Genomic DNA, 57671 nt, shown 5'->3' on the forward strand with positions numbered 1-57671 from the left:
AATTCAACAATTGGATCCCCTTTTTCCACTTTGTCGCCTTTTTGGACAAGCCACTCGGCGATGGTACCTTCTGTAATGGATTCTGCTAGTTCTGGAATTATAATCTCTGCCATTTCTCTACACTTCCCTTTGCAAAATTTATTTTCTCTATGAAATTATTCCTACTTGGAAGAGGCCAATTAAGGCCTCGCTATCCCTTGTTTATTTTCTTTTTGGAACTTTGCGTAATGGCATTTTTGATAATACGCTCCTGTTCGTGCTTGTGAACTCCCGGATCCCCTTCTGATGGACTGGACATGGCAGGGCGACCATTGTATGTCACTTTCATATTGTCAGGTGCAACTCGTTGCAATCGCGGTCCAATATAGGTCCATGCTCCCATATTTTCCGGCTCCTCTTGTGACCATACAATTTCCTTTAGATTTTTATATTTGGATAGTACATAACTGATTTCTTCTTCCGGGAATGGATATAGCTCTTCCACCCTAACGATATCAAGCCAATCGAATGACTCTGCCTCAGAAACTCTATCTGAAAGCTCCACAGCTAATCTTCCTGTCGTAAATACGATTCGTTCGATTTTTTCAGGTTTTTTAGCAAGTCCAGGCTGTTCAATGATTGGATCGAAACGACCATTCGTCAATTCTTCTACAAAGACTCCAGCAGAAGCATTACGAAGCAGACTCTTCGGTGACATAATAACAAGCGGTCTCACTTCATCGCTTCTTAAAATAGCTGCCTGTCTTCTTAAGATATGAAAGTAGTTTGCTGATGTCGATAAGTTTGCAACTGTCCAGTTATTCTCAGCAGCCATTTGCAAGAATCTCTCCAGACGGGCACTGGAATGCTCCGGTCCCTGGCCTTCATACCCATGCGGTAACAACATTACCAATCCAGATTTTTGCCCCCATTTTTCTCTACCTGAAGCGATAAACTGATCAAAGATGACCTGTGCTCCATTTGCGAAATCACCGAACTGCGCTTCCCAAAATACTAACGTTTCAGGTGAAAAGACATTATATCCATATTCGAATCCGAGTACTGCTTCTTCAGATAAAGTACTGTTATGAATATCGAATGATGCATTCGAAGTACTCATTTCATGTAATGGTGAGAATTTCTCACCTGTTTCAGAATCGGATAATACAAGGTTACGATGTGAGAAAGTTCCCCGCTCCGTATCTTGTCCCGTAATTCGGATTGGTGTTCCATCTTTTAATATGGAAGCAAAAGCTAATACTTCAGCATGTCCCCAATCAATTTTTTTGTGTTTTTCAAATACTTCCAAGCGACGATTCAATATTTTCTTTAGCTTCCCAAATACATGAAAACCATCCGGCCATTTTAATAACTCTGTATTCATTTGCTGTAATGTTTCTTTATCTACGGAAGTATCGACCTTAGGCAAATCTTTTCCAATAGGTGCATTTCTTTCTACTAGTGATAGACCTTCGTCTTTTTCCTCGGAAAGATTGTCATAGGCTTTTTGTATGTTAGAAAGGGTTTCTGTTTCCATTTCTTTCATCCGTGTTTCGTCCATCGATTTCTCACTTAACAGCTGTTCTTTATAAACAGCCGTAATTGTTGGATGTTTGTCTACAAGCCTATAGGTTAATGGATTGGTCGATCTTGGCTCATCCATTTCATTGTGGCCCATCCTTCTATAGCCAATTATGTCCACAAGAACATCTTTATGGAATGCTTGACGATACTCAAAAGCAAGCTTGATTGCTTGCATACATGCTTCTGGTCGGTCGGCGTTCACATGGATAACAGGAATCCCGTAGCCTTTAACAATGTCACTTGGATAGTGGGTTGATCTGTCATCTTCGCTCTCTGTTGTAAAACCAATTCGGTTATTGGCAATTAGATGAATGGTGCCGCCAGTATTATATGCCTTTGTTCTGGCATAGTTCAGCATTTCTGTAACGACGCCCTGACCTGTAAAAGCAGCATCCCCATGTATCATTAGTGGAACCGCTTTCTTTTTATCTTGTACAGAATATCCTTTTTGCGTACGATTATCCTGTGCTGCCCTTGCATATCCTTCTGCAACTGTACCTGCAATTTCAAGATGACTCGGGTTATTTGCCAATGTAACGGTTATCTCTTTATCCCCAAATTGTTTTTTCTTGACTGCACCTAAATGGTACTTCACATCTCCGGTACTTCCAGTAGTTAAAACCAAACTTGGGTCATTGTTTTTCCATTTGCTGTGTTGAAATTGGGAGAACATCGCTTCATAAGGTTTTTCCAATACATGTGTGAGGACATTCAACCGTCCTCTATGAGCCATCGAAATAACTAGATCCTTCACGTTATCCTCTGCTGCCATCATGATAAGTTTATTGATGACCGGAACCATCGATTCCAATCCTTCAACTGAAAAACGCTTCTGTCCTACATACATCTTTTGTAAAAACTGTTCAAAACCTTCTGCTTCATACAAACTCCTTAAAAGGTCTTCCTTATCAACCATCGAGAGCTTTTCTTTAGGAAGCTCTCTCTCAATTCTTTGCAGTAACCATCTCTTTTCTTCTGCTCCCATATGCTCTACTTCATATGCAATAGGCCCTGTATAGATTTTCTGCAAATAATTGACTGCATCCCAGCCATTTTTTAGTTCGTCGCTATTTTCAGGACATAGAAAGTCTGCAGGAATTTCCTTTAAGTCTTCTTCAGATAAGTTATACGCTTTCAAATTAAGTTTCTCGAAAGACGCTTTTTTTTCCAGTGGATAAAGATTTGCTTCCAAATGTCCGTATTTACGGATATTTCCTGCCAATTCCAAGGATGCAACAAGCTTCTTCATTTTGTTGATCAGTAACCCGGGTGATAGTGGTGACTCAGTTGGTACAGTATCGGTTTGATCCAAAGCTGGCGGTCCATCCCATTGGTCAAATAAATCACGAAAACTTTTATCTACTTCTGCTGAATTTTCAAGATATAAATCGTATTGTTCAAAAACGTATCCGAGGTTGGGACCATTGATGGCCCCCCACGGATGATTTGCCTGATTAACAGCCATAATTTATTCGCTCCTTTTCCATTATGTTTTTGAATCTACAATAAGCCAACCCACTGCCAATAAGTAGCACTGAATAGTATAATTAGAAGATAACCAATTATTGTAATTGGAATACCTGATTTGAGAAATTGTTTCGCAGTAAATGTACCTGTCCCGTATGCGAGCATATTTTGTGGGGCACTAATTGGCAGTAAAAATCCAAAACTGATAACAAACTGCATGATCAATACTAGCCCAGGACCATTAAATGATGTTGGTTCCATTCCAACTACTAATGCGATGACGATTGGAATAAACGCAGAAGCCAAACTTGTTGCACTCGCGAATCCTAAATGGATCAATATGTTAAATAGTGCTAACAACGCAACCATTGCAACTAACGGCATTGTATTAATCCCCATTGCTTCAAATGTGTTGGTAGACAACCAGCTTGCACCTTCCGTAGCCAGTAATACTTGACCTAAAGAGATACCTGTAGCAAAGACAATTAACGTACCCCACGGAACTTTAGGTTGGACTTCTTTCCAAGTAAAAATACCAATTTTAGGTGTAAGCATGATAGCGACAGCAATTATTGTAACCGTAGTGGAATCAAATGGATGTAGAATGCCTTCTGTTGCCCAAAAGAGTAATAACATTCCAGCTATGATAATCAACCGTAGTTCTTTTCCACTCATTTTTCCTAATGCTTTCAATTGTGTTTTTATCGTATCTCCACCTGATGTATCCGGTAAATCTGGTTTGATTAGTCTGGTCACTACAAAGTAAAGAACAACTGACATGATAACTGACCATGGGGCCGCATATAAAAACCATTGTCCCCAGGCAATGTCATAACCCCATTGCGTTTCCATAAAACCCAATGCAACCATATTTTGTGCTGCTGCTGTTTTAATACCAATATTCCATATGGAAATGGATTGAACAGCTGTAATCATTAATAATGAAGCTAATTTGCTTTCTTTTGCAAGTCCAAAAGCCGCAACCATCCCTAGTAGAATCGGGACAAGTGTACCGGCACGAGCTGTTGCACTCGGCACAAATAATGCCAGGACAAAACTTACAAGTATCGTCCCAATCACAAGACTACCTGGTTTTGTACCCACTTTTGACATAATATACAAAGCGATTCGTTTATGTAGTCCTGTTATCTCCATCGCTGCAGCTAATACCAATGCACCTGCAACTAGTAAAACTGCTGTGGAACTGAAGCCACCAATCGCCATTCCTAAGGCATCCTTCGTACCATACGTTACAGATGGATCTTCAATTGTTGGAGACAAACCAACAATTAATGCAACTAAACTGACTATCATCACAGCACTTACGGGATAACTGACAGCCTCTGTTACCCATAAGATTACAGCGAAAGCTAATATTGCCAGACCAACCTGACCGACATATGGCAGTGTATCTGGATTAGGTATTAACAGAATAATGATTAGTACTGCAAATGCTGCTATTAGGGCTATTAAGTCTTTCTTTTTCATAGGAATAACCTCCCCTTTTCTTATATCCCTATTATAATGCAGTTCACAGTAATGAAAGCGTTTACCATAATTACATAACACTTACATTAGTTACATAATTCACAATCTGTTCACACCCCTTAGCAACCTAATTTCTCTCCAATCTTTCTTGTGATTTATGTATTATTAATGGTCCTCTCTAATCCTCTCCTTGTTTTTGCCCTTGTTAAAGAAGAAATGGAGGGTGAAGATGCTATCTTCTCCCTCTATCTATCAGCTGATTTAATTTCTATTAATTGTTTATAGACCGTGTCGAACAGAGTTATTCATTTAGCAGCTCTCTTTTTCTAAGATGTTCAGGTAACTTATCTCTTTTTCCCTATTTCAGGGAACATGTTTACTTCGTTTTTGTTATTCCATTTAAACATAGTCCTCATTTTAGCTGGTTATTAAATATCCAACGCAGCAACGATTGCGCCAAGAAGTTGAGCTAGCAATTGAATATTGATCGCTATATCCGTATCAACTGTAGTTACCTCAACATGCTTTGATTTTTCAATAATTGTTTTTTGGCGATTTCTTTGTTTGGTTTTAGTGACCTGGTTGAAGTCCTGCATGATATGCTTGGCTTTATCAGGATCTGCAACAGTAATGCTTATAACTACAGCCAATGCAGCTTGAAATCCAAGCTGTATTGAGGCAGCTACTTGCGTATCAGTGGTGCTTACATCAACACCTTCAGAATCTTTGATAATTATCCATTCCTCTGACACTTGTTTAATGATATCAATCTGATCTCCATCCTGCACAGCCGCTGCATCTGTATCCCTTCTGACATCATCACAGTGATCTAGAGCGCGCCATTCTTTTAGCTTTGTCATTATATACACCTCTTTTCACTTTAACTTATATTTAGAAAATATCGACAAGGACTATCAATGCTAGTAGAATCTGCAGTAATGCTTGAATATTGACTGCCAAGTCTGTGTCTTTTGTTCTTACAGTTGCATCTTTTGTATTGCAGATGAAAATTTTCTGCTTATTAGTTTGTTTCAGCTCAAATTGCTGAAAAAGTTCCTGTGATATGGCATCACTCTTATCTGCACTCCCAACTGTAATTCTTAAGACCAATGCAATTGCCAATTGTAAACCAGCCTGGAGGGAAACCCCTGCTTGTGTATCGGTAGTATGAACTTTGATATTACAGGATTCTTTCACCCAAATTAGTTCGGCTGACTCCTGAGCCATAAATGAGAATTGGTCCGCATCTTGTGAAATGGTTGCATCAGAATTGCTGAAATTAACATCGAACTGCGGGCTGACACTGAAGCTATTTCGGCAACTTCCATCGCAGTCACTTTCGCAACTGCATTTTTTTCTGTGAGTTGTACGATCAGTGAAAAAAGTCTTACTTTTTTTATCAGAAATAACTCTCGTACTTCTATAAGTCGTCATATTGACACTCCTTTCTTGTGGCTATAGGATAATTTATGGTTTTTCCAACTACAAGATTGCACAGATACACTAGTATTCGTTAAAATAGAAAAAACACCTAGTTTCAGGTGTTTTCCTATTTTTATTCACTTGTTTCAATCTTATTTTTATTATTGAATTGATCAACCTGTTTCTTTAGGTCTTCTACCATCTCTTTCAACATTTTTTTCTGCTCATCCGATAAGTTCTTTTTGAGCTCCTCAGGTTTAACTCCATTTTTCTTGAATATACTATCAACCACTACCTCTACCACTTTTTCAGGTATTTGCGGTTTTGAATGATCACTCATAATCACTTCACCTTCTTCCTTCAGACTATAATTTATACTATGGTTAGTCATAATGAAGTGACTATGCTGTTGTCTATTTATAATTCACACCTTATTTTTACCGACCTGTAAATCCAACAAAATAAACTATTTTTAGAAAATTTTATTGTCACGAAGCCTTTCGGTTACAGCCTTCATCGCAATTATGCAGATCGGAATGGTTTATGCTTTTGTATGAAAATAGGCATTTATAAACAGTAAACAAATTAATATGGATAACCATTCTAGGGTAATGAGATATGTCTCTCGCCGCCATGTGGGTTTTTCCAAACTTTGAAGAAATCTTTTCTCCTTCTAAATCCCAAAAGACAAAAATAACCACTAAGTTCACTTTGTATTTAGATCCATTCACTGGTATAATATCTTTTGCAAGATGTTTAAAAATCAAATATCGACACCGACATTTGTATCTTGCAAATATAAATGAACAGGTGGTAATAAAATGGAGAGCACTACGAAATACCAAGTTTTATTGTATTATAACTATGTGCATATTGAAGATCCAGAGAGCTTCGCTGCTGAACACCTTGCGTTCTGTAAGGACCTTGAGTTAAAGGGTCGGATTTTAGTAGCCGAAGAAGGAATCAATGGAACTGTTTCAGGAACCGTTGAACAAACGAAGAAATACATGGATGCAATGCATCGTGATCCACTCTTTGCAAATATGGTATTTAAAGTAGATGCCCACGATGGCCATGCATTCAAGAAAATGCATGTACGACCCCGCGAGGAATTGGTTACACTTCGATTGGAAGATGATATCAATCCCCATGAAATTACAGGCAAATATCTGGATCCTAAAGACTTCTATAAAGCAATGCAGGATGAGAACACCGTTGTACTCGATGCCCGTAATGATTACGAATATGATTTGGGACATTTCCGTGGCGCTGTTCGCCCCGATATCAAAACGTTCCGTGATCTGCCTGAATGGGTACGCGAGAATAAAGATATGTTAGAAGGTAAAAAAGTCCTCACTTACTGCACTGGTGGTATTCGCTGTGAAAAATTCTCGGGTTGGCTTGTAAAAGAAGGTTTTGAAGATGTTGGTCAGTTACATGGTGGAATTGTTACCTATGGAAAAGATCCAGAAGTTCAGGGCGATTTATGGGATGGACAATTATATGTATTCGATGAGCGCATAGCAGTACCAGTTAATCAAAAAGAACATGTTGTAGTAGGCGTTGATTATTTCGATGGTCAACTATGTGAAAGATATGTAAACTGTGCAAATCCTGAATGCAATAAACAAATTTTATGTTCTGAAGAAAATGAGCATAAATATTTGCGTGGCTGCACACACAAATGTCGTGTGAGCCCTCGCAATATGTATGTGAAAGCACACAACCTTACTGCTGAAGAAGTCGAAGAAAGACTGGCAGTTTTGGGAGAGAGCATGAAACAGGAAGCTTAATATAATGAAGAAAAAACGGCCATCTTCTGTGGTCGTTTTTCTTTTGCAATTTTTGAAGATGTTTCAAAAACGATTGGCCGGGAATACATTTTACATAAGTCAAATTCAGCATCTTAAGGAGGTAAATGTATATGGCTAAACACATTATTGGAGCATACAACTCAGAAGAAGAAGCTATACAGGCAATAGGTGAGTTTAAACTTGCGGGCTATGAAACAACGAACCTTACAATCCTTACCGACCGCAAAAGCAATATAAAGAAAGATGAACTGGAAAGTTTTACAGATGTTACGATTAAAAAAGGACCTTACGCAACAGAAGATGCCTCTTTCTGGGATAAGATTAAAAAAGTATTTAAAGATGAAGGTACTTTAGATGTGACACCTTATGAACAATTAGTGAAATACGGAGTAGACAAGGAAGAAGCTGAAAAATATACAGGCACTGGTAAGCCATTCAAGCTATTTTTACTTGCAGATGAGCTCATCGGTACTTCTAGTTCTAATAGCGCCTTTCATCATAATCCGGAACTATCAACCAATCTTGACGACGATTATAAAAAAACGTTATAGATTGATAAAAACTAAAAAGATTGCCTCATATGGCAATCTTTTTTCATGTATGGAATATAGTTAGCAAATTAAATCCGGTTTCTACTTTCAAATCGTATAAACCATTCATTCCCCCTTTTTTCCATTGCTATTCCTCGGTATCCTTCGTTCAATAGCATTTTTTGTTGCTTCATATCACTCATGTTAATATATTCGGTAGGGCTGGTAGAAGAAGATGTACTTTCTTTGGTCAGCTCCTTCACAAATAAATAACGGAGCTTCCCACCGAACTTCTCCTTTAATTCAGCAATCTCCATACCAAGAGCGAACTTATCTTTTAAACTTGCTATATTAAACGGAGCGACTGTTGCTAGCATATATTTATATTTTTTTCTGTCTAAATTACGTAGAAGTATTTTTCCCATGTATGTCTGTAAGCCATTACCGCGAAAATCCGGGTCAACATTTGATATTTCAGAATAGATAATGGAAGAAAATTCTTCTACACGTAAGCCAATATCCGCTCCCAATCCCTCATCATCGTTCTCCGGAGCAAGCATCGCCCGAAAAGCGATCATCTTCTCCCCTACGAACACACCAATCATTAAATCGTTGTTATTTAATATCTTTGTATACTCTTCGACAGTAAGCGGCTGTAAGAAATCCGGTTCAGCCAAAGCTAGTACAACCTTTTTTTGCAAGCTCATCACTTCATCTATATCATGCAAGTTCAGGGATCGAACGGAAAATTCTTGACCATCATTTAGTTTTCCTGTTGTTATAAAAGCACTCATCAAACTATCCTTTCTGAATATAAGGTCCATTTTCTTCTATATGATTTCTCAATTCGAAGGCGACAGGACCTTTCTTTATTATAATCAATACTTCATTATGCGATTTTCAACACGATTATAGGTACTCTATTTTTTGACTTAGAAATCCTCTGATTGCTATACTTTTCCATAAGAAGGAGGAGTTCCATATGAGTGTTTTTGATTATACCGCAATAACGATTGAGGGTGAAGAAAAATCCCTTACAGCGTATGAGGGAAAAGTAATGCTCATCGTTAATACTGCAAGTGAGTGCGGATTTACTCCACAACTAAAGGGATTACAAAAGCTATATGATCACTATCATGAGCAAGGTCTAGAAATACTAGGATTTCCAAGCAATCAATTTGGTAATCAGGAGCCGGGCACAGATTCAGAAATAGCAAGCATTTGCCAACGAAACTATGGAGTTACTTTTCCTATGTTCAGTAAGGTTGATGTAAATGGTGAAAATGCACATCCTTTGTTCAAACACCTTACTGCCGAAAAAAAAGGCTTCCTCGGCGGCCAGATCAAATGGAACTTCACAAAATTTCTAGTAGACAAAGATGGTAATGTCGTGGACAGATTCGCTCCTCAGAAAAAACCGGAAAGCCTTGAGAAAGATATAGAGAAATTACTGAACGTGTAATAAATCCCCCTCCATTGATTTTTGGAGGGGGATTTATTTTCCCCTACAGCAGATAATAATAGATTTTCTCGTAGGTTTTGTTGTTATTCCGTTTCGCAGTAGATATAAAGTGCGATGTAACTTCAATGTTAAATATAAAGCACTTTTAATGGGAAATAGATTCTCCAGCAACTCAGCCCGTATACACTGCGCTTTTGAGTGTATTCCCCAGAATGTTTGCCGAAGTAACTTATTTCCATAACCAGCGCTACAGATCTAACATAAATAGCAGTTACTTCAGAGTTTACAGATTTTGAGTTAAAAACAACATTTTTTCGGTAGGACGATTAACCATAGTCCAATCTTTAATAAAACAGCCATTTTAATTAATATGCTTTTGCCCAGTAAACCATTTCTTTTGCTTCTTTGCCACAGCATACACATGTATCTGCAACGGACTCCTGTTCAAATGGTATACAGCGGGATGTTGCTGTAGTATCTTCTTTAATTTTTTCTTCACAAGCTAGATTGCCACACCACATCGCTTTAATGAATCCGCCTTTTTGTTCAAGAGTTTGTTTAAACTCTTCCATATTCGTTGCGATGGAGGTCATTTCATTACGATGTTCCAATGCTTTCGCATATAGGTTGGATTGAATTTCATCCAACAATACTGGTAAGCGTGCTTCAAGCTCGCTCAATGGTACGAATTCTTTTTCGCCTGTATCACGTCGCACAAGTACAACCTGTTCTTTTTCAATGTCTTTAGGCCCCATTTCAATACGGACAGGGATCCCTTTCATTTCATATTCATTGAATTTCCAACCAGGCATTTTGTCACTTCCATCAATGTCAACCCGTACTAAATCCTTTAATTGATCACGCAACGCATATGCTTTATCCAATACACCTTCTTTATGTTGTGCGATTGGAACGATCATTGCCTGTGTTGGCGCAATACGTGGTGGTACTACTAAACCGCGGTTGTCTCCATGTACCATGATTAACGCACCCATAATACGCGTGGAAAGACCCCATGATGTTTGATGAACAAACTGGCTCTCACCAAACTCATCCAAATATGTGATATCAAATGCTTCCGCAAAACCGGAACCGAAATGATGGGAAGTACCTGATTGCAATGCCTTTCCATCATGCATTAAGCTTTCGATTGTTAACGTGTATTTTGCACCTGCAAACTTTTCCTTTTCTGTTTTGCGACCTTTCAGCACTGGAATTGCCAGATAGTCTTCTACAAGAGAAGCATATACGCCAAGCATTCTGTCCGTCTCTTCAGCTGCATCTTGATCAGTCGCATGCGCTGTATGACCTTCCTGCCAGTGGAACTCAGAGGAACGGAGGAACGGACGTGTTGTCTTTTCCCATCGGACAACATTTGCCCATTGGTTGTAAAGCTTAGGCAAGTCACGATAGGAGTGAATATTTTTTGAATAATAGTCACAGAAAAGTACTTCTGATGTAGGTCGTACAGCTATGCGTTCAACCAGTTCCTCATCACCACCATGTGTCACCCAGGCAACTTCTGGTGCAAAGCCTACGACATGATCTTTTTCCTTTTGCAGAAGGCTTTCAGGAATAAACATTGGAAACGCGACATTGGAGTGACCTGTCTGTTTGATTTTACGGTCCAGTTCATCCTTAATATTTTCCCAGATAGCATAACCGTATGGCTTAATAATCATCGTGCCACGTACCTGTCCATAATCTACGAGCTCTGCTTGTTTGACGACATCTGTATACCATTGTGCAAAATCATCTTCCATGGCAGTGATTTTTTCAACAAATTGCTTATTCTTCTTACCCAAAATGAACACCTCATTTATTATAGTTAAACCGCTTTAGACACAAAAAACCCTCCATCCGAAAAGGGACCGAGGTCTGGTGGTACCACCCTTGTTTGCAGGGGGAAACCCTTGCACACTTAGTTTGATAACGGTTATAGAACCGCGCGCATCTTATGGCAAAAATTGCTGTTCCGATGGCGAACTCAGAAGGCAGGTTCCAATTTATGTCTTTGGAAATTTCCAGCGACCATTTCCTCTCTTTGAAAGACAGACAAATTGTACTAATCCTCTTCAATGTTTCGTATATGTACTTAATATATAGGGATGAATTTATAAAGTCAAGAACTACCTCAGAAAGGCCTTTTCATACAATGAAAACCGATTTTCCCCTTCACCTGCATAGGCTATAAACGTAAAACCAGCCTGACGGTAATAATCATTTAATACTGCATTATTTGCCACACAATCCAAACGGATATACCCATCTTTTAATAGGATATTGTTATCTAACCAGGCAAGTATTTTTTTACCGACTTGTTTATTGCGGGCATTCTCCGCAACTGCCAACCGATGAATATAATAGGCATGATCATTTCGCTTGCCCCACATTTCCATATCCCATTCGTTTTGCTTTGCAGATAAGTTGAAAGTTGCTGCAAGACCATATTTACTTTCAACGACATATGTTTCACCATCAGAGATTGCTCGTTTCATTTCATCGTTTTCGTTACCACTGCGCAAATATTCCCATTGGACGATTCCTTTTTCATTTAGGTGAATTGCAGCATCCCGTAATATTTTTATGACAGCTTCTGTATCTTCCACAGTTGCTTTTCTCACCTTATAATCTTCAAACGTATATTTTTTGAATAACGCAGCCATTTGTCCCCTCCCAAAATTGAAAATACCCGCTCCCAATACATTATTGAACGACCCATGGGCCTATTCCTACCCCGCTTGGTTAGAACGCCCTAACGCATTTTCATCGTTTTTACTTTAATGTTATGTGCTTCACCATATTTCCGTTCAGCGATATGATAGGTCGGTCCAACGATATCTGTATAGGAATAGCCATGCTCAATCGCTGTTGTTACAAAACTTTTGGATAGATGTACAGCTTCTGATACAGGTTTTCCTTTTGCCAAATACGCTGCAATGGCTGCAGAATACGTGCATCCTGCTCCACTTGTGTTAACTGTTTCAATTCTAGGCGCCTCGAATGTGGTGACTGTTTTCCCATCATATAATACATCAATAGCAGGACCGTTTAGTCTTCCACCTTTCACCAATACATATTCCGAACCCAATTGATAGAGATCAACTGCTGCCTGCTGTAAATCTTCCGTAGTCATTAATGGCCTGTCATCTAAAAGGACGGACGCCTCAGGGACATTGGGTGTAATAATTGTGGCAAGCGGAACGAGCTTTTCCTTCAATGCTTGTATTGCATCATCTTCCAACAGCTTTGAATTCATTTTTCCTATCATTACTGGATCAACAACAATTGTTTCAATCGCAGCATTCATGATTAAACCAACGACAGTTTCGATTACTTCCTTCGAAAACAACATTCCAGTTTTCAAGCCATCTACACCTACCTGATTCATCGCTGTGGCAAACTGAGCCTCAATCGCTTCGATAGTTTGGGGATGTACATTTTTATTCGTTTTTGGATGCCGGCCAACGATAGCTGTTACAATGCTCATCCCATATACATCCAATTCCTGAAATGTTTTCAAATCAGCCTGGATTCCAGCACTTCCCCCGGCAGCTGAACCTGCAATCGTCATTACTCGTGATGGATAGTTCATATAATAAGACCCCTTCTATCATGCATTTAAAATACAACCAATAAAAAAAACCAAATAATCATAACTAATTGAATTACTATTTTTGCAAAAGCACCGCCAAGGAAGCCAAATAATGAGCCTAACGATGCTTTGAAAGCATCTCGCATTGTCCTTCTCTGTACCATCTCAATTATAAATACAACGAGGAAAGGAATGTAAATAATTCCGAATGGAGGTGTAATGAATGATCCTACAATGACCGCTATCGCTGCTCCACGTTCTCCCCATTTGCTGCCACCATATTTTTTTACAAAATAGCTGTTCGCAATAATATCGGCTCCAATGAGCAGTACCGTAAATACAATCATAATGATCCAAAAAAGTGTATTCAGTTCCGTTCCATTCAGCACAAACTGATATAGTAAAAACCCTATCCATAATACAAGTACAGATGGAACGATTGGAAAAATAATTCCAACAAAACTTAAAATAAATAGAACAGCAATTATTATCCAGATAATGACATCTAACATAATGTCCTCCTATCATTCCTTTAACATTCTAACCGATTCTCTCCAATTCAGTATATCGCATAGCTGTTTGGAAATGGCATCCATGTTATCCTGTTTATACATTTGTGATTTCATTAAAATTGATAATTCGATTGCTCACTTGCTTCAATAGCTGATAATCATGACTAATTGCAAGTACACCAATACCCCTCTTTGCCGCAAGTCTTAAAATTGTCTTCCAGAGATGTGCCTGTGTGATCGTATCCAGCATGGTTGTCATCTCATCTGCAATAAGATATTTCGTGTTTTCATTTAGGGCACGCGCAACGCAAAATCGCTGCAATTCTCCCCCTGACAACTCACTTGGCCAGCGCGATAACCACTCTTGCCTAATGTTCAATTCTTCCAGTAACCCACTGTCTGACATACCACTTTCAGCCAACACCTTTTTCATCCGCCACCTTGGATTTATCGCTTTTTCAGGATGCTGCCAAATCAACTGGACAGGCTGTATTTTGGAATCTAAATCTGATTTTCCATCGACTGTTACGAGACCCGTTTCCGATTTTAGATACCCTGCGATAATTTGGGCCATTGTTGATTTGCCGGAACCACTATAACCATGCAAACCAACAATCTCTCCCGCAGCCACTGTGAGGTCAAGGTCTTTAAAAAGATGGGATTCTTTTCCATAATGAAAGCTTATTCCTTTTACATCTAGCATTTTCTGAGGTGATACGACAGGCGTCGGTAAAACGTTAGCAACGTTAAAGTCTTTAATAAATTGATTTTGAGGCAACGCATTCCAAAGTTGTTTCGTATAAGAGTGATTTAACCTTTCACCTTTTCCCTTGAAAGCTTCTACGTTCGCTATTTCAACTGTTTTCCCTTCCCGGAACACAACCACCCTGTCTGCAAATTTCAATGCAGTATCGATATCATGGGTAATAAACATAATCCCTTTTCCGTCCAATGCTAATTGTTGAAGGTTGTCCACTGTCTCCTGCAGTACTTTAGGGTCCAATCCTGGTGTCGGTTCATCCGCTATGATTAAGTCCGCACCACTAACCATGGCAGTTGCTGCCATTACCCTTCTTGCCATCCCTCCCGATAATTCGAAGGGGTACTTATTGCCTGTTTCAGCGGGTAATCCAACCTTCTCAAAAATGGTCTGCTGGATTAGCTTCCGATCCCCACTTAGAATAACGGACTGAACTTGTTTTCCAGTCTTCATTAATGGGTTGAGTGCATTTACGGATTGCGGAATCAGAGAAATTTTCTTCCCACGCAATTGCTGTTGCTTTTTAGGAGTAAGGGTTTCCCCTCTATATTTTAATGATCCATCAAGCAAAACATTTTCAGGCAATATCCCTAAAATGGCATTTGCTAGTATACTTTTCCCTGAGCCGCTCGCACCCACTACAGCAACAACTTCTCCTATATGAATGGTCATATTTAGCTGACGTATCACATCGAGTCTGGTCTCACGCAATCCCTTTTCATACCTACGAAAGGATAGGGAAAAATCTTTCACTTCAAGCAATGGTTTTTCAGCTAGTGTAGATTCCATTCAGAAATCCCCTCCTTATCGTTTTTGCCCATGAAACGGATCTAGTAATGTTTGCAGATTTTTTCCTAATAAATCAAACAAGGCTACCATGATTAATAATGAAAGTCCTGGAAAAAATGCCAACCACCATAATCCCGTTGAGAGATACCGCATCGATTCTGATAGGATTACTCCGATTGCGGGCTGTTCCGTCGATAAGCCAAAACCGAGAAATGTGATTGCCGCCTCATGCAGGATTGCATGTGGAAACAATAAAATAAACCCGATAAAGAGCTGGGGTATAAGATGGGGAAAGATATGATGCCTTGCGATCCATAACCTGCTTTTGCCCAATCGATGTGAAATTCCTACATATTCCGCTGATTTAATTTGAAGCATTTCGGCTCTCAACAGACGTGTTAGGCTAGGCCAATGCGTGAGGGCGAGCCCAATTACAACACCATTAAAACCTCCCCCCAGTGCAAAGGAAATCAAAATTAAAAGCACAATATGGGGTACACTCAAGAACAAATCAATCAGCCATGTAACAAACTGATCCATTCGTTTATTCCATGAAGCCAATAGAGCGAGAAATAAGGCAATACCAGTACTGAAAAATGCTGCAAGCAATCCGACTGACATACTAAGTGTAAGTCCCTTTAATGTACGTGCAAGCATATCCCTGCCGAGCCAATCTGTTCCAAAGAGATGTTCCAGCGAAGGTGCACTGTTTTTCATTTCCAAATCGATGGATAGCCTATCTGCATCAATCAATAAACCACTACTAACTATTCCAATCAGAACGATAATTGACAAGATAATACGTGTTATGGTTCGCTGCCTAAGATTTAATCTCGAAATTACTCCCCTCATTATATATCAACCTTTCTAATGCGGGGATCAATCACCTTATATAATAGATCAGCAATAAAGTTCCCTATAAAAACAAAAATCGTACTAAATAATACAATGCCCAATAGTAACGGGACGTCGCCACCTAATCCAGCCTGCACAACTGCTTGTCCAAGACCCGGATAGGAAAATACCTGTTCAGCCAATACCGCTCCACCAAAAAGCTCCCCGAAGGAGGCAAAATGCAATGAAATGGCTGGAAGTGCAATGTTGCGCAGCGCATGATTCCAGACCAAAGTGAACCCATTTTCTCCCTTCGCCTTGGCGAAACGGACATAGTCACTCTCCAGTACTTCAATCAATTTTTGCCTCGTATGCAGTGCAACATTGGCAACACCCGCAATACTTAAGGTCAATGCAGGCAAAGCCAAATGCCTTAACCGTTCTATAAATGAAATATCTTCCGCCAATACTCCCGCAGGTGATCCGAGTCCAACCGGGAACCAGCCAAGCCAGACGGAAAACAGCATGAGTAATAATAACCCGACCCAAAAAGCCGGTGTCGATGCGAGCGTAAAGCAATATCCCTTAATTAATCGGTCAACCCATGTTCCTTCCTTCATTCCCGCAAGAATCCCAAGCAAAAAACCAAAGATGCCGGAGAGTATCCAGGCAAGCCCCATTAATGCTAAAGAAGCGAGAAAGCGCTCTGCAATTGTGTCAGCAACCGGGCTGCGATACAACAAGGATGTCCCCAAGTCACCCTGCAGCACATTTTTTCCCCAGTTTAAATACTGCTGGACAGGGGGGTCATTCAAGCCCCAGTATTCAGCAATTGCCTCGCGTTGCTCCGGTCCGACTCTTGTCATATCTGCACCAATATACGAATGGACAGGGTCAATTGGCGAATAACTTATTAAGGTAAAGGAAAGGATACTAACTGCAATTAATAAAGTTGCCAGTTTTATCGTTTTTTTCAAGATGTAACGTGCAATTTGTGTATAGTGCAATGTTTAACCTCTTTCTCTATTACTCTTCCCAACGCCACTGTTCAATAAAGTCTGTAATTGGCCATCCATGTCCATGTGGCTGAATTTTTTGCTCGCCAATGACGAGGTTTTCATCAATAAAATATAAATGGTTAAGATTAACAAGCCATGCCCACGGTGCATCGCCTTGAGCTGAAAATCCTGTCTCCCCGTCCCACTGTGCTTTTTTCCAATAGCTATTTGCTTCCTCTTCTGAAGTAGCACGGAGAGCTTGATTTAAATAGTCGTCGACAACAGGATTTGAATAATAGTTTGCATTGTAATAGCCAATTCCTCTCGTTTTACTACTGTAAAGATTGTAGATTTCGAGTGGGTCATGACTTCCCCAACCCATCATTACAGGGTGAGAATACATTAAATATTCTATTTCGTTCCAGCTTTTCCCTTCCGTAGTAACTTTAATTCCAAGTGGCTTGATCATCTCGGCGAATGCAATGGATAACGATTGGCGAATTTGGTCACCTGCAGGATAGAGTAGTGTAAATTCTGCTGTTAATCCATCTTTTTCACGGATACCATCTTCCTTTTCCAGCCAACCTGCCTCTTTTAAAATTTGATTAGCAAGTTGTAAATTAGCATCCTCTATTACCGTATCAGGGTTCCACCAAGGTAAATGGTCCGCTGTAGAATAAGCCGGTGTCCCAAAACCTTCCAGCACACCGTCAACGAATGCTTGGCGATCTAAACCTACATTGATTGCCTGCCGGATTGCACTATCTGCTGTTACTTCGTTTCCTATAGGAGCACCTTCTGCTGTCTCATCACCTTCAGATACATAGGGAAACATGATTCCTCTATTATCGACACTTTCCAGTTCAACAAGCTGCATTCCAGCAATTTCCTCCCCGGCAAATGCAGGCGGTACGGAAACAACATCAACAGCACCTGTTTTTGCTGCTGCAAATGCTGCATCTTCAGATAAGAATAAAAAAGTCAGCTTTTTAAAAAATGGCTTTTCACCATAATAATCCGGATTCGCTTCAACAATAATTTGCTGACCCTTATCCCACTGTACGAGTTGAAATGGTCCAGAGCCAACGGGATTTTCGTTATAATTATCATTATAGGCATGCACAGGTACAATCCCCGTTGAAGCCAGCAAATAAATAAAGGTTGATTCGGGTTCCCGCAATGTAAATTTAACTGTATAGTCATCTATACCTTCTACCCTATCTAAATTACTAAGGTCAATGATTGAACCACTTTCTTTAGCAGTTTCAAATGTAAAAACAACATCATCAGCAGTGAGCGCTTCTCCATCAGTAAATGTAACGTCGTCCCGAATCACGATCGTCCATTCGAGACCATCCTCGCTCACTTCATAACTCGTTGCTAAATCATTTTGTATATTAAAATCTTGATCATAAGTTACTAATGTGCTCTGAAAAAGAGGGGATCCATATCGCCCCCAACCTGTTGCAGGGTCAAAACCATCATCAGGTTCTCCTCCGATAGCCAGAATCAATTCATCTTCAGATTTTTCATTCTCAATATCTGCTGTATTCGAACAAGCGGACATTAAAAATATGAGAACTAATAATATTATCCAAATAGCATTTTTTTTCAATCTCAAATTAATACTCCTTCATATAATTTATCTCATTCATTGTAATTTCTTTTATTTTATACCGCAATTATACTGCATGAAAGAATGATTGGTAAACTTGTTCATCGTTTTATCGAATCTGCATCTACATATTTCTGGTATGATAAAGGTATCTATTTGTTAAGGAGTACAGTTTTTCATGAAAGGTTTCAACACACTAATAACATGGATGTTTATTATCCTATTTGTAATTACCCTATTTTTCTTATATAACCAACTAGAAGATGACAGGCATGTATATTTAGGGGAGGATGCCCCTCTACCTTCCGAACTCCACCCTATTGTGGAAGATAGAAAAAACATCCTCATTGAGGAAGCTGCTGCAATAAATATTGATGTTTTCATAACGGAGGGTAACCGCTCCATTGAAAGGCAGAATCAGCTATATGAACAAGGGAGATCCAAGGAGGGGAACATTGTAACGCACGCAAGAGGTGGTGAATCCTATCATAATTACGGTCTGGCAATTGATTATGCATTGAGAAATGAAGCAGGAGAGATTATCTGGGACATTCACTATGATGGTAATCATAATGGACAACCCGATTGGTTTGAAGTTGCTGATATCGCAAAAGATCTGGGGTTTGAATGGGGTGGGGATTGGAGGAACTTTAAAGACTACCCCCACTTGCAAATGACTTTTGATCTTAGTATTCGTCAACTTCAAAAGGGCTTCAGACCTTCTGAAGCGATACCGGAGTCATGATTTCGTTTCCCCAATTTGGACAAGATGCCAAAAGAGGTCTATACTGATTTTATATTTAATTAAAGATATTTTTATATTCTTAGGAGGAAAGTACATGGAGATAAAAGGAATTCATCATGTATCTGCCATCACGGCAAATGCTAAAGATAACCTTCATTTTTATACAGAAATTTTAGGTATGCGTCTTGTAAAGAAAACCGTAAACCAGGATGACACATCTATGTATCACTTATTTTACGCCGATGAAGCTGGAAATCCCGGTACCGATTTAACATTCTTCGAAATCCCCAATGCTGGAACAACGCACCCTGGTGTCGGCAGTATTTCATCTACCTCCTTGCGTGTGCCAAATGATGCTGCTTTGGAATATTGGAAACAACGGTTAACGGAATATCATGTTGATCATGATGGCATAACAGAGCAAGGGGGAAGGAAGGTAATCCACTTTCGTGACCATGAAAAACAACGTTTAAACCTTATATCCGATGAAACGAACATTGGGGTTCCAGGTGGGAAGGTTTGGGAACATAGCACTGTCCCAGCTGATAAAGGCATTATTGGACTTGGTCCCTCCAGATTAACTGTACGTAAGCCTGAACCGACAATCGAAGTATTGACCAAACTATTAACGTTCCAACAAATTGGCAGCTATCCTTCTGACGTGGAAGGACAACCCGACATACTCGTATTTTCAACTGGGGATGGCGGAACAGGTGCAGAGGTTCATCTTGAAGTAAGAAAAGATTTACCTCAGGAAAGACCAGGAAGAGGTAGTGTGCACCATGTAGCATTTCGCGTGGAAGATAAGGAAGAACTTACAAAATGGAAGGATCGTTTGGAATCCATTCAACTGCCAAATTCGGGTATGGTTGAACGCTTTTACTTTAGATCGCTTTACTTCAGGGATCCAAATGGAATCTTATTTGAGCTTGCAACAGATGGACCAGGATTTGCGACAGATGAAGATTTTGAACATCTTGGAGAATCATTGGCATTACCTCCATACTTTGAAAATCAGCGTAAAAAAATTGAAGCAGCTATTGAACCATTGGACACAAAAAGATCGCACTGAACCGTGCGATCTTTTTTTTATGCAATTACCCAGCTTTCACATACTTAAATTTACAAATAAGCCTTGGTAGAATTAGGAGAGTTATAGATACACTGTTTAAGTTCTTCGTAGTTGATATAAAATGCGACGTAACTTCAATGATGTAAAGCACTTATAATGGAAAATAGTTTCACAGGCAACCGCAGCCCGTATACACTTCGCTTTCCACGGGCGGCTGGTGAGCCCTCCTCGCGCTATCGCACTGCGGGGTCTCACCGATGCCTTTCCTCCCGCTGGAGTCTACGTGTATACGGGCTGCTAGTATGGGAGTTGTTTCAAAAAGAGTAAATCTCAGAACGATCAAAGATTTTCAGTTAACTTTGATCGCACCCAGCATTTTTATAACAAGCTTCAAAGATTTTTCGTAATCATTAACTGGACTACTCTATGGGGATGCGCAGGAGTAGTTGTCAGCAAACTTCTAACCAGCTCTGGGGAATACACGGAGACTTCTGCGGGAGGGAAGGCATAGGTGAGACAGCGCAGCGCTTTAGCGCAAGTTGGCTCACCAGCCGCCCGCGAAAAGCGCAGTGTATTCCCCAGAGCGTTTGCCGAAGTAACTTATTTCCATAACCAGCGCTACAGATCTAACATGAATAGCAGTTACTTCGGAGTTCACATAAAATACGAGGCTTATAAAGCAACAAAAATTACGAAAACCAGCCTTGCTATTTTCAAAGCTTAGCAAGGCGATTGATTATTAGTGGCTTTCTAAGTTTAACCCAGTTAAACGGTTGCACCTATTTTTTTTGGTGCGATAGTTGAATCAATTACCTACAATTCCTTTTTCTTTTCGGAATCTCTTTCATCCTCATCATCTGGTAATGGGTCAACCGAATGCTTGTATCCATAGCCTTTAGACAAAGTGACAAGCGAAAGAACCACAACCATTCCAACTACAACTAATGATACGAATCCAACTGTAATATAAGTCCCCATCATGTAAAACCTCACTTCGAAAATCCTTAAAATTAATATCTGTATAAAGACTATACGATAACCAGTCGCATTTCAATGGGGAAAATAAGTTTATACATCCACTGACAGTTTTTTTCACCGAATAGTCCGTATTTTGAAGTATCTGGCATTATTTCCAAGTAAGTTTCTGAATCTGGAAGTTTATATTCTTTCAACCCCGAATACAAAGTTAAATTACAAATTATCAAAAAATATAGCGTTTGAATGATCCGTCACATATCTATAACATTAGATTTATGAATGTTGAATTCCCCCTTTTCTTTCATTCTTTTTTTTCCACCAGAATGCGGTGATATATACCTAGTAAAAAGTCACCAAACAGTAAACATAAATTCTTTTACATGATACAGGGAGGTCATTTAGTCTTGAAAAAATTATTCGTGACAATGCTTTTTGGTTCCATGTTGGTACTTCTCGCTGCATGTGGCTCAGATGAGGATACAGCCAGTGCCGGAAGCAAACTGGAACAACTGCAGGAAGCAGGAACAGTAACAATTGGTTTCGCAAATGAAGCACCCTATGCATATGAATCGAATGGGGAGCTAAAAGGTGCATCTGTGGATATCGCAGCAGCCGTTTTTGCCGAGCTTGGAATTGAAAATATGAATTCCCAGCTTTCCGATTGGGCTCAATTAATTCCGGGAGTGCAAGCAGGGCAATTTGATGTTATTACAGCTGGTATGGCAATTAATCCAGATCGTTGTGAAAATGCGGCTTTCAGTGAACCGACAATGCAATATGGTGAAGGGCTAATCGTTGAAGCAGGAAACCCATTAGGACTTGAAAGCTATCAAGATATTGCAAGTAATCCGGACGTTACCGTAGTTGTAATGGAAGGTGCAACTGAAATTGAGTTTCTAAAATCAGAGGGCGTCAGTGAAGATCAAATCCAAACGGCTCCAGATATTCCAGCAACATTTTCTGCTGTACAATCAGGCCGTGCCGATGCAACAACTGGCACAGAAATGACAGTCAAGATGGCTTTAGAGTCAGCTAATACAGATGCACTTGAATTTGTTGAATCGTTTGAACAACCGGATGTTGAAGGAGTACCAAGTTACGGGGGGGCAGCATTCAGCCTGGAAAATACAGAATTGCGTGATGCCTATAATGAAAAACTTGCAAAATTAAAAGAAGATGGAACAGTTGCTGAACTATTGGAAGCAAATGGATTCAGTGGAGAGAGTAACTTCGTGCCTGTAGGTGAAGTAACGACAGAGCAACTTTGTAATGGTGAAGTTTAATCATAAGTTCTAGAAGCTAACGTACATGAAGTGAACACTCCATAGGGTCCAGTTCCCTCACCCAGGGGACTGGACCTAATTTTTTTCCGATTAGGAAAGTAATTTTCAAAGCTTTACATATATATTTATCAATACATATCAATCAGTTTATAAACTAACAAAGGGAGTGGTTATGATTAATGCAATAATTGATATTGCCCCGCAACTTGCCAGAGGATTGAGCATCACCATAAGTGTCCTGCTCGCTTCAGCTATATTTGCCTATCTAATGGCTTTTATAGCTGGCCTATGCCGCCTTTCTCAAAATACTATCATTCGTAAATTCACTGGTCTATATGTCGAAGTTTTTCGCGGAACTTCCCTTATCGTTCAGTTATTCTGGCTTTATTATGCTGTACCAATGCTATTCGGCATTCAACTTGGATCCAACTGGTGGATCGGTGTCATTGCGATCGGCTTGAATTATGGAGCCTACCTTTCAGAGGTCGTACGTGGTTCCATTCTGTCTGTTGCACAAGGTCAGACAGAGGCTGCAACAGCACTGAACATGTCCAGTTTTCAACGAATGCGGCTAATTATCTTCCCTCAGGCAGTACGGATGATGCTCCCGGAATTCGGTAACTATACGATTCAAATATTAAAAGGTACGTCTTTAGTATCACTTATTGGAATGACCGATATTCTCTATTATGGAGATATTATGAGAAGTTCCAATCTATCACAGGCACCACTTGTATACTTATTAGTGCTTGTATTCTACTTTATTCTTGCACTTCCATTGATTTGGCTGACAAGAAAAGGTGAAAGTATTTCCAGAAAAGGAGTGGCTAGCTAATGAATTTTACTTACTGGAGCTGGGATACATTTTTTGATGCCCTACCTTTCGTTCTACAAGGATTGGGAATAACGGTAGGTCTTACAATCACTTGTTATTTATTTGCGCTCATTTTTGGGTTTGTATGGACATTTTTACGCAGAGTTCCTAACAAATTGTTTAACTGGGTTGTTACATGGACAATGGAATTCATTCGTTCTACCCCCCCTCTTGTTCAGCTATTTTTCATTTACTATGCATGGCCGATGATACCCGGAGTCGGATTTACTTTAAACCCATTTGCAAGCGCCGTGTTGGGCCTTGGGATTCATTTTAGTACATATGTAGGTGAAATCTATCGATCTGGCATTGAAAGTGTTGACAAAGGGCAGTGGGAAGCTTCCAGAGCATTAAACTTTACGACAGTTGATAAATGGAAGAAAATAATCTTACCACAGGCTATTCCCCCTACCATCCCTATGCTTGGAAACTACTTTATCATTATGTTTAAGGAAGTTCCGCTTGCATCGATAATAGGAGTCGCTGGTATAATGCTTATGGCAAACACTTATGGGGCACAGAACTGGGCTTACTTAGAACCTTTGACAATAGTAGGGATTATCTTCCTTGCACTAAGCTATCCTTCTGCAGTCCTGATAAAAAAATTGGAAGTAAAAATGAATACACGCTTTGATAAAAATGCAGTAGTCAAAAGCAATCAAAAAGGAGCAGTGATGTAATGTCTGAACCAATCGTAAAATTCCAGGATGTCCATAAATCCTTTGGAGATATTAACGTGTTAAAAGGAATCAATCTGGATATCAATCCAGCTGAAAAAGTAGCTGTCATTGGACCTAGTGGCTCAGGAAAAACTACAATTATCCGCATGCTTATGACACTCGAAGAACCAACGTCCGGCGATATTATTGTAAATGGCACGAACCTATGGAAAATGGAAAAGAAAGGTGACATGGTCAGAGCAAATGAGAAGCACTTAAGGCAAGTCCGGGGAGATATCGGGATGGTGTTCCAGCACTTTAACTTATTTCCGCATATGACGATTTTAGAAAACTGTATGACCGCCCCAATACATGTCAAAAAGGAAACGAAAGAAGAAGTTCGTGAACGTTCCATTCAAATGCTCGACAGGGTTGGGCTCGGAGATAAACTGAACAATTATCCAAGCCAGCTGTCCGGTGGTCAGAAACAGCGTGTAGCGATGGCACGAGCACTCGTTATGCGCCCAAAAATTATGTTATTTGATGAAGTAACCTCCGCACTTGATCCGGAATTGGTCGGGGAAGTTCTTGAAGTAATTCGCGATATTGCCAAACATGATGACATGGCAATGGTCCTCGTTACACATGAAATGGACTTTGCTCTTGATATAGCAGACAAAGTCCTGTTCCTGGACGAAGGTGTTATTGCTGAGCAAGGAACCGCAAGCCAAGTTATCGAACACTCTACAAATGAAAGATTGCAGGGATTCCTGCATCGATTCAGAAAGTGAATTAAATTAATTGCTGCACTCCCACTGGATGGGAGTGTTTTTTCTATTTCAAAAAGAAAAGCCATGAACATTCAAGATGTTCACAGCTTAAAACCTATGCTAGGTCATCACCTATTATTTTCACTTCACGCTCAAGTTTTACGTCGAATTTTTCTTTCACGGTTTTCTGCACATAATTGATGAGATCAATATATTCTTTTGCCGTCGCATTATCTCTATTTACGATAAACCCTGCATGTTTAAGCGAAACCTGAGCCCCTCCAATTTGCGTTCCTTGTAAATCACTATCCTGTATCAATTTCCCTGCAAAATAACCAGGCGGGCGCTTAAATACACTTCCACACGATGGGTATTCCAGCGGCTGCTTCGTTTCCCGTCGGTTTGTCAAATCATCCATTACTTCCTTGATTGCATCATATTCGCCAGCTTCAAGAGTAAAAGTGGCCTCCAGAACAATATAGCCATTATCAGGAATGTTGCTTGTACGATAATCCAAATCCAGCTGTTCAGCAGTTAATGTCAGCAGTTCCCCTTCACGGTTAACTACGACAGTGCTCGTCAGGACATCCTTAATCTCCCCGCCATAAGCTCCTGCATTCATAAATAAAGCCCCACCAACAGAACCGGGAATTCCGCAAGCAAATTCCAATCCGGTCAGCTCCTCTTTCAATGCTTCTTTGGAAGTATCAATAATTCGTGCTCCACTTTGAGCGATGATCGTCTGGCCTACTGTTTTAATATCCGCCAGTTTTTGGAGATTCATTACGATTCCACGAATCCCGCCATCTTTAACGATTAGATTGGATCCATTTCCGAGCATCATAAAAGCAATTTTCTCCTGATTAGCAAGCTTTATAATTTCCTGCACTTGTTCGTAAGTTTCAGGAGTTACATAAAAATCGGCCATCCCGCCTAAACGGGTATACGTATGATCTTTGAGGAGTTCATTTACCATCACATTATTCTTGGATGTTATTTGTATTAATTTATCGTATATATGATGATTCGTTGTCACACATATCATTCCTTTAAATTTATCATTTAAAAATCCAGAAATCCGATACACTCATAAACCGGATTTTTTGTTATCCATCTTATAATTTAAGAGTAGAAAAAGTCACCCGTTTCAGACTGGTGACTTTCATTATAATCAGTCCTTATCTATTGTAAGTTATTGCCCAGCATCTTGCCACAAAAAAGAATGTATCATTTTGTCTACTTCTTTATTTTCATGCAAGGCACTATGACCTAATTTTACATTTTCAATCATAATCTCCTGTAAATTACTGTTCGGTATAATTGTTCGTAAGGCTTGGACACTTTCTGGGAGTGCAATCGCATCTCCTGCACTACCAATGCTCAATACGTCCATATTAGCTGGGAATGTACCTTCTTTCAATAATTGAAGCGCAAGCGATCCTGGTTTTAAGTCCATTGCTGCAGCATCTTGATGAATATGAAAGTATTCCTCACTGTATATACCATCAAACGGACTTCCTATCGTAATTATCTTATTCACTTGCGGATAATCTTCCCCAGCATAGTCCATCGCATATTTCACGGAGAGTATCCCCCCCATAGAGTGCCCAACAAGATTGACTGAATCAATGTCGTATTTTTCCTGCATATGCCCAAGGGCGTTGGAAATCCACTCTGAACTGTCAGCGAAACTTGCCCGGTTATTTTCAAGGATGATTTGTACAAAAGTTGGTGCATGTTGGCCTTTACTCAAGTTGTAATCACGGATTTTACCTTCTTTGGATATTCGATATACCAAACCTTTATTACCCCAGCCATATTTCTTCTCGAACCTGTTCAGCATGAAACCAAAGGAATTCGCAGTACCTTTATAACCATGTATAAATACAGTTGGTTCACCAAGGTATAACTCGGATTTTGCTTTATTTGGTAAGTTAAGAATAACGATCATTCCAAATAGAAGCATCCCTGCCGCTGTAAACAATTTAATTCGTTTATTTCTCAAGAACCTTCCCTCATTTGTATCGTATTTCGTAACGTTTTTTGCTTCAAAATAAACCATGTAAAATAACTAGCTATCAAAAACAACAGTAACTTCACGATTATCAATGGTATTACAAAAATGATTGTATATAGCATGGAAAACCAAAGTAAGGTTACCCCCATTATTTTCGCTTTTAAAGGAATTCCTTTTCCTTGCCTATAGTTTAGAATATAGGATCCAAAATACTTATTGGTTATGAGCCAATTATATAATTTCTCTGAACTTCTTATATAACAAGCAGCGGAAAGAAGAAGCAAGGGTGTTGTCGGCAATAGCGGCAGAAATATCCCTAATACGCCAAACCCTAATGAAATAGAGCCTATAATAATTAAAAACACTTTTTTGATAGCTTTCATCACTTCACCAGCTTAAGAAATATATTTTAACTTTATTATATCATCTGCAACCCTTTCTATAGAGGCTTCCGCAAAAAAGTTCATATAAAATTCTTATCGTCATTCATTTGCCTATAGTGTCTATCTTATGAAAAACAGGCTCTTGTCGCTCATACGTCGCGATATAGTTAAAACCGATAGACTGCAATAATTCCAGGGATTCCCTAAACTGGTATGCAAGCGTTGTTTCCACATGGGAATCCGAACCAAGGGTAATGATTTCACCGCCATATTCTTTATAAAGCTTCAGTATATCCTTACTTGGCATCCCATTTTCAAGGCCATATCGGAAACCCGATGTATTCAATTCAATGCCCTTTCCTGAAGGGATAATCTCCTTGAAGATTTCTCCAATAATATCATGATGATTTTTCATGCTCTTCTCTTTTGTATACCGCTTCACTAGATCAATATGTCCTAGAATACTAAATTCTTTAAATTCCCTTATGCATTCATACAATTCCTGATAATAGATTTCGTATGCTTCCTCTACTGTTCTATCTTTAAAAAAATTGCCTGAATGCAGATCTTTTCCTTCTGTTGCATGCATGGAACAAATAACAAAGTCAAAAGTCTCTTCTTTCATTAACGTATTGTGCTTTGCTGTTAGGTGTGGCTGTACTCCAATCTCTACACCCTTTTTGATTCGAATCTGCCCTGCATACTGTTGCTGCATCTCCTTTATCTTTCTATCATATTGATCTAAATCAAATTCAAAAATCCAGTCTTTATCCGGGTAATCATAATCGATGTGCTCCGTAAAACAAATTTCCTCCAGTCCAATCTGGATTGCTTTTTCAATCGTTGTTTCCATAGCAGTCTCGCAATCTGCCGAAAACCTGCTATGTATATGATAATCAAACATAATTTTCAATCCCCTTTCGGTTGACTTTCTTCCATGTTATATTTATAATACTATATAACTTTAGTTAGTTAAAGCGATAAAGCAATAAAGCTATGAAAAGGAGTTTTATAAATGCAAAGACATGTTACGGAAATGAACGAAAATAAAAATGTGGCAGACTTTCAAATGAGAGATGAGTTGATCACAACATTAAAAAATCGCTTTACTACCTACGGATATAAACAAGTACGGACCTCAACATTTGAGCATTATGATATGTACTCCAATATTATCGGAACTGTAAATAAAGATGATATGATTAAAGTAATCGATCCTACCGGAAAAGTACTTGTTCTTCGTCCTGATGTAACGATTCCTATAACAAGAATAACAGCAGCCAATCACAATTCCAATACCTTTAATCAGAGACTGTTCTATGTATTGGACGTCTTTCGTCAATCGGCTGCATTTCCTAACCAAAAAGAGAGTACCCAAGCTGGTGTAGAGTTTTTCGGTGAGAATACTCCTGAGGTCGATTCAGAGGTGATTATGCTTGCGATACACACGTTAGGAGATATGGGATTTGAGAATTTCAAAATTGAAATTGGTCATGCTGGTTTCTTTAAGGAATTGATTCAGCAGGCCGCATTAACCGAACAGGAATTGGAGCTTCTGCAAACGTTGATCCAGTCAAAGAATCTAGCTGAAATCGAATTATTTTTAGAAAACATGCCTATAGAAAATGAACTAAAACTGGCTATCCAGTCTATTCCAATGCTATATGGTGAACCAGGTAGTGTAATCGAGCAGGCAGAAAAAATTATTCGCAACAGTAAAATGCAAAGCGTTCTTCGCAACCTGATTGATGTATATGAAGTGTTGCAGGATTACGGGGCAGAGGATTATGTTGTTTTCAATCTTGGCTTAATCAACAATATGAATTATTACACGGGGATTATTTTCCAAGGTTTTGTCGACAAATTCGGTCAACCAGTATTGATGGGCGGAAGATATGATAATTTGGGACAACAGTTTGAAACCGAAATGCCTGCAATTGGGTTTGCATTTGAAGTTGATTACCTGCTCCAAGCTATCCAGCAACAAGACTTGGCAGAACCTGATAGTCAGGCAGTTGATATTATCATTTATTACATGAAGGAAAAACAAAAAGAAGCCTTAACAACGGCCTATGAATTACGAAATCAGAATTATCAGGTCTTAACCTTTTCCAAGGATTCCAGCAGTATAAAACCGCTGTCGTCTATAACTATCGTCAACTATGATGAGGAACAGAATGTGGTTAGCACCAAGGGCAGGCAGCATCGTTTTTCTGATACGAAAGATATTTTGTCATTGCTTAAGGAAACAAAGGGGGACTTATAATTGCAACCTATTACACTAGCATTGGCCAAGGGGCGACCAGCAAAGAGCACAATTGCCCTATTGGAAAAAACAGGTATACATTTTCATGATTTTCATGAAAAAAGTAGAAAACTCGTCTTTTACAATGATGATCAATCCATTAAGCTAATATTCGTAAAGGCGATTGATGTACCAACCTACGTGGAAAAAGGCGCTGCTGATATTGGTATTGTCGGTAAAGATAATATACTTGAATCACAGGCAGATGTATATGAGCTTCTCGACTTAAAACTCGGGAAATGTAAATTTGCTGTTGCGGGGAAAGACGATCAAATATTAGAACAAAATCGGCAGCTTACTATAGCAACGAAGTATCCAACGATTGCAAAAAAACATTTTGAAAAAAAAGGTCAATCCATTGAAATTGTGAAACTGAACGGTTCCGTAGAATTGGCCCCGTTAATTGGTTTGGCAGATTATATTGTCGATATTGTGGAAACAGGAAGTACCTTGAAGGAAAATGGTCTTTCTGTGATGGAAGACATTGAAAATATCAGTACGAGGCTGATCGTAAACAAAGCAAGCTTTGCGACAAAGTCAGCTGAAGTACAGCATCTTATCAATCAATTAAAATCCGCCTTGGAGTGATGAAAAATGAAAATACTAACAGCAAAAGAATTCGCAAATGAAGCATTGGATCAGTCCGCTTTGCTTAGCAATGAGCAGGCTATTGATAATTCCGTTTTGGAAATAATTGAACAGGTCCGTAAAAACGGTGACGAAGCACTAGTTAACTATACAAATAAATTCGATGGGGCAACCTTAACAGCATTAACCGTTTCAGAGGCAGAATTCGCGGAAGCTCACAATCTTGTTGACGAAGAATTTCTTATTGCATTACGGAAGGCAAAAGAAAATATCCAGTCTTTCCATATGGAACAAAAGGAACAGTCATGGTTCATGAATAAAGAACCCGGAATTATGCTCGGACAAAAGGTTACTCCATTAGATAGTGTCGGGGTCTATATCCCCGGAGGAAAAGCGGCATACCCATCCTCAGTCCTGATGGATGTTATCCCCGCCAACATAGCAGGTGTCGAGAACATTGCAATTACTACTCCACCGAATGCTGATGGAAAAATCAATCCATATGTTCTTGTTGCCGCTATAGAAGTTGGTGTTACGACAATCTATAAAGTTGGAGGAGCACAGGCAATTGCCGCTTTGGCATACGGAACGGAAACAATTGAAAAGGTCTCTAAAATTGTAGGTCCCGGAAATGCCTATGTTGCGCGGGCAAAAAAATGGGTTTATGGCGATGTAGCCATCGATATGATAGCCGGACCAAGTGAAATCTGTATTGTAGCTGATGAAACTGCTCCACCAAGCTATGTCGCAGCAGATTTATTGTCACAGGCAGAGCATGATGAATCTGCAAGCGCGATTTGTATCACAACAAGTGAACAGATAGCTGTTCAAATCCAATCGGAAATAGAAAAACAAACAGCTTCTCTAGAAAGAAAACAGATTATTGAACAATCCATTAACCAAAACGGTAAAATTATTTTGGCTTCTGACTTATCCGAGGCATTTGATATCGTAAATGAAATTGCACCGGAACATTTACAACTGATGATTGAAAATCCTATAGAAAACGTCCAATACATTAAAAACGCTGGAGCCATCTTCCTTGGAAACTATTCACCTGAACCACTTGGTGACTACTTTGCGGGACCGAACCATACATTACCGACAAATGGGACAGCAAAATTCGCATCCCCTCTTGGTGTCTATGATTTTATGAAAAAGTCCAGCATTATCAACTATTCAAAAGAAGCGATTCAACGTTCAGCGGATGACATTATCAAAATCGCAAACGTGGAAGGCTTGACTGCACATGCCAATTCCATTCGTATCAGAAAGGATGATTGAAATGCGTAAAGGAAAAACAGAAAGACAAACAAACGAAACTTCCATTGTTTTAGAGTTTACGATTGATGGAACAGGAACATCATCCATTTCTACAGGTGTCGGGTTCTTTGACCACATGCTTACTTTAATGACAAAGCATGGTTTATTTGATTTACATGTAGATTGTGATGGCGACCTGAACGTCGATCAGCATCATTCTGTGGAAGATATAGGTATTGCCCTTGGGCAGGCATTTCAGGAAGCATTAGGAAACAAAGAAGGCATTACAAGGTATGCGTTTGTCACCACTCCTATGGATGAGGCACTGTCCACTATTTCATTGGATATCAGTGGCCGCCCCTACTTTGTCTATAATGTTGAAGGTTTAAAGGATAAAGTAGGAAACTTTGATACAGAACTTGTCGAGGAGTTTTTCCAGGCTTTTGTAAGCCATGCAAGGGTAACTCTCCATATCAATCTTGCTTATGGGAAAAATACCCATCATATGATTGAATCAATCTTTAAGGGATTTGGACGTGCACTGGATGAGGCAACACAAAAAAATCCACGCATAAAAGGGATTCCATCAACAAAGGGAAGTCTATAAACCAACACTAGCAAGGAACAAAAGCGCAAGCGCCCGGTTAGGGACGAACGGACTGGACTGAGCCGTAGGAGATAAAGGAAACACGGCGACCGTAGGGAGCCGATGTTGACTTATCGTACGGAGGTGAGGGAAGTCTCGCTAGTCCCTGGGTGCTGGAGCTGGACGTGGCTGTTTCGGTAACTAAGTTATCCACATCATTAAAATTTTATAGTTTCCTAAGCAGGAACAAAACCGGATCTGAGTCCTGCTAAAAACTTGGCAAATGCATTAGTGGTGGCTTAGCTCTACTATACGGATAGGAACTGCTAAATACGATAAATGTCGTCTAAAACGAAAGGAAGATACCTGATGATCGCAATCATTGATTATGGTGCAGGAAATATAAAAAGCCTGCAGTTTGCACTCGATAAATTGAATAAAGAATCTGTATTAACTACCGACCCACAAGTAATCAGAGATTCAGATTCCATCATTCTTCCAGGTGTTGGAGCTTTTAAAGATGCCATGGACGCCATTAATGACTTAGGTTTGGCTGGTGTGTTAAAGCAGGAAGCAGCAGCAGGCAAACCAATCCTTGGAATTTGTCTTGGAATGCAGCTTTTCTACGAAAGAAGCTATGAAGATGGTGACTGGGAAGGCCTCGGGTTACTGAAAGGAAATGTCCGCAAAATCAAGGATACTGTCAAAGTTCCACATATGGGCTGGAATACAATCACAAAGAACAAAGAAAACCCGTTAATGAATGATTTACCTGATGATGTCTATGTTTACTTCGTTCATTCCTACGCTGTTGGTTCACTTGAAGAAGATTCACTTGTCGGCAGCACACAGTATGGCGGCGTGGTTCCAGCGATTGTTCAGCAAGGGAATATTACAGGCATGCAATTTCATCCTGAAAAAAGCGGGGACATCGGTATAAAACTACTAAAAAACTACGGGGAGATGATTTCATGATCTTGTTTCCAGCAATTGATATTCTTGGTGGGAAATGTGTCCGCCTTATACAAGGTGATTATAATAAAGAAAAAGTTTATGGAGATTCGCCAACGGCAATGGCTTCCAAATGGGAGGGAAAAGGAGCGGTATTTATACATACTGTAGATCTCGATGGTGCAAAAACCGGTGATTCCTTAAATCGTGCGTCTATAAAGGATATCGCTCAGCAGACGAATATTCCGGTTCAGGTGGGCGGTGGAATTCGTTCCATGGATATCATCGAGGATTACCTTTCAGCTGGCGTTTCACGAGTTATTATTGGTACCGCTGCTATAAATAATCAGAAATTCCTAAAAGAAGCAGTAACTAAATTTGGTGATAAAATCGCTGTCTCTATTGATGCACGAGGTGGCTATGTGGCGACAGATGGTTGGACGGAAACCAGCAAAGTAAAAGCGATTGACCTTGTAAAAGAGCTAGAATCCATTGGAGTCCAAACGATTGTCTACACGGATATTTTAAAAGATGGAATGTTGCAGGGGCCCAATTTCGAGGAGCTTCAAACCATTAATGAATCAACGAAGATGGATGTTATTGCTTCTGGTGGTGTTTCAACAGAGGAAGATATTGAGAGACTGAAATCCCTGAATATGTATGGTGCAATTATCGGAAAAGCATTGTACGACGGAACATTGGAATTCGAAAAACTCATAGAAGGTGATCAAAATGCTCGCTAAACGAATTGTCCCCTGTCTCGATGTTGATAAAGGTCGTGTCGTAAAAGGAAAAAAGTTTCAGAACATACGTGATGTAGCAGATCCGGTTGAACTAGCAAAAAGATACAATGAAGCTGGTGCAGATGAACTTGTTTTCTATGACATCACAGCATCAAATGAAGAACGCGATATTTTCCTGGATGTTGTTGAAAATGTTGCAAAAGAAATCGCAATCCCATTCACTGTTGGCGGCGGAATCCGCACAGTAGAGGACATTCATAAAGTACTCCGCTCGGGAGCCGATAAAGTATCTATAAATAGTGCTGCAGTCGATAATCCCCAACTAATAACAGATTCTGCTCTAAAGTTTGGCAGTCAGTGTATTGTTCTATCCATTGATGCCAAAGAAGTTGCACCAAAGAGATGGAATGTATTTACACGAGGCGGTCGCAATGATACTGGAATCGATGCGATTGAATGGGCAAAAAAGGGCGAACAGCTTGGCGCCGGTGAAATTGTAATTAATGCAATGGATTCAGATGGCGAAAAGGATGGCTATAATCTTCCTTTAACCAAAATAATTGCCGATACAGTCAATATTCCTGTTGTTGCAAGTGGAGGAGCCGGAACACGAGAACATTTCAGCGCGGTATTAAAAGAAGGGGCTGACGCGGCTCTTGCAGCTTCTGTTTTTCACTATGACGAGATTAACATAATGGAGTTAAAGAAATATCTGCAGGAAGAAGACATCATTGTCAGGAGGGAAAACGAATGGAAATAAACATTGAACAGCTTTCATTTAACGAAGACGGACTCATTCCTGCCATTGTCCAGGATGCAAACACCGGAATCGTCTTAACATTGGCATATATGAATAATGATTCCTTACTGAAAACGATACAAACAAAGGAAACGTGGTTCTTCTCCAGAAAACGGCAGGAACTTTGGAACAAAGGGGAAACATCCGGAAATAAACAGGAAGTTAAAAAAATATCTTTCGACTGTGACGCAGATGCCCTATTGGTACAAGTATATCCGCTTGGTCCCGCCTGCCATACAGGTGAAGAAACCTGTTTTCATCATGCGCTTTATGAAAATGAAATGCCATCCCACGATATCGTTCACCAAGTAATCGCAAGAATAAAAGATCGACGGGAAAATCCAGTTGAAGGCGCATATACTTCTTACCTTTTTGAAAAAGGAATCGATAAAATCTTGAAAAAAATTGGAGAAGAAACAACTGAAGTGGTGATTGGAGCAAAAAATAACGATAAGGAAGAACTAACAAGTGAAATATCCGATCTTACGTACCATACACTAGTCTTAATGGAATTAATGGGGATATCCATTGGCGATGTAAAAGAAGAACTGAAGAAAAGACATATTAAAAAGGAAGGTCAAAATCGTGAGTAAATTTTGGAGCGAGGCTGCAAAACGATGTGAACCTTACGTTCCTGGAGAGCAAATTGACGATTCCGATATCATCAAATTGAACACAAATGAAAATCCTTATCCTCCATCTCCCAACGTCATCAGGGAGATAAAAGAGGAAGCAGACCGAAAGTTAAATCTCTATCCATCACCAACAGTTGATCGTTTAAAGAATGAGATTGCGTCACTTTATCAATTATCGCCTAGCAATATTTTCGTTGGAAATGGATCGGATGAAATCCTTGCTTTTGCATTTATGGCTTTTTTTGATAAAAATAAAAAAATCCGTTAGCCAGCCATTTCATATAGTTTTTATCCCGTATATTCCAAACTGTTCGACATCCCAGCTGAGGAAATTCCACTCCATGATGATTTTTCAATTCCAGTGAAAGAATTCTTTCACTCAGAGGGCGGAGTGATCTTCCCTAATCCAAATGCACCGACTAGTATTTATTTGGAACTTGATTCAGTAAAGGAAATTTTGGACAATAACCCAGATCAAATTGTTATCGTGGATGAAGCATATATTGACTTTGCAGACGCTTCAGCTGTTTCTCTCATTGATTCCTATGAGAATTTACTTGTCATACAGACGATGTCTAAATCTAGATCACTTGCAGGTCTTCGGGTAGGGTTCGCTATGGGGCAACCTGATTTGATTGAAGGTTTGGTCCGGATTAAAGACTCATTCAACTCCTATACACTCGACAGACTCGCTATTGCCGGGGCAGAAGCAGCCATCAAAGATACAGCGTATTTTAAAGCTACGACTGGAAAGATAGTCAAAACGAGGGAATGGACAATCACCGAGATGAGAAAAAGAGGATTTACCGTATTACCATCAAAGGCAAATTTCATTTTTGCAACACATCCAGACAATGAAGCCGGAAATCTATATTCAGCTTTAAGGGAGAATGGTATTCTTATAAGGCATTTCAGTAAAAAGCCAATCGATAATTATATCCGCGTTACAATTGGAACAGATGAGCAAATGCATACATTTTTCCACGTACTGGATACACTTATTTAAAGAGAATTGGCAGTAAAGGCCATGATGCACAACTTCTATAAGCATGAACTATCCAATTACATGAAACAGATATACGAAAAATAAAAAGGTCTGATTCCGGTTTTATACCAGAATCAGACCTTGTGCTGCCTATATGAACTGTCATTCCCAGCTTTCAGAAACCGTTCACCATAAGTGGTGTTTTATATTAAAGTTTCCACTTCCGCAGTTTCTCTCAATTCTTCGACTTTGGCGCGCAGCTGCTCACTTTGTTTTTCGTTAACAAGTATTTCTCTTATTTGATCTTCTACTTCTTCTAATTCACCAATTTCTTCATTTTGTTCTTTCAACTGGTCATAATATTCCTGTACTTCTTCGTCAGAGACTTCGGTATCAAATTCTTCTACATATTTCATAGTAATCATGTCATCCACAAGCTGATTTTTAAAATCTTCTTCTGTCATATTATATTGTTCCAGTAATGCGGTGAACTGCTCTTCGTTACTAGCTTCTTTAATTCTAGCCAGCTCTTCTTCCGCCTCTTCTTCTGTCACTTCAATCCCTGCTGTTTCCGCATCCTGTTTGATGAGTGTTTGCTCAATAAGAATATCAACCGTTTGATTTTGGATCATTTCCAGGTTACTGACATCTTGTCCATATTGATACATGGTTGTTTTCACCTGGCTGTAGATTGGATTATAATCCTTACCAATAATCTCTTCACCATTTACAACCGCTACGGATGTATCATCTTCAAGTTGTTCCTCTTCCGTTATTTCAAGTTCCTGTTGTGCTTGTTCAGATGTATCGGTTCCTGTATTTTCACTTTCTTCTACATCATCATCATTGTTGCAGGCAGCTAGAGTGATGGCTAAAGTAAGTGTTGTTAACAGCATTAAAAGCTTTTTCATTAAATTATTCCCTCATTTCTACTAAGTCTTCCTCCATTCAAACATACTTACATACTTAATATCAAGCAATAAAAGATGTCCCAATTACCGGTTAGCCTTGTCAAATCGGGATTCCACCGGTTTATTTACATTTGGATAACAATTAAAACAGATATTTACTTACTTTTGCCTAGAATTTCATAAGGAGAAGCATTCGAAAACTAGATTGTCACCAAGCCTTTCCGTGACAGCTTTCGTTGCACTTATGCGGATAGGAAAGTTTTATGCTCTCCTATCTGCGAAAAAAACGCAACCACTTGGGTTGCGTTTTTACTTAATTTAAACTGGAATCAATTTCGTTAATCATTTCTGCAACAGATACTAATCCACCACCAGAAAGATACCAGAAATCGGGATCCAAATAATATATATTATCATTTTTATATGCTTGCGTATTTTCTACCAGTTGATTTTCAACAAGTTGCTGTGCTGAAGTATCTCCACCAACAGCAGCACTTCTATCCACTACATACAATAGCTCCGGATCCTGTTCCATTACATATTCAAAAGTGACATTCATTCCATGTGTTGCAGCTTCAATGGATTCATCAACTGGAGCTACTCCTAGCACATCATGAATCAAACCGAAACGGGAATTGGGGCCATAAGCACTGATTTTATCATCATTTGCTAAAATAATTAGTGCCTTCTCGTCTGATGCGGCGGCCTTTTCTTTAACAGCTGTTATGGATTCTTCAATCTCAGTCAATTCTGCTTCAATTTCATCCTGAGCATCGAAAATTTCACCAACAACAGCCATATTTTCAAGGAAGGACTCCATATAGTTAGTTGGATCTACACCGAGATGAATCGTTGGTGCAATTTCTTCAAGCTGATCATGTAAACTTGCCTGACGATCTGAAATGATAATTAAATCAGGGTTCATAGACGCAATTTTTTCAAAATCAGGTTCTTTTAGACTTCCGATATTTTCATAATCATCACTTGCATATTTTTCCAAGTAAGTCGGAATTGTTCCTGATTGGGCAACTCCCGCCACTTCAACACCGATTTTATCCAACGTATCTAAAATACCAAAATCAAAAACCACTATATTTTTAGGGTTTTTTGGTACTTCTCTCTCTCCAAGTCCGTGTGAAACTGTAACCGTTTCATTGCCAGCATCATCTCCTGAAGCGTTGGCAGCACCTTCGTCAGTAGTATCTGATACGCAGGCCGCCATAAATAGAACTAATAAACTCATTACGAGTATTAGCGACAATTTCTTCATATAATTTAACTCCTTCTGTTTTTAAAATATATTATTTAAAATAACGAATGATTCATAAATATATGGAAACAGATTGAAAACCACTATGGTTAGCAAATGAAGGGCAAAGATTTTTCCAGCAAATGAGCTGTTATATTTATGTTCCTGTAATGTTGAGCGCTCAAAACATCCCGGAATCTATTGTTTATTTAGGCAAAATCATTTACCAAATCAACTAGATGAGGTAAACTAAGGTTAGGTGTTGCTCCTTTATAATGGTTTTGTCAATTTGACCATTCCATTATAAGGGGCTTTTTTTTGCCTTCATTTGCTGACTTCTCCCATATTCGTTTCCCACACATATCCTGTTTCATCGTTATTAGAAATACACACAAATACGTCTGTCATCAATTTCCTTGATGTCAATATCCATATCGTAAATTTCTTTAAGCACACATTTGTCAATTACATCACATGTGCGACCCTGTTTCACAATTTTACCATCCTTCAGTGCTACGATATGATCGGAATAACATGATGCAAAGTTAATATCATGAATAACGAGAAGAATGGTTTTACCCATCTCATTTACAAGCTTACGCAATGTTTTCATGATTTGTACGGAATGACGCATATCCAGATTGTTCAGTGGTTCATCAAGTAAAATATATTCGGTATCCTGTGCGATGACCATTGCAATATGTGCGCGTTGGCGCTGTCCACCACTTAATTCATCCAAATATTTATCCTGCATCTCACGAAGTTCCATATAATCAATGGCTTCATCAATTTTAGCCTCATCTTCTTTTGTTAATTTCCCCTGTGAATAAGGGAAACGTCCAAAGGATACGAGTTCACGAATAGTCAATTTAAGATTTATTGCATTGGATTGCTTTAAGATGGAAATCTTTTTAGCCAATTCGTTGTTTTTGGTATGCAATATATCCTCGCCATCAATTGTAATGGCACCATTATCTTTTGCTATTAATCGGCTGATCATGGAGATTAACGTACTTTTCCCGGCACCATTTGGACCGATAAAAGAAGTGATTGTTCCTTTTTCTATTTCAAGAGAAACATCGTCGATTACTTTCTTTTTGTTATATGATTTAAAAACATTTTTCAAATCTACCATTTTTTATTCTCCTTTAACAAAAGATATATAAAGTAAACGCCACCGATAAAATTAATGATGACACTGATTGTTGTGTTGAACGTGAATACTTTTTCCACTATGAATTGCCCACCCAGTAAAGCTATCAAGCTTATGAAAACTGAGCTGAGTATAATATAGAAATGACGATAGGTCTTCATGAATTCGTATGCAAGGTTTACAACGAGCAAACCAAGGAACGTAATCGGACCAATCAGTGCAGTGGACACAGATATTAATATAGCTACAATAATCAATAATCGCTTAACTACATACTCATAAGGAACTCCAAGATTTATTGCCTCATCTTTCCCCAATGCGATTACATCCAAATATTTATAAAAACGCATGAAGTAGAGCATAACCAATGCGAGAATAATAACTGAAACATACACCAAATCTGTATTCACATTGTTGATGCTTGCAAACATCTGATCCTGGGCAATCATAAACTCATTCGGGTCAATAAGTACCTGCATAAAGTCCGTAAAGCTTCCAAAGAATGTACCGAGGATCATTCCAATTAAAAGCAGAAAATAAATATTGTTCTTTTCTCCCTGAAACAAGAAACGGTACAACAGTAAAGAGAATAGAACCATAATGCCAATGGAAATAAGATAATTGATTTCACTATTCATCATAACAAGTGAATTTGCACCGAAAATGAAAACGATAAATGTTTGAATTAACATATACAGGGAATCGAGACCCAGTACACTTGGTGTCAGAATTCGATTGTTTGTAATTGTCATAAAGACGACAGTTGCAAAAGCAATTGCGCCACCGGTGAGGATAATGGCAAAGACTTTAATAAATCGTCTTGGTAATATATATTCAATATTTCCGCTCAAATCATAAAAGATGTATAACAATGCTAGCAAGAATGCGATTACGGCGAGTATAATTGTTTTCTTTTTATAACCCATATTTTTTTCTCCTTAATAATAGATAGATGAATATTCCACTACCTATAACCCCAACGGTCAAGCTGATTGGAATTTCATAAGGATAAATAATTACTCTACCGATGATGTCGCAAAACAATACAAATACAGCACCTAGCAATGCGGTATGTAACAACGTCCTCTTTAAATGGTCTCCCTGATAGATGGTAACAATGTTCGGTATAATTAACCCAAGAAACGGTATGACACCGACTGCCAATACGACGGACGCCGTAACTAACGCACTTATTACCAGTCCAAGATTGACTACTTGACGGTAGTTGAGCCCGAGGTTTTTTGAAAAATCCTCTCCCATTCCTGCAATGGTAAACTTATTGGCATAAATGTACGCCAATAACAGGATCGGAATACTTATAAACATCAATTCATAATTCCCACTCATAATCATAGAGAAATCGCCTTGCATCCAGGATGCCATATTTTGTATAAGATCATTTTGATAGGCAAAGAAAGTGGATATGGAACTGATGATATTACCGAACATTAACCCAATTAAGGGAATAAATATTGCATCCTTGAATTTAATTTTCTCAAGGATTTTCATGAATAAAAACGTCCCCAGCAGGGCGAAAGCGAAAGAAACAAGCATTTTTTGTAAAGGTGTTGCAGCTGTGAAAACCATCATGGAAACAAGAATACCCAGTCTTGCAGCGTCCAAAGTACCCGCAGTTGTAGGTGAAACAAACTTGTTTCTGCTTAGTTGCTGCATGATCAGCCCAACAATACTCATGCTCATTCCAGCGATAATGATACTGAACAGTCGCGGAATTCTACTCACCAGCATGACCTGCTGTTGAGATTCTGTCAGATTAAATATGTCCAAGGGTGTTATGTCAGAAACACCTATAAAAAGCGATGCTATGGATAGAACAACTAATGCTAAAATTAAATATCTTATCTTCATAGACTGCCCTTCTCCCTGGAAAAATCACTGCAGCTTCTTTACATAGATGCATTGGCTTTCAGCAATTCCCCAGTATCCCCAAAGTTGTAAACACTATTTGCATAGTGTTATTAATAATTATTATTACCTTTAACTAACTCTAAATAAGAATGATATTCATTATCAATTAGACTTACAATCTCAGTATAACAGAATTACAGAAACCGTCAATAAAAAATAGGCTTTATTTTCAGTGAATAATGGAACCATAAAAACATACCGTGAATATATTTCCTCACGGTATGTTTTAACATTAATTATTTACATCGCAGCCTTCATCCGTACAATAGGTTGTTTCTGATTTTTTCGGATTCAATGATTTTAATACCGGTTTTTCTACCTCTTCTTTCCACACTTTTTCAAACACTTCAAGAAATACTTCTTCAGGCTGCGCTCCCGAGATGGCATATTTCTCATTAAATACAAAGAAAGGCACACCTTGAACGCCAATTTGTTTCGCAACATCAATATCCTCGTTCACTCTATTCTTGTACTTATCAGAGTGTACTACTTCTTCAACCTCTTTTGTATCCAACCCAACTTCACCAGCAAGCCTGATTAATGTATCTGGGTCACTCATAAGCTCTGATTCGGTAAAATAGGCGTATAGAAATCTTTCTGTGATTTCCTTTCCTTTTCCCTGTTCATCAGCATATTTCGCCACACGATGGGCATCAAACGTATTTGCATATTTCATATCATCGAAATTGTATGTCAGTCCTACACTTGCCGCCTGCTGACCAACTTGCTGATTCATGACTTTCACTTGTTCCAAAGGCATTCCTTTTAACTGAGAAAATGTTTCATAAAAATCTTTTCCAGGTATATGCTTTGCGGACGGATCAAGCTGATAACTTTTATATTCTACTGTTACGTTTTCGCGGTGCGGAAACTGCTCCATAGCATTTTCCAGCTTTCGTTTCCCAATATAACAGAATGGACAAACAAAATCTGACCAAACTTCAATCTTCATTAGAAACACCCCTCTTTCTTAAAATATTGTAGCACAGCACAAACTTTAGAGGAAAACAATGTGCTTCAATCAATAGCGGAAACGACTAGTCCATCGGCTTAAGTGTGTTAGGTCGGGGAAGAAGTTAATATGCCATACCGGGTTTATTTGCCGTTTCTGCAAAAAAAGACTACCCTTGTCGTAGTCTTCCTTCATTTACTGATTATATGATTGTTTATTCTGTACCGAGCCATCCTGCTTATAAATGGTTAATGAGCTTCCTTTGTTCTTAGCAATTTCCCGAGCGCGCTTCATTGCTTCATCTTTGTTAGCAAAAACTTCACTGGCACGTTTGGCTCCGCTTGATTTTACCGCCCAACCATCCTCATGCGCAACAACTTCTTGCCCTTCTTCCAAACGTTCAGGATTGCTTTGGTACTTTCTCCCTTCCTTCGAACGTTGGGTAGGTTTTCCTTGTTGTTTATAGTCACTAACTTCATCATTTGATGCATTTTCACGCCATTCCTTTGCTTGCTCAATAGCTATTGGAATGGCACGCCCTTCTTCATAGCCTTCATCGACCATGGCATTGGCAATATCGATTGCTTTCTTTTTTGTAACTTCATTTAGATTTTTCATTGAAGATGGATAGTCGTCCATCGTCCACGGCATGATATATCTCTCCTTTTTTACATTACTAGTACCCGTGATTCAGACGGTAAAAACCCAAGTATATGAAACATTAACAGATAAAAAACAGCTAAGGCCAAATTTGGCTTTAGCTGTTTTCTTCTAATAAAGATTGTCCCATTATGCTGACACGCTTGGTATTCTTTAATTCATCAAGGTTTTTAACCCCGATTCCAAACATTGTCATTTTTAATTCAAGTTCAATTTGCTCCATCGTTTGTGTAACGGCTTCAGGTGATTCTGTAGCAGCTTTCAGCAATTGACGCGCATAACCTACGATGTCTGCTCCGATGGTAATCGCTTTTGCAGCATCTACACCTGTTTTCATCCCACCACTGGCAACAAGAGGAGCCTCCGGAAGCTTGCTTCGAACGGAAACAATACAGTCTTTTGTAGGGATACCCCAGTTATTGAATGCTTCGGCCGCAGCTTTATTTAACGGATCACGCGAGCGTAATTTTTCCACCTGACTCCATGATGTCCCACCTGCTCCAGCAACATCTATATAGGAGATTCCGGCATTGTATAGTTTCTCAGCAACCGGGCCATCAATTCCAAAACCAACTTCTTTAACTCCAACTGGTGCGTCCAATGTTTTACAAACCTGCTCGATTTTAGGCAAAAGATTTTCAAAGTTCAAATCTCCCCCATCCTGAACCGCTTCTTGTAGGCTGTTCAAATGAAGCACAATGGAATCTGCACCTGTTTTATCGATAATTCGTTGGCATTCTTCCGGACCATATCCATAATTGAATTGTACCGCTCCAATATTTACAATCACTGGCGCAGTTGGAGCCTGTTTACGGATAAGGAATGATTCTTTATACTGATCACTTTCCAAAAATGCACGTGTCGACCCAATTGCAAGAGCCCAGCCTTTTTCTTCAGCTGCAATTGCGAGATTCTGATTAATGGTAGTTGCAAGTTCTGATCCACCGGTCATCGAACTGACCAAAAACGGCGCTTGGAGTTTTTTACCGAGAAAACTTGTTTCAAGCGTTATATCGGCAAAATTTATTTCCGGTAATGCATTATGTATGAAATTAATCCCTTCAAGACCTGTAGATTTATTTACCCCTTCAACGTTTCCAGTTAAACAAAGTCGTATATGTTCCGTTTTCCGTTGATTGATTCCTTTTTCCATTGGTGGTACCTCCGCTAATTTTTAAAATGTCTTTACCTTCTAGTCTACTTGTTTCGTCACTGAAATGAAAGAAAGAGCTATCTGTATATTATGTGATATAGTAAAGTTAATTCGTCAAGAGCATCATTTTCTTTCTCGTAATGAACAGAACCAAAAGGAGCTGAGAATAATGAAGACAAAAGCAAAAGAATTTGCATCCCATGCGCATAAAGGTCAGACCCGGAAAAATTCAGATGTACCGTATATAACTCATCCGATACGTGTGGCCAAGAGACTTGAAAATGCAGGGTTTAGGGACGAATTGGTATGTGCCGCTTATCTTCATGATGTCGTTGAAGATACAACAGTTGAATTAGAGGATATCGAAAGGGAATTTGGCTCAGAAGTTGCCCAAATTGTCGCAGCACATACAGAAGATAAATCAAAGTCTTGGCAAAATCGTAAACAGCATACCATTGATACCATTAAAAATGCCGATAAAGAGATAAAATATTTGATTGTAGCTGATAAACTCGACAATCTGATTGGACTTGAAAAAGATTTGGCACAGCAAGGTGACGTCATATGGAAAAACTTCAACGCTGGTTTCAATGAACAGTTATGGTATAACCAGTCCATCGTTAAAAACATGTATGTTGGGCTGACCGAAAAAGAGGTTCCCGACTATTTCAAAGAATATGAGCGAGTTGTGCAAAGGGTATTTGGAGAAAAATAGCACATGCGCCCGTTACCTTAATCACCATCGACAAAATTAATTCATGACTCCCTGTGGCACTATTTGCTTAAGGATGGAATTTCTAGGAACCGAAGCTGAACATGGCTTTTCTGTTAATCAATGAGCTGCATTAATTATACTTCCCTGATTTTTTAATGAAAGGATATCCTGGTTAAGGATACCCTCAAACTATGAAGAGTCATGAATCTATCTTTTCATGATACAAAAAGCATTCCTTCGTATGATCATTCACCATACCGGTTGCCTGCATAAATGCATAGCAAATTGTAGGGCCAACAAATTTAAAACCGCGTTTTTTCAAATCCTTGCTCATTTGCTCGGATTGAATTGTTGTTGACGGTATATGTGCATCTGTCTTCCAATTATTATTAATTGGCGAGCCACCAACAAATTGCCAAATATAGTTGTCAAAGCTGCCGAACTCATCCTGAATGGTTAAGAAAGCTCTTGCATTTGTAATAACTGATTTTATCTTGCTTTTGTTTCTAATAATACCCTCATTAAGCTGCAGTTCCGCAATTTTTTCATCCTTGTATTCACTAATTATTTTTGGATTAAAATGATCAAATGCCACTCTATAATTCTCTCTTCGTTTCAATATGGTAAGCCAGCTTAACCCAGCTTGTGCACCTTCCAGTGAAAGCATTTCAAAGAATTTTTCATCATCATGGATAGGTCTGCCCCATTCATCATCATGATATTTTATATATATTTCATCTGATGTAACCCACTTGCATCGTTCTTTCTCCATCTTAGTTCTCCTCTAGCTCTACTTCATTTTCAACATAGGAAATCCAGTCACTGAAACTGCCCGGATATAGTTTCACATTCGAAAACCCGGCTTTTTTTAATGCAAGGATATTTGGGCATGCAGACACGCCCGAACCACACGAAACGATAATCTCATCATCTTTGGATAAGCTGGAAAAATGCTTTTTTAGTTCATCATCTTTTTTCCATGAACCATCTTCGGCAAGCACATCTTTCCAAAAGTAATTTTTTGCACCTGGAATATGACCGGCCTTACTGTACAAAGGCTCCCATTCCCCTAAGTATCGTTCTCTTGCTCGTGAATCTATTACTGTGGCGGTATTTGTCTTTATTTTTTCCTTAACCTCCTGCATGTTGACGATTCTGTTGCTGCCAATTTCAGCATCATATTCTTTCGCCACCAAGGAAGGAAGTTCGTCAGTCACTTGGTTCCCTTCCTCAATCCAACCATCATATCCTCCCTCAAGAATGTACACCCTCTCATGGCTGATTGTCTCCAGCATCCACCATAACCTTGCAGCAAACATATCATTGCTCTGATCATAAATAACGACTGTTGTATTATTATCAATTCCTATATTTCCAATTTTCGCCGTAAATAATTCCCAATCCGGAAGTGGATGACTCCCACCATGCTTTTGAGTCTTTCCAGATAAATCTTTATTAAGGTCCATATAAACTGCCCCTGGCAAATGGTCTTGCAAATACATTTTCCTGCCTGCATCAGGATCATCCAGTTGAAACCTTACGTCAACAATTACGGTATTGTTCTGATTGTTTTCCAAGCGACGTTTCAGACGGCTGACGCTAATTAGATTCGTCATTCTATCCCTCCAGTAATTTGCTCATATAATATTCATCTACAAATCTATCATTCATGTACAAGGAATCCCTTTTCTTTCCTTCTACTTCAAAACCAGCCTTCTCATATAATTTTACACCTGCCAGATTTTCCTCTATTACAGTCAATTCTAATCGATGAATCTTCTGTTTAGAAGCCCAATCCTCCATCTTCCTAAACATTTCCGTTCCAATGCCTAATCCCCGGTAGTTCTTTTCTATGCCAATTACGATGTAGGCACTATGCTTATTCTTTCTTGCATTTCCTCCGATAGCAAAAAGATAACCGACTAATCTCCCTTCTTTTACTGTTACGAAAACTGTTGAATTTTCTTCTTGGTTAAGTTTATTAATTATTTTTGACTGGTTTTCAGGTGTTATATTTCTCTCTCCTGCTTCGTACAGCATATAAGGGCTTTCCGACTCTACCTTCTGGATAAGCGATGCAAGTTCTTCTCCATCATCCATTACTGCTTCTCTAATCATATTTCCACTCCTAATTGATGCTTTATTATAACTTTCGACAAAAAGAATCAATATCCTCTTTCCAATTATTTCGATTTCCGTTATTTGGTGTGGTAAAATACTACTAAAACAAGCCTCTTTCGTTGCAGTTGATAACTCGCATTTTACAGATTTTGCAACAAAAACATTTTACTAAAAAACACCTTAAATTAAAAAGGAGCGAAATAACCATGAGAGAAGAACTGATAGAACGCTTTACTACATATGTGAAAATAGATACACAATCAAATGAAGATTCTCCGTCAACACCTTCAACTCCCGGTCAGCTGGATCTTATTAATGTACTAACAAAAGAACTGAAAGAAATCGGTATGGAGGATGTGGAGTCTGATGAAAATGGCTATCTAATGGCCACCCTTCCATCAAATACGGATAAAGAAGTTCCGACAATTGGATTTCTGGCACACGTAGATACCGCAACAGACTTCACTGGGAAAAATGTAAAACCGCAAATCATTGAAAATTTTGATGGTAACGATCTAACACTGAATAAAGACTTACATGTCGTTTTGTCTGCCAAAGAGTTTCCGGAGCTTCCAAGCTATAAAGGTCACACACTGATAACGACCGACGGAACCACATTGCTCGGTGCAGACAATAAAGCTGGGGTCGCAGAAATTATGACTGCCATAAATTATCTGATCCAACAACCTGAGATAAAACATGGCAGAATTCGGGTGGCGTTTACACCAGATGAGGAAATTGGCCGTGGACCACATAAATTCGACGTCGAACGCTTTGGTGCGGATTTTGCTTATACCATCGATGGCGGACCACTCGGTGAGTTACAATATGAAAGTTTCAACGCTGCTGCGGCAAAGGTTACATTCAAAGGAAACAGCGTTCACCCAGGAACAGCTAAAAATAAAATGGTCAATTCAGGGAAATTGGCTGCCGAATTTGTAAATAAATTTCCTCAAAAGGAATCACCTGAACATACAGAAGGCTATGAAGGTTTTTACCATCTTATTTCAATCGATGGTGATGTGGAAAAGACAAAGGTTTATTACATTTTACGTGATCATGATCGATATAAATTTGAAGGACGTAAAAGTACTTTAAAATCATTTGTTCAAGAAATAAAAGAAGTACATGGTGATACATCCGTGGAACTGGATATGGCTGATCAATATTACAATATGCGTGAGAAAATCGAACCCGTTAAAGAAATTGTGGATATTGCCAGCCAAGCTATGAAGAACTTGAATATTGATCCAATCGTTGAACCTATCCGTGGTGGAACAGACGGCTCACAATTATCCTATATGGGTTTACCAACACCAAATATATTTACAGGTGGGGAGAATTTCCATGGTAAATTTGAATACATTTCTGTTGATAATATGGAAAAAGCATCTAACGTAATTGTGGAAATCTGCAAGTTGGTTGAAGCAAAATAATAACGATTAAAAGTCCAGATCCATATTTACTCGGATCTGGATTCACTCTTTATATGGATAAAAAATGAAGCTATCAATCCAATTGCCATTAAGAAGGCAAGGAACAAAAGCGTAGTAAAATAACTTCCCAGTTGCATAAATGTTGTTGCTACTATCGGTCCTAAAGTGGCACCTATAAACAGGATGAATGTATAAAAGGATGCAGCAACTGCGCGGTCCTCTCCCCCGAGATTTCCCACGAGTATCATAATGGATGGAAACGTGATCGAAATGCCAGCAACATAGAATATAGTCAACCCAGCTATCAAAATCAGATTCGTTACGGCTCCTACCGTAGTCAAACCAAGTACACTAATCAACAAACCCATTCGAAATACTGGGATTAGACCAAATCGTTTGATAAAATAACCTGTAAAAGGCGAAATAAGCATGCCTATAAATCCTAATGCACGAATAATAAGAATCTCCTTATCTGATAAATTAAATGGCGAACTACTTAAATACACTCCAAGAACTGTGTACATACCAATAAACGTAAGAAGTAGCATGACCGTAATAAGATAGGACAATAATAATAGTTTCGTTGTAAAAATCTCTTTCACTTTTTGTAAATATTTGTTAACCACTAGCTTCCTTTTGACATGGATGCCTTCCGGAAGAAAGAAGTATACGAAAAAGGAACATCCTAAGTATATACATCCAAAAACGATAAAAACCATTTGCCAATCAAACGTTTGATTAACAATCCCAGCCAGCACTTGGCCAAAAATCCCTGCAGTTACAAACCCAAAACTGATAAATCCAATGACAGTAGGTATCTTAAACTCAGGAAATACATCATATACATAAGCCAAGGCTGAAGGAGCAAATGTGGCTGCCATAAACCCCTGTAATCCACGCAGTAATAGAAACCATTGAAACGAGTCCACCAAACCAATCGCCATCGTTACAAGTGTCAGGGTACACAGCCCGAATAATATAATCTGTTTTCGGCCAAACCTGTCTGAAAGTGGCCCAAATAGTAAAAAACCAATTGCATAAAATACTGAAAATATACTTGTTGGCCATGCTGCAGCTGTCGGTGACACTTGATAAATATTGGAAAATTCACTTGTTAGCGGAGTTGTAACGTAGACGCTTGATACAATGAATAGAGCACAGCTAAAAAGTAAGATGGTGACTATAAGGTCATTTTGTTTCGGTTGTTGTTTTTCTGTTGCAGTCATACAATACCCCCTGCCTCCATATATGGATATGATGAATAGGGACTATTCATACCGAAAGCAGCTTCTTCAATATTAAAATTTTCTAACGCTTCCGAATGAATTGCATTTAAGAACACTACTATTATTGTGCAGGTAAATGTGAGAAAATGAATTAATATCTGTACTTCTGCCATTGTTTCTAGAATCATAAAATAACGATAATATGGCAGATTCACAAGGAGAGATAAAACGATGTTCAACAAGAAAAAATCATCTATTCTATTTTTGATAGTAACTATATTAGGTTTATTGTCCGCATGCTCTGCATTTGATCAAACAAAGCAACCAGAAGAACAAGCACCATCCGATTTTGATGAAACTCCTACAAAAGAAGAGAAACTTAAAGAACCTAACCATAAACAAGAAGAACAAACCGTCACGCTTCCTGCAGATTCCCTCCAGAAGAAGGATACAGGAGAACAAGTCCTCCAGCTTCAAATCGCTTTGAATTATATTGGGTATGAGTTGTCAGAGAACGGTGAATATGATGCAGCCACTACTTGGGCTATAACGGATTTTCAATTACAGCACGATTCCCTGCTTTCATCCGGTATCTATGATGAACAAACGAAAAGCGCATTAAATGATGCAATAAACAATACTATAAAAATAGTTGTTGGATCGGGTTTGCCGCAAACAGTAGAACCAGCGTTTACAAATGCAGGTACAGAGGTTATTGCAAATCCTTATGAACAGCTAGCACTTATCAATAAAGAACATGCTCTTCCAGCAGATTATGTTCCGGAAGATCTTGTCATACCTGATGTTCCTTTTCCTTTCGAGGAAGATCTGCCTAAGAAACAAATGCGAAAAGTTGCCGCAAATTCTTTGGAAAGTTTATTTGCGGCAGCTCAGGAAGAAGGACTTGAGCTGTTTGCCCAATCTGGTTATCGCTCCTACGATAGACAGGATGTTATCTTTGCTTCCAACGCTCTCGAGCATGGTGAAGAAGAAGCAAACACTTTCAGCTCACGTCCTGGTGAAAGCGAGCACCAAACCGGCCTAGCAATGGACGTGACGAGCCCAGAAGTTAATTTTAAACTAGTCTTTGAATTTGGTGATACAAAAGAAGGACAATGGATTCAGGAAAATGCAGCCGAATACGGATTTATCATCCGGTTCCCTGAAGGAAAAGAAGAGATAACTAGGTACACGTATGAACCTTGGCATTTGCGGTATGTAGGTAAAAAAGCTGCAAAGGAAATTATGTCTCAGAATATTACATTGGAAGAATATCTTGGGGCAACAGAATAGCATCATAACTAATCCTGTTCACTTTGAGCAGGATTTTTTATTGGATAAGAAAGCATACATACTTTTCTTACTAATAAGTGCAACTATGGCTGTGCTCGAAAGGCTTGGTGACAACCAACTTTTCAATGATTATTTTTTTGAAATGCGGGTATTCGTTTGTATGTAGCTTAAAGAATTTAGCATATTGTATATTTTTACTGGAAAGCTGGTGTTTGGAAGTGTTTGGGTTACTGGACTTTTTAAGATTGGCAATGTCCGTATTCATTATACTGCCCATTGTATCTCTTATTAGGGAGATGGGTTATTTAATTGCTGGAAAAATATTTGGGGTCAAGGAGGCGACCATAACGATCGGTTCGGGCCCTTATTTCTTTAAATTCTGGATTTTTGAAGTAAGGAGATTTTATTTCATGTACAGCTGGTGTCACTACGATTCACTTGAAAGAGATACAAAAATTGCCCATATCTTCATTTATTCTTCACCCATTCTCGCCAATTTATTTGTTGCATTAGTCATTAATGGGCTATTGGCAAATGATTTACTTGCACATGAGACATTTTGGAATCAATTCGTTTTCTATGCCTTTTATTTTCTGCTTTTCGATGCAATTCCAATGTACTATCCTGATGGACAGCCAAGTAACGGGAGGGTGGTTTATGATTTGATACGTTATGGGAAACGCAGTGACTTTACACGAAACGACCCACAAATCGATACAAAACCGGAAGAGGAGGAATAGGCAAAACTCGCCTGACTGGAGAAATGAGCAGAGCTTGATTACAGAGAAGTTGCTATACATTTCCCGGGGATTGGCTATGCTAAAGACAATGCTAAGTCAATTTGTACATCAAGTGCACGAATCCGTTCAAGCGCAATATGCTCTTCAATCTTTTTATAATGATGGTTTCCGCCATTTTCTTCGTCGGCTTCATCTGCCATCGTAACTACTTGCTGCAATGGTTTTAATTTCAGTTCACCTTTAGGCAAATAAGAGTCCGTATGGAGTAAAATCGCCACAGCTATTTCCTTTGCAGCCTGACGTTCTTCTCCAATTCGAATAAGCAGCTTATGCGCTCTGCTTGCTCCCTTAATTGCATGAATATCATTTTCCTTATAGAGTTGATAATCCCACTCGCCATCGCGATACCATGTATAATGCCCAATATCATGCAATAACGCAGCTTTGGTCGCATGGTCGGGGTTTACATCGAATCGTTTTGAAAATATATAGGCGTATTCTGCTACAGCAATCGCATGTGCTATACCAGACCTTTTCAAATATTTTTGTGTAATGGGATGTGTAAAAACCTGCTCTAATGTAACTTGTCTCATGTTAGATTTCTCCTTTCTATAAATTGATCTTTCGTGTTGCGCGAATCGCCCTTAACGGGTTGTCATCCCGTTAAGGTAAAATTTAAATGACTATATCATAGATCTTATTTAAATACAATAATTACCTATTATCAAATCACTCAAACATAAGACGAAAAAGCTATCTAGTTGATCTCAAAAGATTTCAAAATGGCTTTAGAATCATCAGTGCAATGACAACTAAAAAAATCCCATTTTCAATACGTTCAAAAAAGAAAAGCTTGCTCGCAAGTTTATCATAGTTTTCCGGAATGTCTTCCCCTTGATGCTCAGCTAAAAGCTTTTTGACTGGTCTGGACCTTGGCGCCAGTACAAATGGACCGAATGCCAAAGCTATAAGGAATAAAACGAGGCTCAGCCAGTACCACCCTTGTGTGAAAAGGTATGTATGAAGAAATCCCATCCAAATACCTGTCACGAGCAATAGTGTCCCTCCGACCATTGTGAAAATATGAAGCCGATTACGAATGATGTAGGCATGTCTGAGCTCTGTCATATTATTGGCTTTTTTCACCGTTACAATCATAACAAAACCCGGCCCCATTCCTAATATTGCAGAAAAGATATGAACAAATAAAAGCAACTCATAAAACGACAAAAATAATCCCTCCTAAGATAGTTCTATCTATCATCATATACGTTTTTCACGGTTTCGTTTGTGATAATTATCACTTAGTTAATCTATTTTTCTATTAGGATGCATGATTTAGGAAATGCCTAAATGCACTTATCCAAAAAAGTGAAAACAGCAGTACTGATAATGGAAAATAACGGAGTAGATAATGAATTCGCTTTATTATGGCAGTACTTCGGAGTTTACAGATATTGCGTAAAAACAGTCTTAGCTGCACTTATGCAGATAAGAAAGTTTTATACTCTCCTACACTCTCCTATCTGCTAAAAAAAGAGGATGGACAAAAGTGTTTTTAGTAATAGAAAAATCCGAACTTGATTCAGAATTCTATCGTTAGAATTCCAAGTCGTTCGGATTTTTCTTGTCTTATCTTGAAATCGTTTGTGTTTAGTAAGTGTGGATTTTAGGTACGTCCAACCCTTCCTTTTCTAATTTACTATTTTAAAGACCGTCAATTAAATGCTTCGTAATCTCTCCAGTCTTTGGACAACGATAATAACAACCCTGTTCTACATCCACTAATGCGAGTGCAGCTACATTTTCCTCGAAAGTTCCATTCCCTAAATCACATTGTATGAACTGTCCTGTGACATGGATAGTATGATACGGATTGTGTCCACGATAGATATACTTTCCACCAGTCCAAGTTTGTAGGAGCTCTTCATCCATCTCCATGAGTTCTTTATGATTAATCCAAACGATATCTCGCGACTGATTTTCTTTGTCATCTCCAATGCTCACACCAGCATGTGTATAAATTGCAAATTCATCTTCATAAATAAGGGGCAGTTTTTCCAACCACGCTGCATATTCCTCAGCAACATCCCACCCTTTTTCCGATCCAAATACCTTTTTAAAGCTGCTAATCGTGTCATCTCCACCAAACTCCATCCACATTGGGGAAAGCTCATTCATAAACCAAATCATCATTTCCTCATGATTACCGATCAGAATATGAATATGATACGGATACTTGTCATGCTGTTTTTTTGCCCATTGGAGCATTTCTGCACTTTCTGGACCGCGATTGATCATATCTCCACCAATAATCAGCCGATCGTTCACTGGATTGAAATTGATGTGGTCAATTAACCTTTTAAATGATTTATAATCCCCATGGATATCACAGATATAAAACGTTCTCATATTTATACTCCTTTTTGAATCGCTTTTTCAGGAAGTCCTAAATTTATATTATCTTTGAAAAAAACACTTGTAAAGTTATATTAGGAAAGACCATTACTTAAAATAAACGGATTACAATTGCAATATCCGTTTTAATCCTTTACAATTTAATTGAAAATCATTATCAATTAAATTTATATATAGGGGTATATAGTGATGAAAAAATCAGAACTGGCAAGAGTTATACGAGAAAGACGCTCAATAAAAAAAGGGTATAATAATCAGGAAGTTACAGAAGAAAAGGTTCTTGAACTATTGGAAGATGCTATTTGGGCACCAAACCACGGAATGAGGCAACCATGGAGATTTATTTTTGTGGGCGCAGAACAGAAAGCCAGCTTCGCAAAGAAAGTAGCAGCAACCTATCCGTTAGAAAAACAGAAAAACCGTGAAGATTACCTTAACGAACCGAGTGCAATCCTTGTTGTAATCATGGAAGAACCTGATATATCAAAACAATGGGAAGAAAACTATGGTGCCACTTCCTCCTTAATACAGAATTTCTGGCTTCTCGCATGGGAAAAAAGACTAGGGGTTGTTTGGAAAACCAACCCACATATTTATGATCCAAAGGTAAAAGAACTGCTTGAGGTCGGGGAAAAGGAAAAAATCATTGGTTTTCTCCATCTTGGTTACTTCGACGAACAACCAGAAGTTAAAGAAAGAATTTCGGCAAAAGACAAGTTCACCTTATTTAAGGCTTAGCTATAAATGGGCAGCACGTAAAGCGTCCCCTGCCCAAACTATTTTCCGCGCCTATTTTCAGCCTCATTATATTCTTCTTCCGTAATTTCCCCTTTCTCCAGTCTTTCTCGCATAATAGTCAGAGAGTCTCTATTATCTTTCTTTGTTTTCATTGAACGAAATTTACTCAATATAACGATTAGAACAATTAAAATAATGATTGACAAAACCAGTCTAATAATTAATTCTGCTGGCATTTACATCACCTCACAGACTAATATTCCCGCTTCTCCAACATATTAATCTATGTAAGCTAATGCTCACATGTTATTTTTAAATTTTATTATACGCTTCATACCTAATTGGAAGTTGTCGGAATTATTTTTCAAAAAACCCTTGACATTCATTTCCACTTATTTTAATATTGATTTCAATAACTTAATCAAATTAAGCTATGACGAAGATTAGTATTCTATCGGGACCCGCAAGAGAGCTGGTGGTTGGTGCAAACCAGTGTGTTTCCAATAGGTGAATGGACTTCTGAGCTTCCAAACCGAACCATGTTACATTATTTGCAGTAGGCTTTGGCGAACAGGTCTCATCGTTATACGAGACGAATATTGAGCGCGTTTAGCTTGATATTGCTAAAGTGAGCTGTTTTTCAGCTAATAAAGGTGGTACCACGGTCCCTCGTCCTTTTCGGATGAGGGGCCTTTTTGTATTTTCCATGAACAAAGAATAAAAAAATCGTTGAGTAAGAATAGTAAGCAATTTCGAAGTGTTACAGAGAGCTGGTGTTGGTGGAATTCCAGTACACGGGTAATTGCTGAATGGACTTACGAGAGGTTTCCTGAGGAAAGCCTTTGAATGGCTTAAGTAGGGAAACACGGTTCTCCCCCGTTATAAGGATAGGATATCGGATCTCTAACAAGTAAACAGGAAAATACAGACGATCCCGTATCTGAACAAGATGAAAAGTAGATTCTTTTCAAGTGAGGTGGCACCGCGGTCACATACGTCCTCTATAAGCACATGCTATATGTGTTTATAGAGGACTTTTTTTATTTCTTGAAATTTGGAAGGAGGATGCAACATGTCGGTGACAAAGAATGCTAAGTATTTAAAAGTGGATGCTGTTCATTTAACCCCCATACAGGTTCTTAAAAATTTAGCAGGGAGGAAACGATTTCTGCTGGAAAGCACTTTTCAACATGAGCAGAAAGGAAAGTACTCCTTTTTAGGTATGAATCCTTATAAAGAAATAGTAGGTCATAACGACAGAACAACTATCGTCAATCAGGAAACGGAAACCACTGAAATCATAACTGAAAATGCACTTACCTATTTGAAAAAAAATTTACCAGTGATTGAAACTGATATAAAGTTACCTTTCTTTGGTGGGGCAGTTGGATATATCGGCTACGACTCCATCAGGCAATTTGAGGATATTGGTAATCCTTTGCCAGACGATCTGGAAATGCCAGATATTCACTTCATGATTTATAAGGATGTCATTGTTTTCGACCATACAAATAACGAAATCTATATGATTGCCATAAATGTTGATGATGAACCTGAAGCCTCTCTGGATGAGAGAATAGAGAAATTGAAAGTATCCTTATTAAAAACGGACGATTCAATTGAAAAAGATTTTGAAAGTATTCATTTTGAACCGCAACTATCAGAGGAAAGCTTCAAAGAAAAGGTAAAAGTAGCCAAGGAACATATTAAACAAGGTGATGTTTTTCAAGTTGTTCTTTCCCAGAGGATGACCGCTAAAATCAGTGAACATCCCAGCTTCCCTTTTTCCTTTTATCAAAAGCTGAGAAAGGCAAATCCGTCACCATATATGTTCTATATAGACTTTGAAGATCACTTGGTTCTTGGAGCATCACCAGAAAGCTTGGTTCAAACGACCGGAAGAGAAATCGTTACAAACCCGATTGCAGGTACACGACCAAGGGGAAGCACTGAAATAGAAGATGTGGCACTCATGAATGAACTGCTATCAGATGAAAAGGAAATTGCTGAACATCGGATGCTCGTTGACCTTAGCAGAAATGATTTAGGGCGTGTATGCGAGACCGGCAGTATCAGCATTCCAACCTATATGAAAGTTGAAAAGTACCAGCATGTTATGCATATCGTCTCCGAAGTTAAAGGAAAACTAAAGCAACATTCATCAGGCATCGATGCATTAATTGCATGTCTACCGGCCGGCACCGTATCTGGAGCACCTAAAATTAGGGCGATGCAGATTATTAATAAGCTAGAAGAAAAAAAACGCGGCGCGTATGGTGGCGGTATTGGATATATCAATTTCAATCATGATTTGAATATCGCGCTTACGATACGGTCACTCGTTATAAAAAATTATATTGCCTACTTGCAGGCCGGTGCAGGAATTGTTTTTGATTCCGTCCCGGAAAATGAATATAGAGAGACATTGAATAAAGCCAAATCTTTAATGGAGGTGCAGAAACTTGATCCTATTAATTGATAACTATGACTCA

General features: G+C 38.9%; 61 protein-coding genes, 1 pseudogene and 3 other annotated features (1 of these 65 running past the window's edge). Of the genes and pseudogenes, 26 read left to right on the forward strand and 36 right to left on the reverse strand.

All coding sequences use genetic code 11. From position 1 onward, the window contains the following. The 6 genes from MN204_RS12170 to MN204_RS12195 all read right to left on the reverse strand — a co-directional run. A partial coding sequence (locus tag MN204_RS12170; RefSeq protein WP_249871578.1) for a biotin/lipoyl-containing protein occupies positions 1-113 on the reverse strand: 113 nt, incomplete at its 3' end. A gap of 77 nt (positions 114-190) precedes the next feature. Then, positions 191-3028: a 2-oxoglutarate dehydrogenase E1 component gene (locus tag MN204_RS12175; protein ID WP_249871360.1), complete on the reverse strand. Its 2838-nt coding sequence runs from the start codon at positions 3026-3028 to the stop codon at positions 191-193. Positions 3029-3063: 35 nt separating this feature from the next. Continuing rightward, entirely contained in the window at positions 3064-4518 is a 1455-nt protein-coding gene (locus tag MN204_RS12180; protein WP_249871361.1) for a DASS family sodium-coupled anion symporter, read from the reverse strand. Positions 4519-4946: 428 nt separating this feature from the next. Further along, positions 4947-5378, reverse strand: coding sequence for a spore coat protein (locus tag MN204_RS12185; protein WP_249871362.1), 432 nt, complete (start codon positions 5376-5378; stop codon positions 4947-4949). A 31-nt stretch (positions 5379-5409) separates the two neighbouring features. Then, positions 5410-5952, reverse strand: a complete 543-nt coding sequence (locus MN204_RS12190) for a spore coat protein (protein ID WP_249871363.1) — start codon at positions 5950-5952, stop codon at positions 5410-5412. 121 nt (positions 5953-6073) lie between these two features. Beyond that, the gene (locus MN204_RS12195) at positions 6074-6280 is read right to left on the reverse strand and encodes a spore coat protein (RefSeq protein ID WP_249871364.1); all 207 of its coding nucleotides are present in this window, start codon (positions 6278-6280) and stop codon (positions 6074-6076) included. Positions 6281-6761: 481 nt separating this feature from the next. Here MN204_RS12195 and trhO point away from each other — a divergent pair, with 481 nt between their 5' ends. Continuing rightward, on the forward strand, positions 6762-7733 hold the full coding sequence (gene trhO / locus MN204_RS12200) for an oxygen-dependent tRNA uridine(34) hydroxylase TrhO (protein WP_249871365.1): 972 nt from the start codon (positions 6762-6764) through the stop codon (positions 7731-7733). Between the two features lie 131 nt (positions 7734-7864). Then, a complete protein-coding gene (locus tag MN204_RS12205; protein ID WP_249871366.1) occupies positions 7865-8305 on the forward strand; it encodes a general stress protein in 441 nt (146 codons plus the stop codon). A 68-nt stretch (positions 8306-8373) separates the two neighbouring features. On the opposite strand, the gene MN204_RS12210 is transcribed toward MN204_RS12205, so the two are convergent. Next, complete coding sequence (locus MN204_RS12210) at positions 8374-9078, reverse strand: GNAT family N-acetyltransferase (RefSeq protein ID WP_249871367.1); 705 nt, start codon at positions 9076-9078, stop codon at positions 8374-8376. 188 nt (positions 9079-9266) lie between these two features. Between MN204_RS12210 and MN204_RS12215 the strand changes: the two genes are divergently transcribed. Next, positions 9267-9746 carry a glutathione peroxidase gene (locus tag MN204_RS12215; protein ID WP_249871368.1) on the forward strand — a complete coding sequence of 160 codons (480 nt, stop codon included), beginning with the start codon at positions 9267-9269 and terminating at the stop codon, positions 9744-9746. A 365-nt stretch (positions 9747-10111) separates the two neighbouring features. Here MN204_RS12215 and proS read toward each other — a convergent pair whose 3' ends face one another. The 8 genes from proS to MN204_RS12255 all read right to left on the reverse strand — a co-directional run bounded on the left by proS (position 10112) and on the right by MN204_RS12255 (position 18801). After that, positions 10112-11551 (reverse strand): proline--tRNA ligase, encoded by a 1440-nt coding sequence (proS, locus tag MN204_RS12220; protein ID WP_249871369.1) that lies wholly within the window; start codon positions 11549-11551, stop codon positions 10112-10114. Between the two features lie 58 nt (positions 11552-11609). Further along, positions 11610-11834: a binding site (T-box leader), on the reverse strand. Between the two features lie 41 nt (positions 11835-11875). Further along, positions 11876-12412 carry a GNAT family N-acetyltransferase gene (locus MN204_RS12225; RefSeq protein WP_249871370.1) on the reverse strand — a complete coding sequence of 179 codons (537 nt, stop codon included), beginning with the start codon at positions 12410-12412 and terminating at the stop codon, positions 11876-11878. An 89-nt stretch (positions 12413-12501) separates the two neighbouring features. Next, positions 12502-13341, reverse strand: coding sequence for a bifunctional hydroxymethylpyrimidine kinase/phosphomethylpyrimidine kinase (gene thiD, locus MN204_RS12230; protein ID WP_249871371.1), 840 nt, complete (start codon positions 13339-13341; stop codon positions 12502-12504). A 26-nt stretch (positions 13342-13367) separates the two neighbouring features. Further along, positions 13368-13853 (reverse strand): DUF456 domain-containing protein, encoded by a 486-nt coding sequence (locus MN204_RS12235; protein ID WP_249871372.1) that lies wholly within the window; start codon positions 13851-13853, stop codon positions 13368-13370. A 94-nt stretch (positions 13854-13947) separates the two neighbouring features. Further along, on the reverse strand, positions 13948-15402 hold the full coding sequence (locus MN204_RS12240) for an ABC transporter ATP-binding protein (RefSeq protein WP_249871373.1): 1455 nt from the start codon (positions 15400-15402) through the stop codon (positions 13948-13950). A 15-nt stretch (positions 15403-15417) separates the two neighbouring features. Further along, entirely contained in the window at positions 15418-16254 is an 837-nt protein-coding gene (locus MN204_RS12245) for an ABC transporter permease (protein ID WP_249871374.1), read from the reverse strand. Next, positions 16254-17243 (reverse strand): ABC transporter permease, encoded by a 990-nt coding sequence (locus MN204_RS12250; RefSeq protein ID WP_249871375.1) that lies wholly within the window; start codon positions 17241-17243, stop codon positions 16254-16256. The genes MN204_RS12245 and MN204_RS12250 overlap by 1 nt, the downstream gene beginning before the upstream one ends. A 19-nt stretch (positions 17244-17262) precedes the next feature. After that, a complete protein-coding gene (locus tag MN204_RS12255) occupies positions 17263-18801 on the reverse strand; it encodes an ABC transporter substrate-binding protein (protein WP_249871579.1) in 1539 nt (512 codons plus the stop codon). A gap of 226 nt (positions 18802-19027) precedes the next feature. On the opposite strand from MN204_RS12255, the gene MN204_RS12260 reads away from it, so the two are divergent. From MN204_RS12260 to MN204_RS12270, 3 genes are all read left to right on the forward strand, one after another. Continuing rightward, positions 19028-19594, forward strand: coding sequence for a M15 family metallopeptidase (locus MN204_RS12260; RefSeq protein ID WP_249871376.1), 567 nt, complete (start codon positions 19028-19030; stop codon positions 19592-19594). Between the two features lie 94 nt (positions 19595-19688). Beyond that, positions 19689-20666 carry a ring-cleaving dioxygenase gene (locus MN204_RS12265; protein ID WP_249871377.1) on the forward strand — a complete coding sequence of 326 codons (978 nt, stop codon included), beginning with the start codon at positions 19689-19691 and terminating at the stop codon, positions 20664-20666. Between the two features lie 511 nt (positions 20667-21177). Continuing rightward, positions 21178-21390 carry a hypothetical protein gene (locus MN204_RS12270; protein ID WP_249871378.1) on the forward strand — a complete coding sequence of 71 codons (213 nt, stop codon included), beginning with the start codon at positions 21178-21180 and terminating at the stop codon, positions 21388-21390. An 89-nt stretch (positions 21391-21479) separates the two neighbouring features. Here MN204_RS12270 and ytzI read toward each other — a convergent pair whose 3' ends face one another. Further along, on the reverse strand, positions 21480-21647 hold the full coding sequence (gene ytzI, locus MN204_RS12275) for a YtzI protein (RefSeq protein ID WP_249871379.1): 168 nt from the start codon (positions 21645-21647) through the stop codon (positions 21480-21482). A 401-nt stretch (positions 21648-22048) separates the two neighbouring features. Here ytzI and ehuB point away from each other — a divergent pair, with 401 nt between their 5' ends. From ehuB to ehuA, 4 genes are all read left to right on the forward strand, one after another. Further along, positions 22049-22927, forward strand: a complete 879-nt coding sequence (gene ehuB / locus MN204_RS12280; RefSeq protein WP_249871380.1) for an ectoine/hydroxyectoine ABC transporter substrate-binding protein EhuB — start codon at positions 22049-22051, stop codon at positions 22925-22927. A gap of 172 nt (positions 22928-23099) precedes the next feature. After that, the gene (locus tag MN204_RS12285; protein ID WP_249871381.1) at positions 23100-23762 is read left to right on the forward strand and encodes an amino acid ABC transporter permease; all 663 of its coding nucleotides are present in this window, start codon (positions 23100-23102) and stop codon (positions 23760-23762) included. Further along, entirely contained in the window at positions 23762-24481 is a 720-nt protein-coding gene (ehuD, locus tag MN204_RS12290) for an ectoine/hydroxyectoine ABC transporter permease subunit EhuD (RefSeq protein WP_249871382.1), read from the forward strand. The genes MN204_RS12285 and ehuD overlap by 1 nt, the downstream gene beginning before the upstream one ends. After that, a complete protein-coding gene (gene ehuA / locus MN204_RS12295) occupies positions 24481-25251 on the forward strand; it encodes an ectoine/hydroxyectoine ABC transporter ATP-binding protein EhuA (protein ID WP_249871383.1) in 771 nt (256 codons plus the stop codon). Before ehuD ends, ehuA begins: the two co-directional genes overlap by 1 nt. A 94-nt stretch (positions 25252-25345) precedes the next feature. On the opposite strand, the gene murB is transcribed toward ehuA, so the two are convergent. The 4 genes from murB to MN204_RS12315 form a co-directional block, all read right to left on the reverse strand. Beyond that, on the reverse strand, positions 25346-26275 hold the full coding sequence (murB, locus tag MN204_RS12300; protein WP_306798696.1) for a UDP-N-acetylmuramate dehydrogenase: 930 nt from the start codon (positions 26273-26275) through the stop codon (positions 25346-25348). A gap of 147 nt (positions 26276-26422) precedes the next feature. Continuing rightward, the gene (locus tag MN204_RS12305) at positions 26423-27235 is read right to left on the reverse strand and encodes an alpha/beta fold hydrolase (RefSeq protein WP_249871385.1); all 813 of its coding nucleotides are present in this window, start codon (positions 27233-27235) and stop codon (positions 26423-26425) included. After that, a complete protein-coding gene (locus MN204_RS12310; RefSeq protein WP_249871386.1) occupies positions 27232-27630 on the reverse strand; it encodes a YbaN family protein in 399 nt (132 codons plus the stop codon). Before MN204_RS12310 ends, MN204_RS12305 begins: the two co-directional genes overlap by 4 nt. Before the next feature lie 103 nt (positions 27631-27733). After that, positions 27734-28534, reverse strand: a complete 801-nt coding sequence (locus tag MN204_RS12315) for a histidinol-phosphatase HisJ family protein (protein WP_249871387.1) — start codon at positions 28532-28534, stop codon at positions 27734-27736. A gap of 111 nt (positions 28535-28645) precedes the next feature. Between MN204_RS12315 and hisZ the strand changes: the two genes are divergently transcribed. The 9 genes and pseudogenes from hisZ (at position 28646) to hisC (ending at position 36506) form a co-directional block, all read left to right on the forward strand. Next, positions 28646-29896: an ATP phosphoribosyltransferase regulatory subunit gene (hisZ, locus tag MN204_RS12320; RefSeq protein WP_249871388.1), complete on the forward strand. Its 1251-nt coding sequence runs from the start codon at positions 28646-28648 to the stop codon at positions 29894-29896. Next, positions 29897-30523: an ATP phosphoribosyltransferase gene (gene hisG / locus MN204_RS12325; protein WP_249871389.1), complete on the forward strand. Its 627-nt coding sequence runs from the start codon at positions 29897-29899 to the stop codon at positions 30521-30523. A 6-nt stretch (positions 30524-30529) separates the two neighbouring features. Further along, entirely contained in the window at positions 30530-31807 is a 1278-nt protein-coding gene (gene hisD / locus MN204_RS12330) for a histidinol dehydrogenase (protein WP_249871390.1), read from the forward strand. A gap of 1 nt (position 31808) precedes the next feature. Next, complete coding sequence (gene hisB, locus MN204_RS12335; protein WP_249871391.1) at positions 31809-32393, forward strand: imidazoleglycerol-phosphate dehydratase HisB; 585 nt, start codon at positions 31809-31811, stop codon at positions 32391-32393. A gap of 348 nt (positions 32394-32741) precedes the next feature. Beyond that, on the forward strand, positions 32742-33347 hold the full coding sequence (gene hisH, locus MN204_RS12340) for an imidazole glycerol phosphate synthase subunit HisH (protein WP_249871392.1): 606 nt from the start codon (positions 32742-32744) through the stop codon (positions 33345-33347). Then, positions 33344-34066, forward strand: a complete 723-nt coding sequence (gene hisA / locus MN204_RS12345) for a 1-(5-phosphoribosyl)-5-[(5-phosphoribosylamino)methylideneamino]imidazole-4-carboxamide isomerase (protein WP_249871393.1) — start codon at positions 33344-33346, stop codon at positions 34064-34066. The genes hisH and hisA overlap by 4 nt, the downstream gene beginning before the upstream one ends. Then, positions 34056-34826 (forward strand): imidazole glycerol phosphate synthase subunit HisF, encoded by a 771-nt coding sequence (gene hisF / locus MN204_RS12350; protein WP_249871394.1) that lies wholly within the window; start codon positions 34056-34058, stop codon positions 34824-34826. Before hisA ends, hisF begins: the two co-directional genes overlap by 11 nt. Continuing rightward, on the forward strand, positions 34817-35458 hold the full coding sequence (gene hisIE / locus MN204_RS12355; protein WP_249871395.1) for a bifunctional phosphoribosyl-AMP cyclohydrolase/phosphoribosyl-ATP diphosphatase HisIE: 642 nt from the start codon (positions 34817-34819) through the stop codon (positions 35456-35458). Before hisF ends, hisIE begins: the two co-directional genes overlap by 10 nt. Next, positions 35451-36506, forward strand: a pseudogene (gene hisC, locus MN204_RS12360) (histidinol-phosphate transaminase). Before hisIE ends, hisC begins: the two are co-directional and overlap by 8 nt. A 182-nt stretch (positions 36507-36688) precedes the next feature. Here hisC and MN204_RS12365 read toward each other — a convergent pair. The 8 genes from MN204_RS12365 to fni form a co-directional block, all read right to left on the reverse strand. After that, positions 36689-37396 carry a SurA N-terminal domain-containing protein gene (locus MN204_RS12365; protein WP_249871396.1) on the reverse strand — a complete coding sequence of 236 codons (708 nt, stop codon included), beginning with the start codon at positions 37394-37396 and terminating at the stop codon, positions 36689-36691. Positions 37397-37709: 313 nt separating this feature from the next. Beyond that, positions 37710-38666 (reverse strand): siderophore ABC transporter substrate-binding protein, encoded by a 957-nt coding sequence (locus MN204_RS12370; protein ID WP_249871397.1) that lies wholly within the window; start codon positions 38664-38666, stop codon positions 37710-37712. A gap of 358 nt (positions 38667-39024) precedes the next feature. Further along, positions 39025-39780, reverse strand: a complete 756-nt coding sequence (locus tag MN204_RS12375) for an iron ABC transporter ATP-binding protein (protein ID WP_249871398.1) — start codon at positions 39778-39780, stop codon at positions 39025-39027. Beyond that, entirely contained in the window at positions 39774-40724 is a 951-nt protein-coding gene (locus MN204_RS12380; RefSeq protein WP_249871399.1) for an iron chelate uptake ABC transporter family permease subunit, read from the reverse strand. The genes MN204_RS12375 and MN204_RS12380 overlap by 7 nt, the downstream gene beginning before the upstream one ends. After that, positions 40714-41667 (reverse strand): ABC transporter permease, encoded by a 954-nt coding sequence (locus tag MN204_RS12385; protein ID WP_249871400.1) that lies wholly within the window; start codon positions 41665-41667, stop codon positions 40714-40716. Before MN204_RS12385 ends, MN204_RS12380 begins: the two co-directional genes overlap by 11 nt. A gap of 292 nt (positions 41668-41959) precedes the next feature. Continuing rightward, entirely contained in the window at positions 41960-42679 is a 720-nt protein-coding gene (locus MN204_RS12390) for a DsbA family oxidoreductase (protein WP_249871401.1), read from the reverse strand. Between the two features lie 195 nt (positions 42680-42874). Further along, positions 42875-43330, reverse strand: a complete 456-nt coding sequence (locus tag MN204_RS12395; RefSeq protein ID WP_249871402.1) for a DUF2188 domain-containing protein — start codon at positions 43328-43330, stop codon at positions 42875-42877. A 106-nt stretch (positions 43331-43436) separates the two neighbouring features. Further along, positions 43437-44492 (reverse strand): type 2 isopentenyl-diphosphate Delta-isomerase, encoded by a 1056-nt coding sequence (gene fni / locus MN204_RS12400; RefSeq protein ID WP_249871403.1) that lies wholly within the window; start codon positions 44490-44492, stop codon positions 43437-43439. 169 nt (positions 44493-44661) lie between these two features. Between fni and MN204_RS12405 the strand changes: the two genes are divergently transcribed. Further along, positions 44662-45207, forward strand: coding sequence for an HD domain-containing protein (locus MN204_RS12405; RefSeq protein WP_249871404.1), 546 nt, complete (start codon positions 44662-44664; stop codon positions 45205-45207). A gap of 199 nt (positions 45208-45406) precedes the next feature. Here the strand turns inward: MN204_RS12405 and MN204_RS12410 are convergent, their stop codons facing one another. From MN204_RS12410 to MN204_RS12420, 3 genes are read right to left on the reverse strand one after another with little or no spacing between them, the layout of a single operon-like run. Next, positions 45407-45979, reverse strand: a complete 573-nt coding sequence (locus tag MN204_RS12410; RefSeq protein WP_249871405.1) for a DNA-3-methyladenine glycosylase I — start codon at positions 45977-45979, stop codon at positions 45407-45409. 1 nt (position 45980) lies between these two features. Then, positions 45981-46823, reverse strand: a complete 843-nt coding sequence (locus MN204_RS12415; RefSeq protein ID WP_249871406.1) for a sulfurtransferase — start codon at positions 46821-46823, stop codon at positions 45981-45983. 1 nt (position 46824) lies between these two features. Then, the gene (locus MN204_RS12420) at positions 46825-47325 is read right to left on the reverse strand and encodes a GNAT family N-acetyltransferase (protein ID WP_249871407.1); all 501 of its coding nucleotides are present in this window, start codon (positions 47323-47325) and stop codon (positions 46825-46827) included. 209 nt (positions 47326-47534) lie between these two features. Between MN204_RS12420 and pepT the strand changes: the two genes are divergently transcribed. Continuing rightward, on the forward strand, positions 47535-48764 hold the full coding sequence (pepT, locus tag MN204_RS12425; RefSeq protein ID WP_249871408.1) for a peptidase T: 1230 nt from the start codon (positions 47535-47537) through the stop codon (positions 48762-48764). A gap of 26 nt (positions 48765-48790) precedes the next feature. On the opposite strand, the gene MN204_RS12430 is transcribed toward pepT, so the two are convergent. Continuing rightward, positions 48791-49990 carry an MFS transporter gene (locus MN204_RS12430; RefSeq protein ID WP_249871409.1) on the reverse strand — a complete coding sequence of 400 codons (1200 nt, stop codon included), beginning with the start codon at positions 49988-49990 and terminating at the stop codon, positions 48791-48793. A 231-nt stretch (positions 49991-50221) separates the two neighbouring features. Here MN204_RS12430 and MN204_RS12435 point away from each other — a divergent pair, with 231 nt between their 5' ends. Both MN204_RS12435 and MN204_RS12440 read left to right on the forward strand, forming a co-directional pair. Continuing rightward, positions 50222-51283, forward strand: coding sequence for a D-alanyl-D-alanine carboxypeptidase family protein (locus MN204_RS12435; protein ID WP_249871410.1), 1062 nt, complete (start codon positions 50222-50224; stop codon positions 51281-51283). Positions 51284-51501: 218 nt separating this feature from the next. Beyond that, entirely contained in the window at positions 51502-52023 is a 522-nt protein-coding gene (locus MN204_RS12440) for a hypothetical protein (RefSeq protein WP_249871411.1), read from the forward strand. Between the two features lie 74 nt (positions 52024-52097). Here MN204_RS12440 and MN204_RS12445 read toward each other — a convergent pair whose 3' ends face one another. The 3 genes from MN204_RS12445 to MN204_RS12455 all read right to left on the reverse strand — a co-directional run bounded on the left by MN204_RS12445 (position 52098) and on the right by MN204_RS12455 (position 54435). Next, on the reverse strand, positions 52098-52616 hold the full coding sequence (locus MN204_RS12445) for an HD domain-containing protein (protein ID WP_249871412.1): 519 nt from the start codon (positions 52614-52616) through the stop codon (positions 52098-52100). Between the two features lie 184 nt (positions 52617-52800). Continuing rightward, positions 52801-53253: a DUF2269 domain-containing protein gene (locus MN204_RS12450; RefSeq protein WP_249871413.1), complete on the reverse strand. Its 453-nt coding sequence runs from the start codon at positions 53251-53253 to the stop codon at positions 52801-52803. A gap of 477 nt (positions 53254-53730) precedes the next feature. Continuing rightward, entirely contained in the window at positions 53731-54435 is a 705-nt protein-coding gene (locus tag MN204_RS12455; protein WP_249871414.1) for a metallophosphoesterase, read from the reverse strand. 195 nt (positions 54436-54630) lie between these two features. Here MN204_RS12455 and MN204_RS12460 point away from each other — a divergent pair, with 195 nt between their 5' ends. Further along, on the forward strand, positions 54631-55179 hold the full coding sequence (locus tag MN204_RS12460; RefSeq protein WP_249871415.1) for a nitroreductase family protein: 549 nt from the start codon (positions 54631-54633) through the stop codon (positions 55177-55179). A gap of 38 nt (positions 55180-55217) precedes the next feature. On the opposite strand, the gene MN204_RS12465 is transcribed toward MN204_RS12460, so the two are convergent. Next, entirely contained in the window at positions 55218-55415 is a 198-nt protein-coding gene (locus MN204_RS12465; protein WP_249871416.1) for an SHOCT domain-containing protein, read from the reverse strand. A gap of 188 nt (positions 55416-55603) precedes the next feature. Then, positions 55604-55859: a binding site (T-box leader), on the forward strand. A gap of 40 nt (positions 55860-55899) precedes the next feature. Next, positions 55900-56184, forward strand: a binding site (T-box leader). Positions 56185-56251: 67 nt separating this feature from the next. Between MN204_RS12465 and trpE the strand changes: the two genes are divergently transcribed. Together trpE and MN204_RS12475 are read left to right on the forward strand one after the other, a co-directional pair. Next, positions 56252-57658 (forward strand): anthranilate synthase component I, encoded by a 1407-nt coding sequence (gene trpE / locus MN204_RS12470; protein WP_249871417.1) that lies wholly within the window; start codon positions 56252-56254, stop codon positions 57656-57658. Beyond that, on the forward strand, positions 57642-57671 hold the start of the coding sequence (locus tag MN204_RS12475) for an anthranilate synthase component II (RefSeq protein ID WP_249871418.1). The gene runs 573 nt beyond the window's last position; 30 of the gene's 603 nt are visible here — the first part of the coding sequence; its start codon is at positions 57642-57644; the stop codon falls past the right edge of the window. The genes trpE and MN204_RS12475 overlap by 17 nt, the downstream gene beginning before the upstream one ends.

The organism is Oceanobacillus saliphilus (genome assembly GCF_023522835.1).
Taxonomy (GTDB): domain Bacteria; phylum Bacillota; class Bacilli; order Bacillales; family Amphibacillaceae; genus Oceanobacillus; species Oceanobacillus saliphilus.

Coding starts and splice junctions, on each gene's coding strand:
- MN204_RS12175 (WP_249871360.1), bottom strand. CDS start 3,028: ATGGCTGTTAATCAGGCAAATCATCCGTGGGGGGCCATCAATGGTCCC.
- MN204_RS12180 (WP_249871361.1), bottom strand. CDS start 4,518: ATGAAAAAGAAAGACTTAATAGCCCTAATAGCAGCATTTGCAGTACTA.
- MN204_RS12185 (WP_249871362.1), bottom strand. CDS start 5,378: ATGACAAAGCTAAAAGAATGGCGCGCTCTAGATCACTGTGATGATGTC.
- MN204_RS12190 (WP_249871363.1), bottom strand. CDS start 5,952: ATGACGACTTATAGAAGTACGAGAGTTATTTCTGATAAAAAAAGTAAG.
- MN204_RS12195 (WP_249871364.1), bottom strand. CDS start 6,280: ATGAGTGATCATTCAAAACCGCAAATACCTGAAAAAGTGGTAGAGGTA.
- trhO (WP_249871365.1), top strand. CDS start 6,762: ATGGAGAGCACTACGAAATACCAAGTTTTATTGTATTATAACTATGTG.
- MN204_RS12205 (WP_249871366.1), top strand. CDS start 7,865: ATGGCTAAACACATTATTGGAGCATACAACTCAGAAGAAGAAGCTATA.
- MN204_RS12210 (WP_249871367.1), bottom strand. CDS start 9,078: ATGAGTGCTTTTATAACAACAGGAAAACTAAATGATGGTCAAGAATTT.
- MN204_RS12215 (WP_249871368.1), top strand. CDS start 9,267: ATGAGTGTTTTTGATTATACCGCAATAACGATTGAGGGTGAAGAAAAA.
- MN204_RS12225 (WP_249871370.1), bottom strand. CDS start 12,412: ATGGCTGCGTTATTCAAAAAATATACGTTTGAAGATTATAAGGTGAGA.
- thiD (WP_249871371.1), bottom strand. CDS start 13,341: ATGAACTATCCATCACGAGTAATGACGATTGCAGGTTCAGCTGCCGGG.
- MN204_RS12235 (WP_249871372.1), bottom strand. CDS start 13,853: ATGTTAGATGTCATTATCTGGATAATAATTGCTGTTCTATTTATTTTA.
- MN204_RS12240 (WP_249871373.1), bottom strand. CDS start 15,402: ATGGAATCTACACTAGCTGAAAAACCATTGCTTGAAGTGAAAGATTTT.
- MN204_RS12245 (WP_249871374.1), bottom strand. CDS start 16,254: ATGAGGGGAGTAATTTCGAGATTAAATCTTAGGCAGCGAACCATAACA.
- MN204_RS12255 (WP_249871579.1), bottom strand. CDS start 18,801: ATGTCCGCTTGTTCGAATACAGCAGATATTGAGAATGAAAAATCTGAA.
- MN204_RS12260 (WP_249871376.1), top strand. CDS start 19,028: ATGAAAGGTTTCAACACACTAATAACATGGATGTTTATTATCCTATTT.
- MN204_RS12265 (WP_249871377.1), top strand. CDS start 19,689: ATGGAGATAAAAGGAATTCATCATGTATCTGCCATCACGGCAAATGCT.
- ytzI (WP_249871379.1), bottom strand. CDS start 21,647: ATGATGGGGACTTATATTACAGTTGGATTCGTATCATTAGTTGTAGTT.
- MN204_RS12285 (WP_249871381.1), top strand. CDS start 23,100: ATGATTAATGCAATAATTGATATTGCCCCGCAACTTGCCAGAGGATTG.
- ehuD (WP_249871382.1), top strand. CDS start 23,762: ATGAATTTTACTTACTGGAGCTGGGATACATTTTTTGATGCCCTACCT.
- ehuA (WP_249871383.1), top strand. CDS start 24,481: ATGTCTGAACCAATCGTAAAATTCCAGGATGTCCATAAATCCTTTGGA.
- murB (WP_306798696.1), bottom strand. CDS start 26,275: ATGATATGTGTGACAACGAATCATCATATATACGATAAATTAATACAA.
- MN204_RS12310 (WP_249871386.1), bottom strand. CDS start 27,630: ATGAAAGCTATCAAAAAAGTGTTTTTAATTATTATAGGCTCTATTTCA.
- MN204_RS12315 (WP_249871387.1), bottom strand. CDS start 28,534: ATGTTTGATTATCATATACATAGCAGGTTTTCGGCAGATTGCGAGACT.
- hisZ (WP_249871388.1), top strand. CDS start 28,646: ATGCAAAGACATGTTACGGAAATGAACGAAAATAAAAATGTGGCAGAC.
- hisD (WP_249871390.1), top strand. CDS start 30,530: ATGAAAATACTAACAGCAAAAGAATTCGCAAATGAAGCATTGGATCAG.
- hisB (WP_249871391.1), top strand. CDS start 31,809: ATGCGTAAAGGAAAAACAGAAAGACAAACAAACGAAACTTCCATTGTT.
- hisH (WP_249871392.1), top strand. CDS start 32,742: ATGATCGCAATCATTGATTATGGTGCAGGAAATATAAAAAGCCTGCAG.
- hisA (WP_249871393.1), top strand. CDS start 33,344: ATGATCTTGTTTCCAGCAATTGATATTCTTGGTGGGAAATGTGTCCGC.
- hisF (WP_249871394.1), top strand. CDS start 34,056: ATGCTCGCTAAACGAATTGTCCCCTGTCTCGATGTTGATAAAGGTCGT.
- hisIE (WP_249871395.1), top strand. CDS start 34,817: ATGGAAATAAACATTGAACAGCTTTCATTTAACGAAGACGGACTCATT.
- MN204_RS12365 (WP_249871396.1), bottom strand. CDS start 37,396: ATGAAAAAGCTTTTAATGCTGTTAACAACACTTACTTTAGCCATCACT.
- MN204_RS12370 (WP_249871397.1), bottom strand. CDS start 38,666: ATGAAGAAATTGTCGCTAATACTCGTAATGAGTTTATTAGTTCTATTT.
- MN204_RS12375 (WP_249871398.1), bottom strand. CDS start 39,780: ATGGTAGATTTGAAAAATGTTTTTAAATCATATAACAAAAAGAAAGTA.
- MN204_RS12380 (WP_249871399.1), bottom strand. CDS start 40,724: ATGGGTTATAAAAAGAAAACAATTATACTCGCCGTAATCGCATTCTTG.
- MN204_RS12385 (WP_249871400.1), bottom strand. CDS start 41,667: ATGAAGATAAGATATTTAATTTTAGCATTAGTTGTTCTATCCATAGCA.
- MN204_RS12390 (WP_249871401.1), bottom strand. CDS start 42,679: ATGAAGATTGAAGTTTGGTCAGATTTTGTTTGTCCATTCTGTTATATT.
- MN204_RS12395 (WP_249871402.1), bottom strand. CDS start 43,330: ATGCCGTGGACGATGGACGACTATCCATCTTCAATGAAAAATCTAAAT.
- fni (WP_249871403.1), bottom strand. CDS start 44,492: ATGGAAAAAGGAATCAATCAACGGAAAACGGAACATATACGACTTTGT.
- MN204_RS12405 (WP_249871404.1), top strand. CDS start 44,662: ATGAAGACAAAAGCAAAAGAATTTGCATCCCATGCGCATAAAGGTCAG.
- MN204_RS12410 (WP_249871405.1), bottom strand. CDS start 45,979: ATGGAGAAAGAACGATGCAAGTGGGTTACATCAGATGAAATATATATA.
- MN204_RS12415 (WP_249871406.1), bottom strand. CDS start 46,823: ATGACGAATCTAATTAGCGTCAGCCGTCTGAAACGTCGCTTGGAAAAC.
- MN204_RS12420 (WP_249871407.1), bottom strand. CDS start 47,325: ATGATTAGAGAAGCAGTAATGGATGATGGAGAAGAACTTGCATCGCTT.
- pepT (WP_249871408.1), top strand. CDS start 47,535: ATGAGAGAAGAACTGATAGAACGCTTTACTACATATGTGAAAATAGAT.
- MN204_RS12430 (WP_249871409.1), bottom strand. CDS start 49,990: ATGACTGCAACAGAAAAACAACAACCGAAACAAAATGACCTTATAGTC.
- MN204_RS12435 (WP_249871410.1), top strand. CDS start 50,222: ATGTTCAACAAGAAAAAATCATCTATTCTATTTTTGATAGTAACTATA.
- MN204_RS12445 (WP_249871412.1), bottom strand. CDS start 52,616: ATGAGACAAGTTACATTAGAGCAGGTTTTTACACATCCCATTACACAA.
- MN204_RS12455 (WP_249871414.1), bottom strand. CDS start 54,435: ATGAGAACGTTTTATATCTGTGATATCCATGGGGATTATAAATCATTT.
- MN204_RS12460 (WP_249871415.1), top strand. CDS start 54,631: ATGAAAAAATCAGAACTGGCAAGAGTTATACGAGAAAGACGCTCAATA.
- MN204_RS12465 (WP_249871416.1), bottom strand. CDS start 55,415: ATGCCAGCAGAATTAATTATTAGACTGGTTTTGTCAATCATTATTTTA.
- trpE (WP_249871417.1), top strand. CDS start 56,252: ATGTCGGTGACAAAGAATGCTAAGTATTTAAAAGTGGATGCTGTTCAT.